This is a genomic window from Stenotrophomonas sp. G4 (assembly GCF_003428825.1).
In the GTDB taxonomy this organism is placed as follows: domain Bacteria; phylum Pseudomonadota; class Gammaproteobacteria; order Xanthomonadales; family Xanthomonadaceae; genus Stenotrophomonas; species Stenotrophomonas indicatrix.
Genome location: NZ_CP031741.1, coordinates 3,537,770 through 3,595,440 on the forward strand (window position 1 = coordinate 3,537,770; position 57,671 = coordinate 3,595,440).

The following is a 57,671-nucleotide window of genomic DNA, read 5'->3' on the forward strand; positions in this document are numbered from 1 at the left end:
CGCCACGGCGTGATCGCCGGCTGACATCACCTGCGCTACCCTTCGCGCTGTCCCCTCGCCCTCAGGAGAAAAACAACAATGGGAATGCTCACCGAGTTCAAGGAATTCGCGATGCGCGGCAACGTCATCGACCTCGCCGTCGGCGTGGTCATCGGCGCGGCCTTCGGCAAGATCGTCACCGCGCTGGTGGAGAAGATCATCATGCCGCCGCTGGGCATGCTGATCGGCAAGGTCGATTTCTCCCAGCTTGCGTGGACACTGTCGCCGGCCAGCATCGGTCCTGATGGCAAGGAGATCCCGGCCGTGGTGATCGGCTACGGCGATTTCATCAACACACTGATCCAGTTCGTGATCGTGGCGTTCGCCATCTTCCTGGTGATCAAGGTGATCAACCGCCTGTCGCGCAAGAAGGAAGCCGCTCCGGCAGCGCCGGCCGAGGAAGTGGTGCTGCTGCGCGAGATCCGCGACAGCCTGAAGAAATAAGGTGGGTAGCGCCGGGCCATGCCCGGCGGAAACGATGAACGCCGCCCTGCGAAAGCCCTGCCCCGGCGGGGCTTTCGCTTTGCTGCATCTGGCGGAAAACAGCATCCGCGCCAGCCATGACCTCCCGCCCATGCGCGGCGCTGAACGACTGTTAAGCTCGAAGGCTTACCCCCTTCCCGGAGCTGTCCATGCGTCGCCGCGTCCTTGCCATCGCATCCTCCCTCGCCCTGCTGGCCGCGCCGGCCTTCGCGGCGCCGCATGCCACCACCCTGCCGCCGGCCTCGCTGGCCACCGCCGCGCAGCTGCGCGACCAGGCGCTGGCCGATGACACCGGCTGGAAGGTGGTCGAATCGTTGACCACCGAGATCGGCCCTCGCATCGCCGGCAGCGAGGCCGACGCCCGTGCCGTGGCCTGGGCCGAAGCCAAGTTCAAGGCGCTGGGTTTTGACAAGGTGTGGAAGGAACCGGTGACCTTCCCGAAATGGGAGCGCCGCAGTGAACACGCCGCCGTGACCGGCAGGAACCCGCAACCGCTGCAGATCACCGCGCTGGGCGGCAGCCCGGGCGGTACGGTCGAAGCCGAGGTGGTGCGCTTTGCCGATCTGGCCGCGCTGCAGGCCGCGCCGGCGGGTTCGCTGAAGGGCAAGATCGCCTTCGTCGATTACCAGATGCTGCCGTTCCGCGATGGCCGCGACTATGGCCGTGGCGGTGCGATCCGCAGCAAGGGCCCGTCCGAGGCGATCCGCAAGGGCGCGATCGGTTTCCTGATGCGCTCGGCCGGTACCGATTCGCACCGCGTGCCGCACACCGGCATCACCCGCTTCGATGACGGCCTGACCCCGGTGCCGTCGGCGGCGCTGTCGGTACCCGACGCCGACCAGCTGGCGCGCCTGCTTGCCCGTGGCGCAACCACGGTGAAGGTCGCACTGGACTGCGGTTGGGATGGCACGGCGACCTCGTACAACGTGATCGGTGAGATCACCGGCCGCACGCTGCCGAAGGAAGTGGTGGTGATCGGTGGACACCTGGACTCGTGGGACCTGGGCACCGGCGCGGTCGATGACGGCGCAGGCGTGGGCATCACCATGGCTGCCGGTCATCTGATCGGCCAGCTGAAGCAGGCGCCGAAGCGCACCATCCGCGTGGTCGCCTTCGCCAACGAAGAACAGGGCCTGTATGGCGGCAAGGCCTACGCCGAGGCGCATGCCAAGGACGTGGCGCTGCACCAGCTGGCCGCCGAGAGCGATTTCGGTGCTGGCCGCATCTACGCCTTCAACACCGGTTCGCCGAACCCGGAAGGCTCGCGCGAAGCGACGAAGCAGATTGCCGAAGTGATGAAGCCGCTCGGTATCGAGTACCAGGCCGACAAGGGTGGCCCGGGGCCGGATGTCGGTCCGCTGGCCGCCAAGGGTGGCGCATGGGCGTGGCTGGCGCAGGATGGCTCGGATTACTTCCACCTGCACCACACCGCCGACGACACCCTCGACAAGATCGACCCGAAGGCGCTGGCACAGAACGTGGCGGCCTACACCGTGTTTGCCTACCTGGCGGCCGAGGCCGATGGCAACTTCGGTAGCGAAGCCAAGCCAACCACGCCGCCGAACGAGTGAGTTCACCTCCACGCTGTGCGTGGATTGACTCATGACCCGGTAGCGCCAGGCCATGCCCGGCGCTACCGGCCTGGGCGCTTACTGCGCCCACACGCTGGTATTGCGAACCCCCAGCAGCTTCGGGTTGAACAACGGGTCACGCCCGTGACGCCGGTGATCTTCGTAGTCGCGCAGCGCCGCCAGCGCCGGCCTCTGCAGCAGCAGGATGGCGATGATGTTCAGCCAGCTCATCATGCCTACGCCGATATCGCCCAGCGCCCACGCCACTGTCGCACTGTTCATCGCCGAGTAGCCCGTAGCGGCCAGGAACAACAGCTGGAAGGTGCCCAGCACCCACCCTCGGGGACGATCGCGGCAGAGGTAACTGACGTTGGTTTCGGCCATGTAGTACAGGGCCAGGATGGTGGTGAACGCGAATGGCAGGATCGCCAGCGCGACAAACGACTTGCCGAAGCCGGGCAAGGCCGACTCCACCGCGTGCTGTACGAAGCGTGGCCCTGCTTCCACCCCGGGAAGGTTACCCAGCAGCAGGCGTGCCTCATCCGGTACACCGTTCACCGCCGGGTCGTAAACGTTGTAGAGCCCGGTGGAGAGAATCAGGAAGGCCGTCGCGCTGCACACGACCATGGTGTCGATGTACACCGAGAACGACTGCACCAGCCCCTGCTTCACCGGGTGCGATACTTCCGCTGCAGCAGCAGGATGCGCGCCACTGCCCATGCCAGCTTCGTTGGACAGCACGCCACGACGTACCCCCCATTGGATCGCGGTCCCGATCATCGCGCCGAATGCGGCGTCAACACCGAATGCGCTGCGCAGCACCAGGGCGATGACTTCAGGCACGCGCTCGGCGTTGAGTACCATCACCACCGCAGTGACCAGCAGATAGGCCACGGCCATCACCGGCACCACCCATTCGGCGACGCGCGCGATGCGACGCACGCCGCCGAGCAGGATCGCCGCCAACACCACCAGCAGCACACCGGTGGTCACCATCACCGGCACATCCCATGCTTCGTTCACCGCACTGGTGATGGCGTTGGACTGCGTGCCCGCCAGCATCGCCCCTGCCAGCACTGTGACCAGCGCGAACAGCACGGCGTACCAGCGCTGGCCCAGCCCCTTCTCGATGTAATACGCCGGGCCACCGCGATACTGCCCCTTGGCATCGCGATCCTTGTAGATCTGCGCCAGGGTGGACTCGATGAACGCGCTGGAGGCACCGAGGAAGGCGACGATCCACATCCAGAAGATCGCGCCGGGACCGCCGAAGGCAATGGCCATGGCGACACCGGCGATATTGCCCACGCCCACCCGGCTGGACAGCGACAGCGACAACGCCTGGAACGGCGAGACACCGGCATCGGAGCGCTCGTGGCGGAACATCAGGCGCAGCATGTCCGGCAGCGCGCGCAACTGCACGAAACGGGTACGCACGCTGAAGTACAGGCCCGTTGCCAGGCACAGCACCACCAGGTACGGGCTCCAGACAACGGCAAGCACGGCATTGACGATCGATTCGACATTCATCGCAGGGCCCCCATCAGAAGAACATGCCCAGGGCGACCTGGGGACTGATGATGCGGCCGGTATTGCGGCCGGCAACGGTGAATTCGACGCCGGCGATCAGCCCCAGCGACGGGCTGAAGTGGTACTCGACAGCGGGCGCGAAGGTCAGGTTGCGACTGGCCGGGCGCTGTTCGTTGATCGGCCGGACGCCACCTGCAGCGTCGGGCGCGAAACCGGTCAGGCGCTGGCCGGTCTCGCGGCTGGCGGCAACTTCCATCACGCCAACCCAGCGTTCGTTGAAGCTGTATTCGGCACCCACCGAAAGACCCAGTACCGAGCCCCGCGCGATATGGCCCTGGAAGCCGTCCTCGGTGCCATACACGCTGGTGCCGGAGATGGCCGTTCGCGATGGCGCAGGCCCCGCGCTGAGCTGCGCCCGCCAGCGCAGCGGCCGATCGTTGCCCAGCCACAGCACCTGCTGCACGGCCAACGCGGCCACGGTGCGCTGCACGCCATCACCCTGCGCATCCAGCGGATTGCCGGTGATGCGGTCGTGGCTGCCGGTGCTGAAGCGTTGTACAAGGGCGACCGACACCGCCGGCGTGGTGCCATCGGCACTGGGGGCCTGCAACAGGTATTGCAGGCGTGCGGTGGTATCCCCGGCGCGGAAGCCCCGGCTGTGTGTGTTGCCGGATTCGGCGCGTGATGCACTCAGGTTGACCTGGCCGGTCACCCGTTCGCTGAAGCCGTATGCGATGGGAACCACCATCGCCCACGCGCCGCTGCGTTCGCTGCTGCGCTGGCGGTCGCCGCTGCTATCGAAGGAGGAGGAACTGTCGACCCGCACCAGATAGGGTTCGACGTACCAGCGACCCGCCGGCATCCCGGCAGGATTGGGCGTGATCAGCGGGCCGGTGAAGTTGACGCCATCGAGCGTGCGCTCGTTGGCGTGCGTGGAAACGGCGGCAAGCACACTGAGTGCCAGTACCAGGCAGACACGCACCGCACTGTGACGAGGTTGATGCATGGGAACCGCTCCTGTACGACGTTGGATGGACTTCCACCCTGCGTCGCCGGGAACGGCACACCAATAAGGAAACTTTCAATTCGTCATGCATGCTTTATGCATCGCACTGCCAGCAACACCGCCAGACGTTGCCCGGCTGCCGGGAAGTCCCGCTCGACCTGGAACTGCTCTGTGCGGGCACCGGTTTGCGGTGCCCGCAGACACGCCCATCAGCCGCGCTGGCTGACCCACTGCGCCAGCAACACGGCCGTGGCGGAAGCGACATTCAGGCTTTCAACCGCGCCACTGCCGGGAATCGACAGCTGCTGGTCACACTGGCTGGCCAGGCCACGATCCATGCCTTCGCTTTCCGCGCCCATCACGTAGACCAGGCGGGCCGGCAGCGAAGTGCGGAACACGTCATCGCCACCCTCGACCAGGGTCGCGGCGAGGCCGAAACCGGCCGCGCGCAGCTGCGCCATCGCTTCTGCATCCTCAGGCAACTGCACCAGCGGCACCGACTCTGCGCCGCCCTCGGCCACGCGTGCGGCCGCGCCGGACAGCGCCAGCGTACTGCTGGCCGGCAGCAGCAGCGCCTTGGCGCCGAAATGCGCGGCAGAGCGCAGGATCGCACCGAAGTTGTGCGGATTGCCGACGCCATCCAGCCACAGTGCCAGCGCCGGGCCTTCGCCCAGGTCGGCCAGCCATTGCGCCAGCGGCAACACCGGCGCGCGCAGCACGTCGGCCACCAGGCCTTCATGGTGGGTGGTGGCAGCCAGCTTGTTGAGGTCGCCCTCCTCCACCACGCGATAGCCCACGCGGTTGGCCACGCACCACTTCAGCACCGGCTGCATGCGCGGAATCAGCGATTCCACCAGGTACAGCTTGCGCAGCGCCTGCGGACGCTTGGCGAACAGCGCCTGCACCGCGTTCCAGCCGTACAGGCGAAGTTCGTCGTTGCCCCGCCCCGGCGGTGGCGGGGTGCCGCCCTCACGCGGCGGCAGCGGGGTGGCCCGCGGCGGTCGCGACGACGGGCGGCGGGCATTCTTCCAGGGATCATTCACTACGGGACAACTCCAGCTTGCGTTGACGCCAGAAATCGGCGTTCTTGATGCCCAGGGCATCGGGGTCGAAGATCGGGTCGAGACCGAGCTTCTTCTGTCGTTCGTAATCGCGCAGGGCCAGCATGGCCGGCTTCTGCACGATGAGGATGGCGATGATGTTCAGCCAGGCCATCAGGCCCACGCCGATATCACCCAGCGCCCAGGCCAGGGTGGCGTTGTGGAAGGCTCCGAACACCACCATGCCGATGATGCCCAGGCGCAGCAGCAGCACGGTGAGCGGCCGGCGCTTGTTGTGGTTGACGTAGGTCAGGTTGGTTTCGGCCATGTAGTAATAGGCCATGATCGTGGTGAAGGCGAAGAAGAAGATCGCCACCGACACGAAGGCCGAGCCCCAGCCCGGCAGCACCGCTTCCACACCCGCCTGCGCGTAGCCCGCACCTTCGGGAATGCCGGCCAGGCCCTGGAAGATCGGCGCGGCGCCGGCGACCGGCGAATACACGTTGTAGGTGCCGCTGGCCAGGATCAGGAAGGCGGTGGCGGTGCACACCATCATGGTGTCGAAGTAGATGGCGAACGCCTGCACGTAGCCCTGCTTGGCCGGGTGCGAGACCTCCGAGGCCGCCGCAGCGTGCGGACCCGAGCCCTGGCCGGCCTCGTTGGCGTAGATGCCGCGCTTGATGCCCCACTCCACCGCCAGGCCCATCATCGCGCCGAACGCGGCATGGGTGCCGAACGCGCTCTTGAAGATGATGCCGAACATTTCCGGCACGCGGTCGTAGTTGATGATCATGATGACGATGGCCATCAGGATGAAGCCGGCGGCCATGAACGGCACCACCACTTCGGCGAAGTTGGCGATGCGCTTGACGCCACCGAAGATCACCACGCCCAGCAGCAGGGCGACGACGATGCCGATGCCCAGTTTCAGCGCCTGCGCCGATTCCATGCCGAAGGCCTGGCCATCGAGCGGACCGCACAGCGCGGTACCGCGGCAGGCGTTGATGACGCTGTCGGCGATCGCGTTGGCCTGCACGCCGGGCATCAGGAAGCCGGCGGCGATGATCGTGGCGATGGCGAAGGCCATGGCATACCACTTCAGGCCCATCGCTTTTTCGATGTAGTAGGCCGGGCCACCGCGGTAGCGGCCTTCGGCATCCTTGGTCTTGTAGATCTGCGCCAGGGTGCATTCCACATACGAGGTGGAGGCGCCAAGGAAGCCCATCACCCACATCCAGAAGATCGCGCCGGGGCCGCCGAAGGCGATGGCGGTGGCCACGCCGGCGATGTTGCCGATGCCCATGCGGCCGGCCATCGACATGGCCAGGGCCTGGAACGAGGACACGCCGGCGTCGGATTTCTCACCGGACACGGTCAGGCGGCACATCTCGACGAAACCACGGATCTGCATGAAGCGGGTGCGCAGGCTGAAGAACAGGCCGGCGGCCAGGCACATGAAGATCAGCGCCTTGCTCCAGATGATGCTGTTGATGAAATGTACGGTAGCTTCCACGCGCGCTCTCTCCAGTCGGCGGGTTGTGAGGACGTCCCGTCGGCTGGAAGGGACCGGTCGATTCTCCCTGATCGAAGGTCGCTGCGATAGCGCCGGATGTGGGGCGTGTTCTCCGCCGGGCATGGCCCGGCGCTACCGGGTATGCCGGCTGCGCCACGGGTAGCCCCGGGCCGTGCCCGGCGACCGGCAATGACCGTGCCCCCACGGGTAGCGCCGGGCCGTGCCCGGCGGCCTTTCAGGACAGCTGCCTGCGTACCCGGGCGAAGCGGCGCAGGTCATGCAGGACGCCGCGCTTGTAGACGGCGCAGCGCTCCACGCCCTCCTCCTGGAAACCGTTCTTTTCCAGTACCCGGGCCGAGCCCAGGTTGAAGTCGACCACCGTGGCCTGCAGCCTGAACAGGCCAAGCTCATCCATCACCCAGGGCGCGAACAGGCCGACCACAGCGGTCATCAGGCCCTGTCCCCAGTGGGCCTGGCCGAGCCAGTAGCCCAGTTCCGCGGTATGCCCGCGCTCGGCCACGCCCTGCTGGGCGCCAACGCTGCCACAGGCCTGGCCCTCTATCTCGATGGCCAGGTTCAGCGTGCTTGGGGCCAGTACGCGCCCGCCCAGGAAGGCTTCGCCATCCTCGCGGGTGTACGGATACGGGAAGCGGTCACGCAGCCCACGCGAGACATCCGCGTCGTTGGCGTGATGCAGCAGCGACTGCAGGTCATCACTGCGCCAGGGGCGCAGCAGGAAGCCTGCGCCGTGCAGGATCCGCGCCGGCTCAGGCATGACCACCCACCGACGGCGAGTCGGCCTCCTGCTTCTCCAGCTCACGCTTCACCGCCTCCGGAGAGCGGGTGTACGGGGCCAGCCGCGCGTAGAACGCCGGCACCACGAACAGCGACAGGAAGGTGGACAGGGTGACGCCGAAGATGATCACGATGCCGATGGTGCCACGGCTGGCCGAGCCCGGGCCACCGGCCACCACCAGCGGGATGGCACCTACCACGGTGGCGATCGAAGTCATCAGGATCGGACGCAGGCGCACCATCGCCGATTCGATGATCGCTTCGCGCACGCTGCGGCCATCATCGCGCAGCTGGTTGGCGAACTCGACAATCAGGATGCCGTTCTTGGCCGCCAGGCCGACCAGCATGACGATGCCGATCTGGCTGAACAGGTTCACCGTGCCGCCACTCAGCCACAGGCCAACCAGCGCACCGAGCACGCCGAGCGGCACGGTCAACATGATCGTCAGCGGGTGGATGAAGCTCTCGAACTGCGCGGCCAGCACCAGGTACACCACCAGCAGGGCCATGGCGAAGGTCAGCAGCACCGCGCCGCCCGCACTCTGGTACTCGCGCGATTCGCCCTTCCAGTTCACCTGTGCGTACTGCGGCAGCTCTTCGCCGGTCACCTGCTGGGCCCAGGCGATGGCCTCGCCCAGCGGATAACCCGGTGCCAGGCCGGCACTGATGGTGATCGAGCGCAGGCGGTTGAAGCGGTTCAGGGTTCCCGCCTCGGCCACTTCGCTCAGCGTGACCAGGTTGGACAACGGCACCAGCTCGCCGGAAGTCGCACGCACGCGGATCGCGGCCAGATCGGCGGGGCTGGCGCGCCCCTCACGGCCGGCCTGCACCAGCACATCGTACTCCTCGCCGTTGTCGACGAAGGTGGTGACGCGGCGCGAGCCCATCATCGTTTCCAGCGCCGTACCAATTGCGGTGACCGGCACGCCGAGGTCGGCCGCACGCTGGCGGTCGATGTTCACCCGCATCTGCGGACGGGTTTCCTTGTAGTCCGAGTCCGCGCCGACCAGGCCGGGATTGTCGGCCATGCGCAGCAGGATGCGGTCGCGCCACTGCGCGATCTCGGCGTATTCCGGGCCGCCCAGCACGATCTGGAACGGTTGCCCGCCACTGCGCACCAGGCCGCCACCAACCTGGGTACGGACGCGCACGCCACGGATGGTGTCCAGTTCCTTCTGCAGTTCGTCGGCCACCTCCGGCGTGCCTTCACTGCGCTGGCGCCAGGGCTGCAAGAACACGCTGACGCGGCCGGTGTGCATTTCCTCGCTGGCACCCCAGCCGCCGGGCACGCGTGGGTTGGCGCGCACGATCGGCTTGTCCGCACCCACGTGCGGTGCCAGCAGCGCCTCGACCTGCTGCACCTGCTGCACGGTGTAGTCGTAGCCGGCGCCTTCCGGGCCGTCGATCATGATCTGGAACGAACCGCGGTCTTCGGCCGGCGCCAGTTCCGACGGCAGCACTTTGATCAGCAGCCAGCTGGCCGCCAACGCAGCGACCATCACCAGCAGGTAGATCCAGGTGCGATCGACATGGTGATCGAGCACGCGGCCGTAGGCGCCGGCCAGGCGTTCCAGATTGCGGTTGATGAAGCCGTGCAGCCCGCGCGGTGCCTGCCCGGTATGCGGCTTGAGCAGCTTGGAGGCCATCATCGGCGTCAGCGTCAGCGCGACGAACGCCGACAGCGCGACAGCGGCGGCCAGGGCTACCGCCAGTTCACGGAACAGGCGCCCGGTATTGCCTTCCAGGAAGCCGACCGGCAGGAATACCGCCACCAGCACGGCGGTGGTGGCGATCACCGCGAACGCCACCTGCGCGGTGCCCCGCTTGGACGCCACCAGCGGCGGTTCGCCCAGGTCGATGCGGCGCTGCACGTTTTCCACCACCACGATCGCGTCATCCACCACCAGGCCGATGCACAGCACCAGCGCCAGCAGGGTCAGCAGGTTGATCGAGAAGTCGAACGCGTACAGCGCGATGAACGCCGCCACCAGGCACACCGGCACGGTGACCGCAGGAATCAACGCCGCGCGGAAGCTGCCGAGGAACAGCCAGATGACCGCCAGCACCAGGATCATCGCCTCCACCAGGGTGGCGTACACGCGGTCGACGGCAGCCTCGATGAAGGTGGTGTTGTCGAAGGCAACGAAGATCTGCGTGCCCTTGGGCAGGGTCAGCGCGACGCGTTCGGCCTCGGCGCGCGCGGTGCGTGCTACATCCAGTGAATTGGCAGTGGAGGTCTTGACGATGCCGAGGCCGATGCCGGGCTCGCCGTTGCTGCGGTAGTAGGCGCGACGCTCGGCCGAGGCCAGCTCGATCTTCGCCACATCGCCCATGCGCACCACGTAGCCATCACTGCCCTTTCCCAGCGGGATGGTCGCGAAGTCTTCCGGCTTGATGTAGTTGCGCTCCACGCGCAGGGTGAAATCGCGGTCGGTGGATTCGATGCGGCCGGCCGGCAGTTCCACGTTCTCGTTGCGCAGCGCGGTTTCCACATCGCCGGTGGTCAGCCCACGCGCGGCCAGCTGGTCGCGGTCCAGCCAGATGCGCATGGCATAGCGCTGGCGGCCACCGATGCGGACCTGGGCCACGCCATCGAGGCTGGAGAAGCGGTCGACCACGTAGCGGTCGGCGTAGTCGCTCAGTTCCAGCGTATCCATGGTCGAGGAGACCATGTTGAACCAGATGATCGGATCGGCATCGCTCTCGACCTTGGCGATCTCAGGTGGCCGTGCCTCCTCGGGCATGCGGTCGGCCACGCGGCTGACCGCGTCGCGCACGTCGTTGGCCGCCGCTTCGATGTCACGGTTGGAGGTGAATTCGATGCTGACCTGCGAGCGGCCGTTGGTGCTGCGCGCGTTGATCGTATCGATGCCTTCGATGCCGGCCAGCGCGTCTTCCAGCACCTGGGTGATGCGGCTCTCGATGACCGCTGCCGAGGCGCCGGTGTAATCCACCGAGACCGAAACGATCGGCGGATCGATGGCCGGCAGTTCGCGCAGCGTCAACCGGGTGAAGGACATCACGCCCAGCACCAGCAGCAACAGGCTCATCACCACGGCAAACACCGGCCGCTGGATGGAGATGTCGGACAGCTTCATCCGCCGTGGCCCTCGGCGGCTGCAGGTGCTTCGGCGGGGGCCGGCTGCGCGCCGCTGGCGGGCGCGGTATCGGAGGCTGCCACCTTCAGGCCCGCCCGCAGCTTGCCGGTGCCGTCCACCACGATGCGCTGGCCTGCCTGCAGGCCCTGCTTGATCTCGACCACGCCGGCGCGGCGCGCACCGGTGACCACGTCCACGCGTTCGACGGTGTCATCGGCCTTGATGCGGTAGATGAAGCTGTCGCGACCGACCTGCACCACCGCGATTTCCGGCACCACCAGTGCCGGTCGATCAGGATGGAACAGGCGCACGTCGAGCAGCATGCCCGGCCGCAGCGCATGGTCGCCATTGGCGAAGTCGGCACGCACGGTCACCGCGCGGGTGGCCGGGTCGATGCGTGCATCGATGGTGCTGACCTCGCCTTCGAAGGTGCGGCCCGGCCATGCCACGCTGGTGGCCTGCACCTTGTCGCCGGTGGTCAGCGACGCCAGTTCCACTTCCGGCACCTGGAAATCGACGTGCATGCGCTCGACGTCGTCGAGGGTGGCGATCACCGTGGTCGGCGTCAGCAGCGCACCCGGGCTGACCTGGCGGAGGCCAAGCACGCCGGCGAACGGCGCGCGCACGCGACGGTCACCGATGTCCGACTGCATCTGTGCCACCCGCGCTTCGGCGGCGTCGCGGATCGACTTCTGCGTGTCCAGGGTCGCGCTGGATACCAACCGCTGCGCCGCCAGTTCGCGCTGGCGCTTGTACAGCTGGTCGGCTTCGCGGAAGGTCGCCTGCGCCTGCACCAATGCGGCCTCCTGGGCCTGCCCGCGCAGCGTCACGAGGGGCGCACCGGCGGCCACCTGCTGGCCACTGTCAAAGTGCACGCGCTCGACGATCTCGCTGACCTTGGCGGTCACGCTGATCGACTCGCGCGCCTTGGCCGTGCCCAGCGCCTGCAGCGTGTCGTTCCACTGCACCGCCTGCACGACCTGCGCGGTGACCGGCACGGCTTCGCCCTGCCGACGCGCGGCGGCCTCCTGTTTGCCTGCGCACCCGGCCAGCACGGCCAGGCTGAGGCCAAGGGCCAGGGTCGAAGCGATACGAGCCAACATGAAGCGTCCTGAGTGGTGCACGGCCGCCGAGTGTAGGCAAGGCTCCGCGAAAGCGGTATGTGCCAAGCGTTTACTGGCGTGAACGCGGTGCTGCGATAGCGCCGTGTGCCCATTCCATGCAGGGGGTGCGCATCACGGTGTCGGTGTATGTCGGGATGTATCCCGGCGCGCCATGACCGGCGATGCCGTCGTACAGTCGAGGGGCCCGGCCGAGGGCACCGGGCGGGGTCGGAACCTGGCGGGGATCCGACCCCGTTTTCTTTTGGACACAGGCCTTGTTGGCCCGGCGCACCGGTAGCGCCGGGCCATGCCCGTCGGATCAGTACCGGTAGTTCACCTTCATCCATAGGCTGCGGCCGGGCTCGTTGATGCGCACCGGATCAGCCGGGAAGCCGAAATCTGCGCTGCCGGCCAGGTTCAGATGCTCGCTGTAGGCACGGTCGAACAGGTTGTCGACACCGGCGCTGAGCTGCAGCTGCGAACTGAAGCGATAGGCCGCGTTGAGCGCCAGCGTGGCAAAGCCGCTGCTCGGCCCGAGGTCCTGCGCGACCACGTTGCCCTGCCCGTCCGCGACCCGATGCTGATGGGTGACCGCGCGCAGCAGCGCACCGGCACTCCAGCGCTGGCCTTCCCAGTCAGCGCTCAAGCGTGCTTCCAGCGGCGGCATCTGCGGCAACGGTCGATGCTGATCGCGGTTCTCGCCCCACGCGTAGGCCAGCGTGCCCCCCAACTTCCACTGTTCGTCCAGCTGCAGCTGCAGACCGGCCTCGGCACCGGCGATGCGTGCCTGCACATTGTCAGCCTGGCTCATGCCCATCATGCCGCTGCCGCGATAGGTGAACAGGATGTAGTCCTGGATCTGACCCGCATACGCCGAGACCCAGGCCTGCACGCGCGGGCCCTTGTATTGCAGGCCGACGTCGAGCTGGGTGGTGCGCTCACGCTGGATGCCAGCGAACGCGTTCACCGCACCTGCCGGCCCATGATCGGGCGAGAACAGTTCCCAGTAGTCGGGCATGCGCTGGCTGTGGCCCAGCCCGGCATACCAGGTCAGGCCGTCGGCAAGGTCCTGTTCGTAGCGCAGGAAACCACTGCCCAGCCATTCCCTGCGGCGCTGGCCGGCGGTGGGATTGGGCATGGCCATCATCATGCCGCCGATGTCGGCACGCGCATCGCGCACGCTGGCACGATCGATGCGCAGCCCGCCGATCCAACGCTGCCCGGTGTCCACGCCGAGGGTCAGTTCGGTGAATGCACCGTAGCGGCGGAAATCGGCGTCGGTGTTCCAGTCCGCCTGCTTGTAGGTATCGCGGCCCATGCCCATGCGGCCGCGATGCCGGCTGTCTTCGCCGTCGACACCGGCCACCAGCTGCACGTCCTGCCAGCGCCATTCGGCGCTGATGCGCCCGCCCTGCGTGCGGCGATCCACGTTCGACGCCATCGGCATCGGCATCATGCTGTGTGGGTTCGGCGTGCGCAGCGTGTAGTTGTCCATCACGTGGTCGGCTTCGTTGTAGTACACGTTCGCCTGCAGCGTGTCCCACGCCCCGGGCAGATTGCGCTTCTCGAAGCGTGCGGCGTAACTGGTGCGTTCGAACGCGGCACCATCCATGCCGCGCCCCGCGTAGCGCGCGATCGCATCACCGGCACCGGCGGAGACCTCCAGCAGGGTATCGGCGTCAGGCGTCCAGCCCACCGCTACGTCGCCATTCCACTTGCGCCATTTCGACGGAACCACATCACCGTTGCCGTCCTTGTAGTCATCGGCTTCGGAGCGATTGCCGCTGGCACGCACATAGCCCGTTGGATTGCCCAGGGTCAGGTCCAGCACCTGGTCGTTGCGGTTGCGTGAGCCGACCAGCGCACTGGCATCGGCACGCAGCCCGGGCGCATCGAAACGCGGGGTATCACGCTCGAAACGCACGGTGCCCGCAGAAGCACCGGCGCCCCATCGCACGCTCTGCGGGCCCTTGATGATGGTCAGCCGGTCAAAGCTCTCCGGCGAGATGTAGGACAGGGGGTTGTCCATGCGCGAGGGACACGCGCCAATCAGATTGCCATCGTTGCTGAGGATGTTCAGGCGCGAACCGAACATGCCGCGCAGCACCGGGTCGCCGTTGGTGCCGCCGTTGCGGATGGCGGAGAAGCCGGGAACGGTCTTCAGGTAATCGGCGCCATCGCTGGCCGGTACCGGCTGCCGCGGCAGGCGCGGATCGGTCACCCAGTGCAATGGCGAGGACGGAGCGGCGGCAGTGACCACCAGCGTATCCAGTGTCCGCGCATCTTCAGCGGGCGCGGCATGGGCGAAGGGGGCAGCCAGGGCCGCGCCAAGCGCAAACGGCAGGCGCGCACGGGCGCCCGCGGCGGGGAAGGTCATTTTCATGGAATCAGCTCCAAGGTACGCACGCGCGCACGACACCCTTGCAGGCCTCGTGCGGCGGATTCGATAGGGAAATCAGCGGACGGTGGAGATCAGCGGCGGGCCACGCGCGGCATGTGCCGGCCAATGCAGCAGCGGCAGTCGCCGCTGCGACCAAGGGAACACCGGCTTCGGCCGCCAAAGCAGGGGCAGCAGCAGCACCAGCACGGCCAGCCACGGCAGCAGGCGCATGGCCAGCACGCAGTACTCGCAGGCCTCCCCGTGCATGGCGTGGGGGTCGGCGGGCGGGCTGGGGGCTGCTGGCGCAGCAGCATGGTCTTCGTGCCCGGCCATGGCCATGTTGTGCATGTCATGGCCCATGGCCGCGTGGTCCATGCCCGCCATCGCCGCATGGTCCGTCGGCTGCTGCTGCAGCGCACGGCTGACCAGCGGCGCAAGCACCATTAACAGCGTCGCGATGAAGGCGAGCTGGAGCAGGGTTCGACGCAGGCAGCCGGTACGGATCACCGCGCTAGTGTAGAGGTGCCTCCAGAAGGCACCGTGCGACGAACCGTCGCAGGAGGGGGTTTATCGGCAGGGCTGCGCCCTGCACCCGCAGAGGCCACGTCCACGGCAAGAGCCGAAGCAACATCAAAAGCTGGCTTCCTGTGGGTAGGCGGGTGGGTCCGGTTGCGGGGGCCGCTGCAAGTACGTCCATGTAAGCTCGGTCGCCGCATCCATGCGGCTCACGCCCCCGCAACCGGACCCACCCCGCCTTCGACAGATTCCTGCGGTCTGTTGGAACGGCTCTTGGGGTCAGATCCGCTTTCCGAAGGAAACGGATCTGACCCCAGATGTATTTCGATATCTGACAGATTTCATCCACGCATGGCGTGGATCTACCGTGTCGACCAAGGTCGACACCTACCAACGGCCGCCGGAATCTGTCAGAGGCGGGCGGAGTGGGTAGGCAGGACCGTTGGCGCCATGGATGGCGCCATCGAGCCCCCATGGATGGGTTTACGGCGTGTCCTGCCTACCCACACCGCCCCGCCATCCCACGGAATGCCCGCTGTCGCCGTTGCTGTTGCCGTTGCTTGAATGTCGTAGCAGGTGCAGGGCGCAGCCCTGCACGACCAACCTCACACCGTGATGGTCTGGGTCAGCGATTCCCAGGTCGGCGGCACCGGCCAGGACGCGGCCTGGTTGCCATCCAGCACCCGCCGCAGGTCGCGCGGATCAATCTGCGGGGCCAGCACATGCACCAGCTCCAGCGCGTAGTCGCGCAGCACCCGGTCGCGCGGCAGCACCGCCCAGGCGACGCACTCGGTGATCGGTGCCGGCGCTGGCCATACCCGCAGATCCTCGTCGTTGGCGCTGATCGCCATCTCGGCCAGCAGCCCCACCCCCAGACCCGTACGCACATAGGTTTTGATCAGGTCGGCATCCAGCGCCGTCAGCGCCAGATCGGGTACCAGGTGCTCCGCGGCAAAGGCGCGCTGCAACGAGGAGTTGGGCCGGGTCGAGGATTCGTAGCTGATCAACGGCTGTCGCGCCAATGCCGCCAGGTCCGGTGCGCGACCGGCGCGGTCCAGCGGATGGCCCTTGGGCACCACCACCAGCCGCCGCCAGCGGAACAGCGGTACGGCGATGCCATCGCCGGGTTCGCTACCGGCGGTACTGATGATCGCGATATCGGCATCGCCCTGGTTCAGCCGATCCAGCGCATCGGCCTCACCGGCCTGCTGCAGGTGCACGCTGACCTGCGGATAGGCCTGCTTGATGCGTGACACCGCCGGCGGCAGCACGAAACGCGCCTGGGTGTGGGTGGTGGTCAGGATCAGCTGGCCCTGGCTCTCGCGACGCTGGTTGGCCGCGTAGGTGCGGATGTTGTTGGCCTCGGACAGCACCGCGCGGGCGCGGCTGATCACTTCGGTGCCAGCCGGGGTGACCGACTCCAGGCTGCGCCCCTTGCGCACGAACAGCAGGAAGCCCAGTTCGTCCTCCAGCTGCTTGAGCTGCTTGGACAGCCCAGGCTGCGTGGCATGCACGCGCGAGGCGGCGAGCGTGATGTTCAGCTCGGCGTCGGCGATGGCAACCAGGTAGCGCAGCTGGGTCAGCGTCATGGCAGGCGGGCGATGTGGGGGCGGAGGTCCACTCTAGGGTCAATTGCCGTCACCAGCTTATAACCAAAGGTTGTTTAAGAAAGGTATCTGGTCATTTCCGGGCGTCATATGCCGGCGCTACGGTCAGCCGGCAGCCGCTGGCCTGAACAGCCAGCCCACTTCCTTTCCGCCCGCCGAGCCCGGCGCGGCCTGTTCCTGGAGCGCTCCCATGGCCCTGTACGACTCCATCCTCGACACCATCGGCAACACCCCCATCGTCAAGCTGCAGCGACTGGCGCCGCAGGGCGTGACCGTGTACGCCAAGGTCGAGTCCTTCAATCCGGGGGGCTCGGTGAAGGATCGCCTGGCGCTGGCGATCATCCTCGATGCCGAACAGCGTGGCCTGCTCAAGCCGGGCGACACCATCGTCGAAGCCACCTCGGGCAACACCGGCGTCGCCCTGGCGATGGTGGCGGCCGCACGCGGCTACAAGTTCGTGGCGACCATGGTCGAGACCTTCTCGGTGGAACGCCGCAAGCTGATGCGGGCCTATGGCGCGAAGGTCATCCTGACCCCGGCCGCCGAGCGCGGCAGCGGCATGGTGCGCAGGGCTCGCGAGCTGGCCGAGGAACACGGTTGGTTCCTGGCCAGCCAGTTCGCCAACCCGGCCAACCCGGCCTACCACCGCAACACCACCGCCGCGGAGATCCTGCGTGATTTCGCCGGCAAGCGGCTGGACTACTTCGTGAGTGGCTGGGGAACCGGCGGCACCTTGACCGGCGTCGGCGAAGTACTGAAGGTCGCCCGCCCGGACACCCGCGTCATCGCCACCGAGCCGGCCGGCGCCGCCTTGCTGAAGGGCGATGACTGGAAGCCGCACAAGATCCAGGGCTGGACCCCGGACTTCGTACCCGATGTGCTCAACCGCAATGTGGTGGACGAGCTGGTGACGGTGGAAGATGACCGCGCGATCGCCACCGCCCGCCGGCTGGCGGCGGAGGAAGGCATCTTCGTCGGCATCTCCGCCGGTGCCACGGTTGCCAGCGCACTGGACGTGGCAGATCGCGCCGAACCGGGCGCGGTGATCCTGGCGATGTTGCCGGACACCGGTGAACGCTACTTCTCCACGCCGCTGTTCGCCGACGTCAATGAAGGTTCGGACGACGACTGGTTGGCCGGTCTGCCCTGATCGCCGCGTTGTCGATGACAGCAGGATGACGCCCACCCTCGCGGTGGGCGTTTGCTATTTGGGTGATCCTGTCTGGGTATTGCCGACGGAAGCGGACAGCTTCCCCCAGAAATCATAAGAGATTCACCCCGAAAACTTTCGTTCTGCCCGCGTGCGGCGCTCGCTTCAGCCTGCGTGAAGGCGCCGCCGGCCATCGTGCATGAACAGCGCGGATCGCAGTGCATGAGACGGTCATGACGCAGCATCGATGCCCTGTCCCGCAAGATGCGGGTGCAGCCAGCGTGGGCACGGCGCGCAACAACTACAGGCAGGAGACGGACGCATGAAGATCGAAGTGTGGCAGGGCGACATCACGGCCCTGGCGGTGGATGCGATCGTCAACGCGGCCAATGAATCACTGCTCGGCGGCGGCGGTGTCGACGGTGCCATCCATCGTGCGGCGGGCCCTGGCCTGCTGGCCGAGTGCGAGCGTCTGCCGGAGCTGCGCCCCGGTGTACGCTGCCCGACTGGTGAGGTGCGCGCAACCGATGCGTATGCGCTTCCGGCACGGTATGTACTGCACACCGTTGGCCCGGTCTGGCACGACGGCCAGCGCGACGAACCGGCGTTGCTGGCGAACTGCTACTGGAAGTCGCTGCAGCTGGCCGAATCGCTGAACCTGCAGTCAATCGCGTTCCCGGCCATCAGCTGTGGCGTGTATGGCTATCCGCTGTACCAGGCGGCGCAGATTGCGGTCACCGAAACACTGGCCTGGCAGCGCAGCCACGCACAGCCGATGCGGATCGTGCTGGTAGCGTTCAACACAGCGACCGCCAAGGCCTACCAGCAGGCGCTGACAGCCGCAGGCCAGGTTGCCGACAGTGGGCGCGGATCGCTGCTGCCGCCACTGGGCGATACCGGATTCGTGCCGGCGCATTGAAAGAACGCCGGGTGTGGAAGGAAAAAAGGCCGGGCAATGCCCGGCCTTTTCGTTTGCCTCCGCTGCAGCGGCGTCAGTCCATCGCTTCAACAGCAGCATCGGCGGTTGCCGCCGCTGCAGCCGAAACGGCGGCCGAAGCGGCGCCGTCGATCTGCACGCGTACTTCCACCATGCCGGCTTCATCGCTCAGGCTGGACACGTCCACGGTGTAGTGGCCGGCCGGCAGCGATTCTTCCACGCGTGCGTTGGTGCCGTTGCCACCATCGTCATTGACCAGTTCCACGTCGCCACCGACCACGCGCAGTACCGTATCCACCTGGCTGGAAATCGCGTCCAGGCGCACATCGGCCGCACGCGGCAGGCTCAGCAGGAAGCGGCGGCGGCCTTCGCCATCGAGCATGGCGAACACACTGCCGGTGTTCGGCAGGGAGGTGCCATCACGCATGACAATGTTGGCCGGCAGCTCGGTGCGCTTGGCCGTCAGTTTGAAAGCGCCGGTACTGTCTTCATCCAGGCTGCGCACGCGCAGGGTGTACTTGCCCGGTTCCAGCGGCATGCCGATGCGCGAATTGGTGTCATCACCGCCATCGTCGTTCTCCGACTGGACGCCGTTGCCATCCAGCTTCAGCACCGTATCGAACGCCTTCGATTCCAGGCGGATTTCGTACATGCCCGCCTTGTCCACCTGCAGGGTGTAATCCTGCGACTTGGAGACCAGCAGGTCGGCGATCTCACCTTCGGCCACCATCGGCTTGCCGTCATACGGCACCAGTTTCTCGGCGCGCAGGCGGTACGGACCAAAGGCGGAGGGGCCGTCGGCATTGATGGCCACCTGGTAGCTGCCAGTGCCGTTGGCGCGGAACGCCAGCGAGACGTCGTTGCCGCGCTCGTAGCCCGAGTTGCTGCTGGCCACCAGCACGCCATTGTTGAACACGGCGATCGAGCCGCGCAGCGCACCGGTCAACGTGATGCCGGCCAGTTGCTTGTCTTCCAGCTTCAGCTGGTACAGCTGATGGTGGCTGCCATCGTTGAAATTGACGCCGCTGCGCGAGGTGATTTCGCCGGAGACCGGCTTGTCGAACTCCAGCGAGGGGGCCTTGCCCATGTCCGTGCTGCCACCCATCCGGTTGCAGCCGCCGACAGCCAGCACGGTGGCCACGGCCAGCGTGATTGCGGTGATACGCATGTTTTTTCTCCTTGGCCTTCCATGTATGCCCCCCGCACTGGCCTGGCGTGCGGGAGGCGGCAACGATACCGGCAAAAGCAAACGCCGGCATGATGCCGGCGCTGCCCTGTTCAGTTCATGCTGCAGAACCTGCGGATCAGCCGTTCCACTTGCCCAGCGCGGCCTGGCCGTTTTCCCTGGCCCGCTCGAACACGGTCTTCTGCGCGGCGGCGTAGTTGCCCTTCATGTCCTTGGCCCACAGCTTCAGTGCCGCCTGCTGCATGGCGCGCCCGTAAGAGAAGCTCAGCGGCCACGGCAGGTTGCCCATCTGGTTCATGGCGTTGAGGTGGGCGGTGGACTGCTCATCGCTCTGGCCACCGGACAGGAACACCACGCCCGGCAGGATTGCCGGCACGGTGCTCTTCAGGCACATCACGGTCGACTCGGCCACTTCCTCGACATCGGCCTGCTCGTCGCAGCCCTTGCCGGAGATGACCATCGAAGCCTTCAGGATGGTGCCTTCCAGCAGCACGTTCTGCTGGTACAGGGCGTCGAACAGCGAACGCAGGGTGGCTTCGGTGACTTCGTAGCAGGTCTCGATGTCGTGCTCGCCGTCCATGATCACTTCCGGCTCGACCATCGGCACCAGGCCGCATTCCTGGCACAGCGCGGCATAGCGGGCCAGCGCATGCGCGTTGGACTCGATGCAGGTGCCCGACGGAATGCTCTCGCCGATGTTGATGACCGCACGCCACTTGGCAAAGCGCGCGCCCAGCTTGTAGTACTCCTGCAGGCGCTCACGCAGGCCGTCCAGGCCCTCGGTGACCAGCTCGCCCGGGCACCCGGCCAGCGGGTGCGCACCCTTGTCCACCTTGATGCCCGGGATCATGCCGTGGTCGGACATGTACTTGGCGAACGGCACGCCGTCCTTGGTCGACTGGCGGATGGTCTCGTCGTACAGGATGGCGCCGGAAATGTGCTCGTTGAGCTTCGGCGTGGTCAGCAGCAGTTCGCGGTAGGCGCGACGGTTCTCTTCGGTGTTCTCGATGCCGACGCTGGCAAAGCGCTTGGCGATGGTACCGGTGGATTCGTCGATCGCGATGATGCCCTTGCCCGGGGCAACCATGGCCTGGGCGGTTTCAGCCAGCTGTTCGATGCTCATGTACTTCCTGTGGCGGGTGCGGGAAAAACGTAAGTATAGCCCCGCTATCCGTTGCCCCGACGTGGAGGCCAGGATGGAAACGATTCCACGTCCGCACCGGACAGGAAATGTCCTGCCGTTGGCGGTCAGAGCCCCTTCAGGGATCTGACCCCGGGGTCGGATCCGCGCCGCGGCTCCGACCCGATGCCCCCCTCTTACAGGTCGCCCAGACCGCTGGCGCGGCCGTCTTCGCCCACTTCCAGCAGGCGCAGGGTATTGGTCGCGCCGTGGGTTTCCATGTGCTCACCGCTGGTGAACACCACACGGTCGCCGGCCTGCAGCATGCCGCCCTCCACCAGCAGGCGGATGCTGCCGCGTGCGGCTTCGCGCGGGGTGAAGCCCCGGCTGTCGAAGTTGATCGGGAACACATCGCGCATCAGCGCCATCTGCCGGCGGGCGCCGTCGTGGCGGGTGACCGCGAACACCGGTGCCGAGGCACGGAAACGCGACAGGTAGCGCGCGGTGCCGCCGGATTCGGTCATCGCCACGATCGCACGCACGCCCACGTGCTGCGACAGGAACATGGTGGCCATGGCAATGGCCTGGTCGGCACGTTCCAGGTTGCGCGGCGAAGCGCCGAAGTCGGTCTCGGTCTGGAACTGGCGCTCGGCGCCCAGGCAGATGCGCGCCATCGCTTCGACCGCCTTGACCGGATACGCACCGGCGGCGGTTTCGGCCGACAGCATCACCGCATCGGTACCGTCGATGACCGAGTTGGCCACGTCCAGCACTTCGGCACGGGTCGGGATCGGGCTTTCGACCATCGACTGCAGCATCTGGGTAGCGGTGATCACCACCTTGTTCTGTGCCAGCGAGGCCTTGATGATCTTCTTCTGCAGGCCCGGCAGTTCGGCATCGCCGATTTCCACGCCGAGGTCGCCACGCGCCACCATCACCACGTCACTGGCGTCGACGATCTCTTCCAGGTTCTCGATGGCTTCGGTGCGCTCGATCTTGGACACCAGCGCGGCGTAGCAGCCGTGCGATTCGGCGATCTCGCGCGCATCGTTCATGTCCTGCGCATTGCGGCAGAACGACACGGCGATGAAATCCACGCCGATCTTGGCGACGATGCCGATCAGTTCCTTGTCGCGCTCGGTCAGCGCGCCCAGCGACAGGCCACCGCCCTGCTTGTTCAGGCCCTTGCGATCGGACAACGGACCGTCGTTGAGCACGGTGTTGATGATGCGCTCGCCCTGCACTTCGACCACCTGCAGCTGCATCAGGCCATCGTCGAGCAGCAGCACGTCACCGGCGGTCACGTCCTGCGGCAGGCCGAGGTAGCTCACGCCCACCTGGGTGGCATCGCCGGGGCCGGCATCGGTGCTGGCGATCAGGTCGAAGCGGTCACCGGCCTTGAGCTGCACCTTGCCTTCGGCGAAGCGCTCGATGCGGATCTTCGGACCCGGCAGGTCCGCCAGGATGCCCACTTCGACGCCCACCCGCTGCGCGGCGGCACGTACATCGGCGGCACGCTTGGCCTGGCCGGACGGGTCACCGTGGCTGAAGTTGAGGCGCACCACGTTGACGCCGGCGCGGAACAGATCCTCCAGCACGCCCGGCGGATCGGTAGCCGGACCGAGGGTGGCAAGGATCTTGGTGCGACGCTGACGCTCGAACATGTGGATGGGCCTCTCCCGTTAAAGGACGGAAATTAGCACATCCTTCACGTCCCATGTATACGGTTACAGCCTTGTGCTGCCTGACTCTGCGGGACATCGCCCGGACATGTTCCGGACATACGCTGGTCGATGGCAGCGGAAACACCGCCGGGCAAGGCCCGGCGCGCGGCATCGTCAAACTCAGGCCAGCAATGCCAGCAGCTGCGCCGGATCATGGGCCAGCTGCCCGGCACCGGCCTGGGTCAGCTCCTGCTCGCCACCAAAGCCCCACAGCACGCCCACACTGCGCAGGCCGTGGTGACGGGCGCCCTCGATGTCCATGCGACGGTCGCCGATCATCCAGCAGTGCTGCGGCGCCAGCTGCAGGCGATGAAGCGCCTCGCCCACCAGCTGCGGCTTGCTGCTGCGCGAGCCATCCGGGGTTGAACCGATCACGTCCTCGAACAGGCCACCGAACGGCAGATGCTCGACGATGCGGCGGGCATGCGGCTCGTTCTTGGCGGTGACCACCGCAAGGCGATGGCCGCGTGCGTGCAGCGCGCGTACCACCGCTTCGATGTCCGGGTAGATCGTGTGCTCGCGCCAGCCTTCTACGTCGAAACGCTCGCGATAGAAGGCCACGGCCTGCTCCACGCGCTCGGGCTCACCGAACAACGGTGCGAACGTGGTGCGCAGCGACGGACCGATCCAGCCCAGCAACGTTTCCTGCGGCGGCACCGGGTGGTCCATCTTCTGCAGCGCGTAGGCGATGCAGGTGGTGATGCCCACTTCCGAATCGATCAGCGTGCCGTCCATGTCGAAGAAGAGCGTTGCACGCTCCTCTCCGTCCATCGCAGTTCCAGTGCTCATGCGCCGCGCGCGGCCAGGGCAGCCACCGCCGGCAGGGTCTTGCCTTCCAGGAATTCCAGGAACGCGCCGCCGCCGGTGGAGATGTAGCTGACCTGCTGGGCGATATCGAACTTGTCGACCGCCGCCAGGGTGTCGCCACCACCGGCGATGGAGAACGCCGGCGAGCTGGCGATGGCGCGGGCCAGCGCTTCGGTGCCCTTGCTGAAGGCTTCGAACTCGAACACGCCGACCGGGCCGTTCCAGACCACGGTGCCGGCCTTGGCGATCAGCTGTGCGTACTGCGCGGCCGTCTGCGGGCCGATGTCCAGGATCAGGTCGTCCTCGGCCACCGCACCGACGGCCTTCACTTCGGCAGCCGCGTCGGGCAGGAACTGCTTGGCGGTGACCACGTCCACCGGCAGCGGGATGTCCGCACCCCGCGCCTTGGCGTCGGCCACGATCTTCCGGGCGGTATCCAGCAGGTCCGGCTCGTACAGCGACTTGCCGACCCTGTAGCCGGCCGCCGCGATGAAGGTGTTGGCGATGCCGCCACCAACGATCAGCTGATCGACCTTGCCGACCAGGTTGGCCAGCAGCTCCAGCTTGGTGCTGACCTTGCTGCCGGCGACGATGGCCAGCAGCGGCTTGGCCGGTGCATCGAGGGCCTTGGCCAGCGCATCCAGCTCGGCCATCAGCAGCGGGCCACCGGCAGCGACCGGGGCGAAACGGATCACGCCATGGGTGGACGCCTGCGCGCGGTGCGCGGTACCGAACGCATCCATCACGAACACGTCGCAGAGGGCAGCGTATTTCTTCGACAGGGCTTCATCGTCCTTGCCCTCGCCAACGTTCATGCGGCAGTTTTCCAGCAGCACCAGCTGGCCCGGCTGCACGTCGACGCCGTCGACCCAGTCACGCACCAGCGGCACTTCGCGGCCCAGCAGCACCGACAGGCGCTCGGCCACCGGCGCCAGCGAATCGACTTCGCTCCACACGCCCTCCTTGGGGCGGCCCAGGTGCGAGGTGACCATCACCGCCGCGCCCTGCTCCAGCGCGCGCTTGAGCGTCGGCAGGGAAGCGGTGATGCGCTGTTCGGAGGTGATGCGGCCATTCTCGATCGGCACGTTCAGATCCTGGCGGATCAGCACGCGCTTGCCGGAGAGGTCGAGGTCGGTCATGCGGACGATGGACATGGGCAACTCTTTGGCTCTGGAGATGGGATGCCGGCGTGCGGCAGACGGTCATTGTATCGGGTGCCGATGCCTGCGGCAGGCAGAGGCCAACAGCAGGTGCAACAGCAACGGCAACGGCAACGGCCAGAGCGCTGGCGCTTCGTGGTGCTGTGGGTGGGCCGGGTGGTATGGGTTGGCAGGGGACGCCGTAAACCCATCCTTGGGGCTTGGCCGCGGCATCCATGCCGCGGACACCCCTGCCAACCCATGCCGCCCCGGCCCCGACACGTTCATGAGGCGGAGCGGACGGCGGAAGCAAAAGCGGTTTCTGGTGTCGGATGAAGAAAGAAAAGAAGGGGCGGATCCGTTTTTCCTGCGGAAAACGGATCCGACCCCGACGGCCGTCGAGCGAAGCGACCCGCTTTGGCTCCTGCTCTTCTTTTTTCTCTTCCGTGGGTGGACGCACACGGAAATTGTCAGAGGCCGGGCGGGTGGGCTGGGCAGGGGTGTCAGCCGCATGGATGCGGCTGCCAAGCCTTATCTGATTGGAATCTGGCACCGTAGGTGTCGAGAGCCGGCGTGGGCCGCCGTGTAAGCCTGGATCTCAACGATCGCCATGTAGCTTGGCGCCCACGCCGGAATCTCCCTTGATCCGCCCGAACAGTTGCTGGAGCTGACACTCGCAGTGATAAGACTGGGCAAGCGGGGAGCTCTCGACCCTTCCAGACTATACGGAGTCCGGTGATGAACGGGATCGGGATTGATGTCAGCAAGCGCCAGCTGGACGTTGGCACGACAGACGGAAAGACCCTGCAGGTCAGCAATAGCCGCTCCGGCTTTGCTGAATTGGACCTCTGGCTGCAAGGGCATCCGGCCGTCCAGATCGTGCTGGAGGCCACTGGTGGCTACGAACAGCCTGTGCTGGACTTCCTGCACAACGCTGGTCATCCGGTGGTCCGTGCCAATGCCCTGCGGGCGCGGAAACTGGCCCAGGGGCTTGGCCACATGGCCAAGACCGACCGCTTGGATGCCTATGCCTTGGCCAAGATGGCCGCGCTGGTGAAGCTGCGTTCCTATCAGCCACTGGAGCCTTGGCAGCGGGAAATGCGTGACTTCGTGCGGGCACGCCGACAGGCGATGCACGCGCTGACCGTCGCGCGGCAGCAGCAGGAAATGGTGGGTAATCGTGAATTACGCCGACTGCTTCAGGCCAACATCACTTGCTTGCAGAGAACGGTGGAACGTTTGGGAAAGCGGATTTCCGAACAGGTTTCCAAGCAGCCTCAACTGGCTGTCCTGAAGTCGATGAAAGGTGTTGGCCCGGGCCTGCAGGCCGTGTTGGCCAGCTATCTTCCCGAGCTGGGCAAGATCAGTGGCAAGGCCGTGGCCAGCCTGGTCGGTGTGGCACCGATGTCCCATGACAGCGGGACCATGCGTGGCAAACGAAGCATCCATGGCGGCAGGGCTGAGATCCGTCAGGTGCTCTACATGGCCAGCATGTCGGCCATGCGGCATGAACCTCGCCTGCGGGACTTTTACCAGTCGCTGCGAGCGCGGGGCAAGGAAGGCAAAGTGGCCATCGTGGCGGTGATGCGGAAGATGCTGGTGATTCTCAACGCCCGTATGCGTGACGCTCAAGGCGGATCGATCCCCGCCTGAGCGCACCAGAGGGCGTTGCTCCTGAGGCTGCCGGCCAGCGGCCGGCACTACCGTGCCCGTTTACCGGAAGGGCTGGCGCCTCCAGCAACACAGTTGCTACAAGGACGTACTTGCGGCGTCCCCTGCACAGTCCACCTGCCCGGCCAAGCACGGCTTCTGCTCTCAACGACTGCCCACCCACGAGGGGCTGCGCCGTTCGCTGCAAACTACGCCGAAGGCGACGGCTTCTGCTTCAGCAGGCTCAACGCCAGTCCACCCACAACCAGCACGCCCAGCCCCAGCAACGCCCACAGCAACCACGCCTTCCAGTCGTGCTGCGGCTTCAGCGCTGCGTCACCGGCGAGCGTCTCCGGACTGCCCTCCAAGCGTGCCAGCGTCGGCTGCCACGACGGATCATTGCGCTGCCGCAGTTCCTCGATCAGCACCGCGATCGGCGCCTCCGCGCGGCGCGCGGTGCTGCTGCCCACGGCCAGCGCGTAGGGTGCTGCGCCCTGGCTGAGGAACACCATCACTTCCGGTTGATAGCCCAAGCGCAGGGTCGGGGCGCTGGTGGTCTCCACCGGGCTCGCGACCAGCTTCCAGTAGCGGTCGCGGTACATGCCGCCCAACGGCTGTGCCGCCGATTGCTGGCGCTGGCCCGGTGCCCCCTGCTGCAGCTGATAGGCGATCCAGGGCGCGCTGCGGCGCTGCCATTCGGCGCTTTCGTCGTCGCGGCTGAACAGGGTCCACTGCACCAGGCTGTTGTCGGTGCTGGCCACGTCGGCCCGGGTCACCGGGAATCGACCATCCAGTTCAAAGGTGAATTCCCCCTTGCCCTGCGCGGTCGGTGTCAGCGACAGCCACTCCCAGGGCACCGTTGCCGGCGCCGGCGGCAGCTCCGCCAACACACTGCGCAGCTCCGGCAGGCGCGCCTCGCCCTGCGGCAGGATCCGCAGGTAGCGCACGTTGCTGTCGACCTGCAGCCGTCGCTGCAGCAGGCGCTTGCCCGCACGCTGCAGGTCCACCAAGGGGACATCACGGGCGATCGACTGCCAGCGCTGCAGATCATCGCTGGCATCAAGCTGTACCTGCGCCTGCAGCGGCTGGCCACTTTCGGCCCAGTCCAGCACCAGCGCTGCCAGCGGCTGCTGGCCGAGCACGCTGGCATCGATCAACCAGCCACCCTGCCCGTTCGCCACCGCACCACCACCAAGCCTGGCCTCGACCCGGCGCACACGGCCGTCGGTATCGCGCTCGGTCAGCAGCTGCAGGTCGTTGCGCTGGGCCTCGGCCAGCGGTGGCAGCGCGAACCACGGCAGTTCGCGCTGCACCGGCGGCTGCGCCAACGGCTGGTCCGGCGCCAGCAGTGCCGATGGCAATGCCTGGCCGGCAGCGTTGAACACCTGCAGATCGCCCAGATCGGCGGCGCCTGCGCGGCGGTAGATCGCCGGCTCCAGCACCACACGATAGGCACCGGACTGCGCGCTGGACAGGCTCAGCGGCCACTGTTCGGCGTACTGCGCGCGGTAGTCCGTGGCCTGCGCGGCAACCGCACCGGCCACGCCGAACAGGACCGGCAGCAACGCTCGGCTCCACTTCCTCATTGGTTTTCCTCCACGGTTGGCGGCGCGCTCGGCGGCGCGGGCGCCAGGTAGCCCACGACGGTGCACAGCAGGCCGTAGGCAATGAACGATGCGATTCCCAGCAGGTTGCCCAGATGCTGGCGGTCGATCAGCACCAGCTTGGCCAGCACCACGGCCATCAGCACGGCACCGACCATCCACAGCACACGCTGGCCGCGACGCGAGCCCCACACCCAGGCGATCACGCCCAGTACGCTCCACAACACGGTCAGGCTGGTCTGGGCCAGGCTGAAGCGGGCCATCGTCGGATTCCAGGCGACACCGCCCCAATGATGCACGCCATGCAGCACGGTGCTGGTCAACGCGATGAAACCGGCCACGGCCAGCACCGGCACACGCAACCGCTGCAGCTGCGCCGGTCCCTGCGGGTCATACAGCCAGCGCGCGATCAGCAGCAGGCTGACCCACTGTGCAAGCTCGGCAGGATTGAGCAGCGGCAACCACGGCAACGGCGTGGCGTCGCCCGCCAGGGTCAGGCCGAACAACCAGGCCAGCGCCAGCATCGCGAAAATCACGCACTGCAGCGGCAGGCGCACTGGGTCAAACGCAGCACCCAGCGGCCAGCGCAGCACGTTCCAGCGCCACAGCGACAGCGCCGCCAGCAGCAGCCACGGCAACGTGACCAGCAACGCGGTCCAGCCCTGCGCCAAGCGCGCGTCGCCGCCGCCCCACAGGGCCAGCAGCGAAAGCAGCGACGGCCACAGCAGCCACCACAGGAACTGCGCGATACGGGCCACGCCGCCGCTGCCCTGGCGCAGGCACAGCAGGCTGCGCACGCCAAGCACGGCGAACACTACCCATGCCAAGGCGCCATAGCCGGCAAACGGCTGCTGGTGGGCATCGCTCTGCAGCAGGGCCAGCGGGAAGCCGGCGGCCAGCATCGCCAACGCGGTCACGCCCAGCGCACGTGCCGGCATGCGGCGTTGCACCTCCGAGGCCAGCCAGGCGGTGACGGCGGCCAGCGCCAACACCGCGTCGGCCTGCGCCGAATGCTGGAAGAAGCGGCCGATTTCATGCACCAGACCGCCTAACCACCACAGCAGGCCCCACAGGTAATACGCCAGGGCGATGTCATGGCGCTGCCTGCGCTGGTAGCTCCATGCCGCCGCGAAACCCGCCACGGCCAGCAGCAATGCGCCGATCGCGGTCGGGTTGAGCAGGAAACGCTGATCCTGGTGCCAATGGTCGGCCCCCACCACGAATGCGAATGCGGCGGCGAGCTGCAGCAGCGCACCAGTCACCTGCGGCAACCAGCGCTTCTGGCGCAACCCCAGCCACGCCAGGCCGGCACCTTCCAGCGCGAACACCGCACCGGTGGCCCGCGCCGACAATGCCAGCGGCACCGCCAGCGTCGCAAAGCCGACCGCCAGTACTGCATGCGACTGCGCCAGCACCGTGTACGACGCGCGCGCGATCAAGGCCCGCGCCAGCAGCGCATAGATCGCTGCCAGTCCCAGCGCGCACAGGGCCAGCGTCATCGGTTGTTCGTGCAGCATGCCGGCCTGCAACGAGAAGGCGATCAGCGGCGTGCCGAACACCAGGCTGCCGTCGACCAGATCGCGACGCCCGGCCGGCTGCCGGCGCGCATACAACAACGGAATCAGCAGATAGAAGGCGAAGAACAGCAGCAGGAACGGTTCGGTACTGGCGAACTTGGCCGCGTCGTACTGCAGCACGCCCCAGAAGGTGCCGATGCCGAAGGTGAACGCGAAACCCAGCAGGTTCAGCACCCGCCACGGGCGATACCAGGCAATGGCGAAAATGCCGGCGTTGAGCACGGCGTAGTAGCTGAACAACCCGACGTGGTTGCCACTGCCGGTGGACAGCCACAGCGGCGCCATGAAGCCGGCCAGGATGCCCAGCACTGCCAACGTCCTCGAGTTCTGCACGACCGCCAGCACGCACAGCCCCGCCACCAGCGCGATCGAGCTGGCAAAAGCGAAGCCGGGCGCGAGCAGATCGAAACGCTTGAAGGCAGCGAAGATGGTCAGCAGCAGTACGCCGATGGCGCCCCCTGCAGGGCCAGCGCGAACATCCGCCGGCGCTCGCGCTGGTGCCAGCCGAAGGCCAGCAGGCCCAGCGCACCGACGGTGATGCCCGCCAGCCGCAGCTCGACCGGCACCACCAGCCAGCCCTGGTCGCTGACGTACTTGAGCAGCGCAGCAACGCCGGCCAACAGCACCAGCATGCCGATCTTGACCGGCACATTGCCCTGGGTGAACCAGTGTTTGACCGCACCGATCGCGCGCTCGACCAGGTTCGGCAGGGCCGGTTCCGCTGGCAAGGGCGGCACTGTGGGCTCAGGTGGCAACGGCGGTGGCGGCAGCGGACGCGCGGGCGGGGCCGGTGTCGGCAGCTCCTCGCGGGCGGCAAGCGGCGGCGGGGCCGTGGCCGCCGTGGGCCGCAGGAACGAGGGCTCGCTGCCGGGCTCGCGCGTTGCCGCAGGCGCGCGCGGCGGCTCGGCCACGGCCGAGGGTGCACGGCCTACGGTCCCTCCTGCCGGGTTGGGCGCGACCTGCACGCTCTGCGCGGCCTCCAGCGCGGCGACCCGCCGGCGCAGGCCGGCAATCATCACCAGCGCCACCACCAGCAGCAGCGGTATCGCCAGCAGGACCAGTACTGCCAGGACCAAGAGTGCTTCCATTCCTCGCCTTCCAATGCGATCCCGCGCCACGATGGCGGCGGTCGACGGGGCCATGCTACGTCAGGCCGGGCCACTTAAACGACGAACCCCGGCCAGGCCGGGGTTCGCGCGAGGATCTTCGCAGGCCTTACTTGGCTGCGACGACCTTGGCCATTTCCAGGCACTTGTTGGAATAGCCCCACTCGTTGTCGTACCACGACACGAGCTTGACGAAGGTGCCGTCCAGGGCGATGCCGGCGTCGGCGTCGAACACCGAGGTGTGGGTTTCACCGCGGAAATCGGTGGCCACCACCTTGTCTTCGGTGTAGCCCAGGATGCCCTTCAGCGCGCCTTCGCTCTGTGCCTTCACTTCGGCGCAGATCTCGGCGTAGGTGGCTTCCTTTTCCAGCTCGACGGTCAGGTCGACCACCGACACGTCCGAGGTCGGGACGCGGAAGCTCATGCCGGTCAGCTTCTTGTTCAGTTCCGGGATGACCACGCCGACGGCCTTGGCGGCACCGGTGGAGGACGGAATGATGTTCTCCAGGATGCCGCGGCCGCCGCGCCAGTCCTTGTTGGACGGGCCGTCGACGGTCTTCTGCGTGGCGGTGGCAGCATGCACGGTGGTCATCAGGCCGCGCTTGATGCCCCACTTGTCATTGATGACCTTGGCCAGCGGCGCCAGGCAGTTGGTGGTGCACGAGGCGTTGGAGATGATCGCCTGGCCAGCGTAGGTCTTGTCGTTCACGCCGAACACGAACATCGGCGTGTCGTCCTTCGACGGTGCCGACAGGATGACCTTCTTGGCGCCGGCATCGATGTGCTTCTGCGCACTGACCTTGTCCAGGAACAGGCCGGTGGCTTCGAGCACGACGTCAACGCCGACTTCGTCCCACTTCAGGTTGGACGGATCGCGTTCCTGGGTCAGGCGGATCTTCTTGCCGTTGACCAGCAGATCCTTGCCATCGACGGCTACGTCGGCCTTGAAACGGCCGTGCACGGAGTCGTACTTGAGCATGTAGGCCAGGTAATCCGGCTCCAGCAGATCGTTGATGGCCACGATTTCGATGTCGTCGCCGAAGTTCAGCACCGCCGAGCGCAGGACGTTACGCCCGATGCGACCGAAACCGTTGATACCAACCTTGATTGCCATGTTCTCAAGCTCCTGCAGCCGCGACAGGTGCGGCGGGGTGGATAGGGCCCACAAGTCTAGCAGGCCGGCCTTGACCACCGCCGGCCAGGCCCGCCGCCGGGACGGGGGCCGGACAGGATTTGATCCGGATCAAAGCGTTAGCGCGGCGTGAGGCCGAGACTGGCCACATCCACCCCGCAACGAGATCACCCCCATGCGCAAGACCTCCCCCCTGATCGTGGCCAGCCTGGCCGCCGCCCTGTCGTTGGCCGCTGCCCCGGCCATGGCCCAGTCCAAGGGCGACTGGACCGTTTCGGCTGGCGTGCACCAGGTCGCCCCGAAGTCGAACAACGGCTCGCTGGCCGGTGGCACCCTGAAGGTCGACGTCGACAACGACGTCAAGCCGACCATCACCGGTGAGTACTTCATCGCCGACAACCTGGGCATCGAAGTGCTGGCGGCGCTGCCGTTCAAGCACGACATCAACATCAACGGCCTGGGCCGCGTGGGCAGCACCAAGCAGCTGCCGCCGGTGGTCACCCTGCAGTACCACTTCAACAGCAAGGGCAAGGTGTCGCCGTTCGTGGGCGCCGGCCTGAACTACACGACCTTCTTCAGCGAAGACACCACCGGTGCGCTGGCGGGCAGCAAGCTGAAGCTGCAGGATTCGTGGGGCCTGGCCGCACATGCGGGCATCGACTTTGCGATTGGCGAGAAGGGCGCCCTGCGCGTGGACATGCGCTGGATCGACATCGACAGCAAGGTGAAGCTGGACGGCGAGAAGATCGGCACGGTCAACATCGATCCGCTGGTCTACGGCGCGTCCTACGTCTTCAAGTTCTAAGGGGTTGACTGGCGGGGCTGCGCCCCGCTCCCCGCTACAGGCAAAACCCTCGCAGCATGTTGCCCCGGTATGTGTGTGCCGGGGCTTTTTTGTTGGTCGCGACGGGCCCAGGTCCCGGTGTGGGTCGAGGCAGGGGAAGGGGCCGGGACACGCCGTAAACCCATCCATGGGGCTCGATGGCGCCATCCATGGCGCCAACGGTCCCGTCCCCTTCCCCTGCCTCGCCCTTCCATTTTCCACGCGCGCGCAAGCGCAAGCGGAAGCGGGCAACCGCATTGCGCAGTTGCCATCGGCTGCATGCGATTGCGGGCTGCAGGATGAGATCCTGCATTTGACTGTGATTCTGCTTTTGTCGTTTGCATCCGCCAACGCGGCCATGTTGGATGGTGGCTGCAGGGGCGGGCGCTGCGGGACCGTCCGCGGCATGGGCCCAAGGCATGCCTCGGGCGGGTTGGACAGGATGTCCAACCCCGGTCTTGCCGTGTGCGCAGGACAACGCACACGAGCAAGCCGCGGCCGAGCCTACAGGGACGTACTTGCGGCGTGTCTCGCAGCGCCTGCCCCTGCAGCCACCTGCCCAGCGAACAGGAACGCGCCGCTTTCCATCAACCACCCATCTCCCCCGCTGGCTAGAATGAGCGGATGAAAGCACTGCACTCCCTGTTCCTCGCCGCCGCCCTCGCGCCGGCCCTGCTGACCCTGTCCGCCCCCGCCCATGCCTGGGGCGCGCAAGGCCACCGCCTGGTCGCCGAAGTCGCCGACAGCCGCCTCAACCCGACCACGCGCGCTGAAGTCGACCGCCTGCTGGCCACCGAACCCGGCGCCACCCTTGCCAGCATCGCGCCCTGGGCCGACCAGCTGCGCGCCAAGGACCCGGGCCTGGGCCGCCGCTCGGCCGGTTGGCACTACGTCAACATCGCCGAAGATGGCTGCCACTACGAGGCGCCGAAGCACTGCAAGAGCGGCAACTGCATCGTCGAAGCGCTGAAGGCGCAGAGCGCGATCCTCGGCGACCGCAGCCTGACCGATGGCGAGCGCCTGCAGGCGCTGAAATTCGTCGTGCATCTGGTCGGTGACATCCACCAGCCGATGCACGCCGGCTACGGTCACGACAAGGGCGGCAACGATTTCCAGCTGCAGTTCGGCAACCGCGGTACCAACCTGCACTCGCTGTGGGACAGCGGCATGCTCAATACCCGCAAGGTCGACGATGCCGGTTACCTGCCGGTGCTGCGCGCACTGCCGGCGCCGAAGCTGGCACGCCAGTCCAACCCGCAGCGCGATCCGGTCAGCTGGGCTGAAGCCAGCTGCCGCATTTCGGTGCAACCTGGCGTTTACCCTGCCTCGCGTAAGATCGGCGACGACTACACCACGCGCTACCGGCCGGTGGCCGAAGCGCAGCTGCGACTGGCCGGTGAAAACCTGGCGCAGTTGCTGAACCGCGTGCTCGCCACACGCTGAGGAGTGCCCGATGTCGGTCCAGGTGCAATCGTTCTTCCACCGTGACAGCAACACCTTCAGCTACCTGGTCAGCGACCCGGCCAGCAACGAGGCCGCGCTGATCGACCCGGTACTGGATTACGACCCGGATACCGACGCCAGCAGCGAATCGCCGGTGCGCGCGATGCTCGATGCCATCGCGCAACAGCAGCTGCACGTGCGCTGGCTGCTGGAAACCCACGCCCATGCCGACCACGTGTCGGCAGGACGTCGGCTCAAGCAGCGGTTCCCGGATGCGACGCTGGCCATCGGCGAAGGCATCCGTGCGGTGCAGGCCACGTTTGCACCGCGCTATGGCCTGCAGCTGCCCGAGGAACATGCCGTCTTCGATCACCTGTTCGCTGATGGCGAGACCTTCGCACTGGGCGAACTGCAGGGGCGCATCATCGCCGTACCCGGCCACACCAGCGACAGCATCGCCTATCTGATCGACGATGCGCTGTTCACCGGCGATTCGTTGTTCATGCCCGATGGCGGCACCGCACGCTGCGATTTCCCCGGCGGCGATGCTGCGCAGCTGTACCGCTCGATCCAGCGCCTGCTGGCCCTGCCCGATGCTACCCGCGTGTTCGTCTGCCACGACTACGGCCCGGGCGGACGCGATTTCGCCAACGAAACCACCATTGGTGAACAGCGCGCGCACAACATCCACGTGCATGAAGGCGTGGCCGAGGCGGAGTTCGTCAGCGTGCGCCAGGCGCGTGATGCGACGCTGGCAGAACCGCAGCTGATGCAGCCGGCGGTGAAGGCCAACATCCAGGGCGGCGCGTAGGGCCCGCACGGTCGCCCCATCGCACCAGCAATGACACCGCGTCATTTGCCCTGCGTGCGCACCACATGCTGGCCCTTCACGATCTCGAAGGTGAAGGCGTACAGCAGGCTCACCCGCACCGGTTCGACGCGCTCTGCGCCTTGGCAGTCGCCACGGTCGCTCGGCACCTTGCCGGGGGCGAAGTGGCAGACCGCGGCGGGCGAATACTTCCACATCGCCACCGCCTCCTGCGCAGCCTGCAACAGCGGCGCATTCTCGCTCGCCGCGCCTGCCGCGCATTCGCTGCGGTCGACCAGCGCCAGACTTCGCTCGACAGCGCCTTCGGCATCGACCACCACCTGCAGGCAGATCGTGGTCGGCGCCAGCTCTGTGCGCGGGTCACGATCACCGATCTGCGGATCCGGCGCCGCATACAGCTGCGGCATCCGATAGCCTTCGGTCGCTCCCAGCGTGTACGCCTGCACCTGGCCGCTGCCACCTTTCCCTTCCGCATGCAGGCGCTGATGGCCGACACTCTCATTGCGGGTATCGACGGTGGTCAACCGTTCCTGGGTGGCGCAGCCTGCCAGCATCCCCGCTGCCAACAGCAGCGCGATGCGCATCACCTGGCGGTCTCCGTCACGTCGTCGTTCTCATCCATGGCGAAGGTGATCGGAATGCGTACAGCGCCCGCCACCGGCTTGCCGTTCTTCAGCGCCGGGCGATAGGTCCAGCTTCGCGCTGCTGCAATCGATACCGCTTCGAACACGCCCGGATTGGTGGCGCTGAGCACCTGCACATCGGCGGGGTGTCCCTTGGCATCCACCTGCACGCGCAGGTTCACCACGCCTACCTGACGCTGCTCGATCGCAGACTTCGGATACGAGGGCGGCGACATCTTGTCGACCTGGATCGGACGGTCGAGCCCCGCTTCGGCCGCGTCTTCTCCAGCATGTTCGAACGGCTCTACGTTGATCGACGGCACGCCCGCTGTCCCACTCTGGCTGGCCCACGCCACCGCCCCCACGCCCAGGCACAACCCGACCACCAACACCTGCCCCGACACCCACGGCAATGCCTTCCGCTTGGACTGCTTCAACATGGCGATACGCTCCTTCAACACGGGCTGGCTGCGCCAGTGGCAGACCGCCGGCGCAACCGAGTGGACCAGCTGCGCCTTCAGCAGCGTGCTGGCGTAGAGGCCGCGCAGCGCAGGCTGCGGGGCAATGGTGCGGGCGTCGCAGGCCAGTTCCTGGTCACGCAGGAAACGGCGTGCGGCCCATGGCTGCAACGGGTGGAACCAGAACACCGCGCGCATCAGCAGCAGTACGCCGTTGGCCCAGTGATCGCCATTGCGACGATGGCTGTGCTCGTGCTGCAGGATCAGTGCCTGCTCCTGCGCAGTGAACTGCTGGTCGAAATCGGGGCCGACCACGATGCGCGGCCGCCACAGGCCCACCAGCGCCGGCAGCCCGGGATCGCCACTGGCCTGCCAGCTGCCATCGGCGCGTGCCTGCAGACCGCCCATGCCGCGTTCGAAGCTGCGCTGTGCGCGCAGGTCGCGCAACAGGCAGACGCCCGCGCCCAGCGCCCACACCACCAACAGCAGCAAGGGCCATTGCAGAGATGACGCAGGCAGGCCTTCCACTGCTTCGGGCACCACCTTCAGCGGCAAGGTCGGCACATGCTGCAACAGCGCGACCTGTGGCAGGGGAATCAACAGCGTGGCCAACAGCAGGGGCAGCAGCCACCAGCTACGGTAGGCCAGCCCGGCGCCGCCCAATCGCACCAGCAACGGCCGCGTCACCGCCAGCAGGACCACGCCCACCGCCAACCACAAGCTGGCCTGCCACAGTCCGTCGAGCAGCTCATTCATGGTCCAGCTCCTGGATCAGCTTCTTCAGTTCGGCGATGTCCTGCGCGCTCAGCTGTCCGCGTTCGCTGAAGTGCGCGACCAGCGGTGCCACGCGGCCTTCGAAGACGCGTCCGATGAAGTCCTGGCTCTGCGACTGCACCCAGGCTTGGCGCTGCAGCAGCGGCCGGTACAGATAGCGGCGGCCATCGCGCTCGGCGGCGATCGCGCCCTTGGTCAGCAGGCGGTTGAGCAGGGTCTTGATGGTCGGCTCAGCCCAGTCGCGATGCGCCAGTGCGGCCACCACCTCGTCGGCGCTGCGCGGTGCCTGCTGCCACAGCACCTCCATCACAACGGCTTCGGCTTCGCTGATCGGGGTCATGGTTTACATCCGTAATCGACAATTCGATTACGGGCGTAATCGGATCAATTGTCAAGCCTCGACTCCAGGTTCATCGCGCCTGCGCCAGCATCGATTCCTCCCGCTCCAGGCCCCGCATGAAGGCGCTGCCCAAGAAAGACTTCCCGGTCGAGCAGGCCCGGCGCTTCCTCGAGCCCGGCCCCATCGTGCTGGTCAGCACCGCCTGGCAAGGCCAGCGCAACCTGATGACGATGGGCTGGCACATGGTGATGGGCTTCTCACCCTCGCTGGTGGCCACCTACCTGTGGAACGAGAACCATAGCTTCAACCTGGCCCGCAGCAGCGGCGAATGCGTGATCAACATCCCGGGCGTGGAGCTGCTGGACACGGTGGTCGATATCGGCAACTGCAGCGGCCGTGACGTCGACAAGTTCGAACGGTTCGGCCTGGATGCGATGCCAGCGCGGGAGGTGGGGGCACCGCTGGTGGGCCAGTGCCATTCCAGCTTCGAGTGCCGCCTGCATGACGACAGCCAAGTCGAATCGAGCAACCTGTTCATCTGGGAAATCGTGCGCGCCCATGTTGCGCCTCGCCCAAAGCTGCCGCGCACGGTGCATTACCGGGGCGATGGGCAGTTCATGGTGTCCGGTGCCGAAGTCTCGCGTCGACGGCGGTTCAAGCCCGACATGCTGTAATGCCAGCACTCCCCCAAGCAGGACCGCCCCGGATGACCGAACACCTCACCGACCTCGACGCCGCCGTTGACTGGCTGTTTGCGCGCGTGGATGGGCCGCTGCGGATCGGTGCGCCGCTGGCGCTGGGTAAACCACACCGCCTGCTCAACGCCCTGTATGCGCGCGTCGAACAGGACCCGTCGCGGCCGTTGCAGCTGTATACCGCGCTGTCACTGAACCCGCCGCAGGCAAAGGGCAACGGCCTGGAAGCGCGCTTCCTGGCACCGTTCGCGGCCCGCCACTTCGGTGAAGACTTCCCGCGCCTGGCCTACGCCGACGCGATCGCCCGCGATGCGTTGCCAGCGCATGTGCAGGTGGAAGAGTTCTACATGCAGTCCGGTGCCCTGCTCGGTTCGCGACAGGCGCAATCCAGCTACACCAGCCTCAACTACACCCACGCTGCCGACGCGGTAGCGCAGCGCGCGCCGCAGGTGATCGTGCAGAAAGTGGCGATGCGCCCGGACGACCGGCGCCTTTCGCTGTCGTGCAACAACGACATCACCCAGGACACACTGGACGCGATGACCGCACGCGGCCTGCCGCGCCCGCTGCTGGTCGCCGAAATCGATCCGCAGCTGCCTTATCTGGGCGGCACGGCCACGGTCGACGTGTCCTTCTTCGATCTGGTCATCACCCCGCCAGCGCCGTATCCGGCGTTGTTCGGCCTGCCACGGCAGCCGGTGGCCGACGCCGACTACGCCATCGGCCTGTACGCCAGCACCCTGGTGCGCGATGGCGGCACGCTGCAGATCGGCATCGGCACCCTGGCCGATGCACTCAGCCATGCATTGGTGCTGCGCCACACCGACAACGCACGCTACCGCCGCGTGTTGAACGCGCTGGATCCGCAACTGGCCAGCCATCCGCTGGTACAGGAGATCGGCGGACTGGACCCGTTCGAGATCGGCCTGTACGGCTGCAGCGAAATGCTCAACGAAGGATTCCGTCGGCTGGTGCAGACCGGTGTGATCAAGCGCAAGGTGCATGACGACCTGGCACTGATGCAGCGCATCGAAAACGGCAGCACGCTGTCCATCGACCATGCCACGCTGGAGGCCGAGGGCGAATACCTGCACGGCGCGTTCTATCTGGGCTCGTCGGAATTCTACGAATGGCTGCGCACCCTGCCCGAGGACGAATGCCGGGCGATCGGCATGCGCCGCATCAGCGAGATCAACCAGCTGTACGGCGGCAACGAAACGCTGGAGCGCCTGCAGCGCCGTCATGCCCGCTTCTTCAACTCCTGCATGATGGCCACCGCGCTTGGCGCGGCGGTATCCGATGCACTGGAAGATGGCCGTGTGGTCTCCGGTGTGGGCGGCCAGTACAACTTCGTGGCGATGGCGCACGCCCTGCCGGAAGCGCGCAGTGTGCTGATGTTCCGCGCTGCCCGTGATGACCGCGGCCAGCGCGAATCCAACGTGCGCTGGAACTACGGGCACACGACCATTCCACGCCACCTGCGTGACATCTATCTCAACGAGTACGGCATCGCCGACGTGCGTGGCCTGACCGACGACGACTGTGTGCACGCAATGGCGGCCATCGCCGAAGCGCCGTTCCAGGGCGCGCTGCTGCAGCAGGCCTTTTCGGCACGCAAGCTGGCCGCTACGGCGCAACCTGATGCGCAGCGGCAGCAGCGCAACACCCCCCTGGCCCTGGCGGCGGCGCTGGCGCCGTTCCGCAACGATGGCACCCTGCCCGATTACCCGTTGGGCAGCGACTTCACCGAGATCGAGCAGGTACTGGTGAAGGCACTGGGCTGGCTGAAGGCCAATACACAGACGCGCGGCAGCAAGCTGCGTACCGTGTGGGACGCGCTGTGGCAGCCTGCAGGTGATGGTGACGCGGTATATCTGCAGCGGATGGAACTGCAGTCGCCCAAGGACTTCGGCGAGCGGCTCAATGCACGGTTGTTGAGGCTGGCCCTGGCGCGCACCGCGTGATCGCGCGGAGGGTAGCGCCGGGCCATGCCCGGCGGACAACGATCAGTGCCAACCAAGGTTGGCACCTACCGCAGTAGCGCCGCGCTATCCTGTACCGATGAACGACGATTCCCGTTTCCTGCATGACCTGCAATGCCGCCAAGCCGATGGCGAGCACCTGCGCTATCTGTGCTTCTGGGGCCACCAGCCGCCACGCACCGGCGTGTCGGCGTCGTGTTTCAGCCAGTGGTATGACGCGGGTTTCAGCATCGATGGCGTGCACTACCGCACCGCAGAACACTACATGATGGCCGGCAAAGCGCGCCTGTTCGGCGACACGAAGATGCTCGACCAGATACTGGCCAGTGCGACGCCGGAGGGCGCCAAGGCACTGGGCCGCAGGATCGAAGGCTTCGACGATGCTCAATGGACGCAGGCGCGCTATGCGTTGGTGGTCGAAGGCAATCGGGCCAAGTTCTCGCAGAATGCGGCGCTGGGTGATTTCCTGCGCGCCACGGCAGACCAGGTGCTGGTGGAAGCCAGCCCGGTGGATGTTGTCTGGGGAATCGGCTTGGCCAAGGATCACGCCGACGCACACAACCCGGCGCGGTGGCGCGGATTGAATCTGCTGGGGTTTGCGCTGATGGACGTGCGGGACACGATGTAACGCGCGTCCACACGTGGCGTGGATCTACGGGCACGGCGGGCGAAACGTTTCGCCCGGAAAAGAAAAGGCCGGCTTTCGCCGGCCTTTTCCCTATTCCATTGCAGCGGGACTTACAGCGCCTTGGCTGCTTCCACCACGTGCGCGGTGGTGATGCCGAAGTGCTGGTACAGCTTGTCGGCCGGGGCCGAGGCACCGAAGGTGTCGATACCGATCACTGCACCGTCCAGGCCGACGAACTGGCGCCAGAAGCCGGTGACGCCAGCTTCGATGGCCACGCGCTTGCGCACGGCGTTCGGCAGCACCGATTCACGGTAGGCCGCATCCTGGCGCAGGAACACGTCGGTGGACGGCATCGAGACCACGCGGGTCTTCAGGCCGGCCGCATCCAGCTGCGCCTTCGCTTCGGTCGCCAGCGAGACTTCCGAACCGGTGGCGATCAGGATCACGTCCGGAGTGCCGGCAGCATCGGCCAGCACGTAACCACCGCGCTCGATCTGTGCGATCTGCTCAGCGTCGCGCGGCTGGTGCGGCAGGTTCTGGCGGCTGAACACCAGGCAGCTCGGGCCGTCCTGGCGGGTGATCGCAGCCTTCCAGCTCACGGCCGACTCGACCGCATCGCACGGGCGCCACACGTCATTGTTCGGGATGTAGCGCAGCGAGGCCAGATGCTCCACCGGCTGGTGGGTCGGGCCGTCTTCGCCCAGGCCGATCGAGTCGTGGGTGTAGACGTGGATGGCATGGGCCGGGATCAGCGCGCTCATGCGCACGGCATTGCGGGCGTAATCGCTGAACACCAGGAAGGTGGCGTCGAACGGGATGAAACCACCGTGCAGGGCCAGGCCATTGGCGATCGCGGTCATGCCGAACTCGCGCACACCGTAGTACACGTAGTTGGCATTGGCATCGTCGGTGGCGACGGACTTGCTGCCCTTCCACAGGGTCAGGTTCGAGTGCGCCAGGTCAGCCGAACCGCCCACGATTTCCGGCAGCAGCGGCGCGAACGCCTCGATGGCCAGCTGCGACGCCTTGCGCGAGGCAATGGTCTGGCCTTCGGCGGCAACCTGGGCGATGTAGGCGTCGGCCTTGGCAATGAAGTCGGCCGGCAGATCGCCATGCGAGCGACGGGCCAGTTCAGCAGCTTCGGCCGGGTACTGCGCAGCGTACTTGTCGAACTGCTGCTCCCACTCGGCCTGGCGCAGGGTACCGGTACCGCCGGCACGCCAGCCGGCGTAGATCTCTTCGGGAATCTCGAACGGACCGTAGTTCCAGTCCAGCGCCTTGCGGGTGGCTTCCAGTTCGTCCTTGCCCAGCGGTGCGCCGTGGCTGGATTCCTTGCCGGACTTGTTCGGCGAGCCGAAACCAATGGTGGTGCGGCAGCAGATCAGGGTCGGCTTGCCGTCCTGCGACAGGGCCGCTTCGATACCGGCCTTGATGCTGTCCGGATCGTGGCCATCGACGCCACGGATCACGTTCCAGCCATAGGCCTCGAAACGCTCCGGGGTGTTGTCGGTGAACCAGCCTTCGGTGTTGCCGTCGATGGAGATGTGGTTGTCATCCCAGAAGCAGACCAGCTTGTGCAGGCCCCAGGTGCCGGCCAGCGAGGCGGCTTCGTGGGAAATGCCTTCCATCAGGCAGCCATCGCCCATGAACACCCAGGTGCGGTGGTCGACGATTTCCAGCTCCGGGCGGTTGAAGCGCTGTGCCAGCAGCTTCTCGGCCAAGGCAAAACCGACGGCGTTGGCGAAACCCTGGCCCAGCGGACCGGTGGTGGTCTCCACGCCCGGGGTTTCGTGACGCTCCGGATGGCCAGCGGTGTGGCTGCCCAGCTGGCGGAATGCCTTCAGCTGCTCGATCGGCAGGTCGTACCCGCTCAGGTGCAGCAGCGCGTACTGCAGCATCGAGCCGTGGCCGTTGGACAGCACGAAGCGGTCGCGGTTGAACCACTGCGGGTTGTTCGGGTTGTGACGGTGGTAGTCGTTCCAGAGGACTTCGGCGATGTCGGCCATGCCCATGGGCATGCCGGGATGGCCGGACTTTGCGGTTTCAACCGCATCGGCGGCGAGGAAGCGGATGGCGTTGGCCAACTGGCGACGGGTAGGCTGCGTCATGGTTCTGTCGGAATCGGGAGGCGGCCGCGGAACTGCGGGCGGCCTATTGTCCCACAGACGCCCGGCACGGTCAGGTCGACCGGGGCGTTAGTGCCGGCCCTTGGCCGGCAACGTCGTGATCTGCGCTGGATTCCGCCTATGAAGAGGGGCCGGAGCCCTTTCCTGCGGAAAGGGATCCGACCCCGATCAGGCATGGCCCAGGTCAGTTGTCCAGACGGGCCGCGGCGGCAGCGGCCTCGGCCGGGGTGTCCGGCGCTTCACCCTTGGCCACCAGCGTGGTCAGGGCCAGGTCGCCGGTCACGTTCAGCGCGGTGCGGCACATGTCCAGGAAGTGGTTCACGCCCAGGATCAGGCCGATGCCCAGCGGATTGACGCCGACCATCGCACAGATCATCGCCACCACCGGCAGCGAGCCGGACGGCACACCGGCCGTACCGATACCACCGAGGATGCAGACCGCCATCACCATGACCTGCTGGCCGATGCTCAGGTCGACACCGAAGAACTGGGCCAGGAAGATCACCGTCACGCCCTCGAACAGCGCCGTGCCGTTCTGGTTGGCGGTGGCGCCCACGGTCAGCACGAAGCGCGACACGCGCTGCGGCAGGCCCATCTGGTCGGCCACGCGCAGCGCGGTCGGCAGGGTGGCGTTGCTGGAGGCGGTGGAGAAGGCCATCACCGTGGCCTCCTGGGTCTGGCGGAAGAACGCCAGCGGTGAACGGCCCGAAAGCCAGACCGCAGTGCCGTAGGTCACCACCATGTGCAGGCCCAACGCCAGCACCACCACGCCCACGTAGGCGCCGAGGCGGATGATCAGATCGAAACCAAACAGCGCGGCCAGGTTGAACATGAAGCAGGCCACTGCATACGGCGCCAGGCGGATGACCAGGTTGATCAGGGTCATCGAGATCTCAAACACGCCTTCGATGGCACGACGCAGCGGCGCGACCTTTGCCTCGTCGGTCAGCACCATGCCGATGCCGAACATCAGCGCGAAGAACATCAGCGACAGGATCGCGCCATTGTCGGACGCGGCCTGCAGCACGTTGCTCGGCACGATCGACAGCAGCATGTCCATGCCCTTCGGCGTGCCATGGATGCCAGCAACGATTTCCTTGCTGCGCTCGGCATTCTCCGACAGCATCAGCGCGGCCACCTGCGGGTCGACGCCGGCACCGGGCTTGAGCAGGTTGACCAGCACCAGGCCGATACCCACCGCGATGCCGGACAGCAGCACGGTGTAGGCCAGCGTCTTCCAGCCGATGCGGCCAAGGGCGCGGATGTCGCCCATCTCCGACACGCCCATGATCAGCGCCGAGAAGATCAGCGGCACGATCAGCATGAAGATCAGGTTGAGGAACAGGCCCGACGCCGGGGTGGTGACGTAGTCCATTACCCACTTGGCACCGGTCTGCAGGCCTTCGATGCTGCCGCCCAGGGCATGCACGATCAGTCCCAGGACCAGGCCGATCGCAAAGCCGATGCCCATCTTCCAATGCAGGGGCAACTTCTTCTTGTCGGCAGCAGCTGCTGTCATGCGCGGGATTCCTCGAAAAATGAATCTACTCTAACAAAGCGCGCAAGCCGCGCCGGTTCAGGGTTGCCGCGGCGGATACAGCGGCGGCAGCCCAGTGTCGACGGCGCCGGTGGCGGCCGACCAGTGCGGTCCGTCACGGAAGGTTTCGCGCAGGCGGGCCCGCAGCGCGCTGACATCCCCCATCCCGCCCCAGCGCGCCTGCTGCAACGCCTGCAGGGTCTGCCGCTGGGCCGGATCGGCCAGGCGCTCGATCACCTGTTCCAGGCGTTCCACGCCGGCCATCGAACACAGCAGCGCCTCTACCTGGTCGAAGCCCTCGCCATCGATCGCCCGGCGCAGCTCGGCCACGCTGGCACGCGAGGACGTTGCAGGGGCACTGGCTCCTGGCCGGGGAACCGGATGGGTGTGGACGACGGCACGGCGGCCACGTCGCCATCCCCATGCCAGGGTCAACAGCCATAGCAGCGCCAGGCCTGCGGCGGCAGCCATCCACGGCCACGGCCGGGAACCTGCTGCGGTGGGTGCAAGAGAGGATGCAGCGGTGGGTGCGGCGTCTCCCGGCAACGCGGCATCGGTATCGATCGGTTGTGCCACCGGCGCGCCGGCCCGGCCTGCGGCCACGGCCAGTTCCAGATCCGGCAGGCTGGCCTGCTGGGCACTGCCACTGTCCACGTTCCACCAGGCCACGCGCGGCCCGGGCACACGCAGGGATCCAACCTGCCGCGGCACGATCGAATAGCGACGGGTGATCTTCAGGCGTGGCGTGCTGCCGTTGAAGGTCTCCTCGTACTGGGCAGGTTCGGCGAACACCTGTGCGGCGTCGCCGAGGTCGGGCACGGGCAGATCGGTGAACTGGGCCCGGGTAGCGCCATTGGCGATCGCTTCGACCATCACGGTGGCCGCTTCGCCCGTGCGCGCACTGCTGGGTGCGGCGGTGTAGCGCAATTGCAGGCTGTGCAGGGGCAGCCACGGCTGCACGGCCTGAGCCGGTTGCGCCTGCACCTGCAGCGTGCGTTCGGCACCGACGGCATTCATGCGGCCATCGCCACCGCTCCCGAAGAAGTCATCGAAGAAGCCACCTGCGCTGCGGCCGGTGAAGCGCGCGCCAGGCAGGCGCAACGCCCCGCTGCGCTCGGGGATCAGCAGGAAGCGACGTTCGACCACGTTGTAGCGCCGGCCGTTGACCTGGCGCACGTCGCTGCGATCCTCCCCCACCCGCTGCAGCGAAGCGCCACTGGGTGTGTCGAGCACCAGTTCGCCCGACGCCAGCTGCGAGGCGAAGTACAGCTTGACCACCACGCCCACACTCTGCTGCACGTAGGGCGTCGGGTCATCCACCTCGGTTTCGATGAAGGCGGTGGCATTGCTCTGCGGTGTGGCCACTACGGCATCACTTACCTGCAGCACCAAGGGCATCGTGCGTGCTGCGCCTACCTGTAATGAAGGCACCTGCAGCGTACCGGTGCGGCGCGGCGTCAACGCAACCGTGTAGAGGTTGCGCTGCTGGACGCCGCCATTGCTCCACTGCACCTGGCGGTTGCTGCTCTGCGCACTGAGCACGAAATCGGCATTCAACGGTGCATAGTCTGGCGCGCCCTGGTCGGTCTCGATGTGCAAGGTGACGGCGTCACCGGCGGCGATGCTGTCCTGCTCCAGCCAGGCGCGCGTCTGCGCCATGGCCACCATCGGCAGCCACAGCAGCATCGCCAGTACAGGCAAGGGCCACCGGATTTGCCTGCTCGCCATGCCTGTCATCGCCCTTCCCTCTTTCTACGTTCGTTTTCCAACTGGAACTTGGCCCGCAGCAGTGCCCCCGGATCATCCGGCACGCGCCGCATCCACGCCTCTACGGCCTGCTGTTCCTCACGCTGTTGCGGCGTGCCGCCATCGCCGCGCACTGCTGCCTTGCCGGCTTCGCCGGCGCGCGCCTGCTGCAGGGCCTGCTGCATGCGCTGGCGCTGCTGGGCATCGGCCTGCGCCTGGGCCTGCGCGTCGGCTGCCTGCGGCGGCTCCTGCTTCGCCCCCTGCTGGCCGGAACCTGCAGACGCCGGGTTCTGCTGGCCCTTCTGGCTCTGCGGTTCCTGCTGGCCTTGCTGGCCTTGCTGGCCCTGCTGCTGATTCTGCTGACCTTGTTGGCCCTGCTGCTGATTCTGCTGACCTTGTTGGCCCTGCTGGTTCTGCTGCTGTCCCTGCTGCGGCTTCTGCTGCCCCTTGCCCTGCCCCTGGCTGTTGTTCGACGACGACTTGCGCTTGCGCGCGGCGTCGACCACCGCACGGTTGGCGACGGCGTCGGCCATCTGCGGGTGGCGGGCCAAGGCCTTGTCGTAGGCGGCGATGGCACCGTCGTAGTCGCCCTGGCGAGCAAGCACATTGCCGAGGTTGTACCAGCCCGCATCGCTGTCGATGCCTTCGAACTGCTTGCGGGCCGTGGCGAAATCACCTTGACGGTACGCCTGCACACCCTCGGCCAGGCGTGCATGCTCACGCTGGTCGGCACGTTCCCACATCGTGCCCGCTGTTGGCGCAGCCATGGGCGCGCGCGGCTGTGCCTGCAACTGCCCGCTCAAGGGCAGAAGACCCACGGCCAGCACCGCCGCCAGCACCGCGCGACGGCGGAACGCCAGCAGTGCCAGCAGCATCACCGGCGGCAACAACCAATAGCCTTCGTCCTGCCACTGCCGGGCCTGCCCGGGCCGCTGCAACGCACCGCCGTCGCTGGCATCAAGTACGTCCAATGCCTTCAGGTCGCGATCATCGCTGACGATGCGCTGGTAACGCCCGCCGCCTGCGGTGGCGACGGCGCGCAGGCTGGTTTCATCCAGCGCGGCCTGTGCGATCTGGCCTTGACCATCGCGATAAGCGGCGCCGGATGGCGTGCCCAGGCCCAGCACCGACACCTGCAGGCCGAGGCCACGCGCCTGTGTTGCGGCAAGCGCCGCTTCGCTGTCCGCCTGGTCGCTGACCAGCAGGATCTGGCCGCGCACGGCACCCGTCTGCCGCAGCAAGCGGACCGCCCAGTCGATGCCACGGTCGGCGCGCTGTCCATCACGCGGCATCACCTCCGGCGACAGCGCGTCCAGGTACAGCGCCACGTTGGCCGCGTCGTCGGTCAACGGCGCCACGGTATAGGCATCTTCGGCATACACCACCAGGCCCACCTGTCCGCCTTGACGGGCGCGCAGCAGCGCACCGATCTTTGCCCGCGCCTGCAGCAGGCGCGAGGGTGGCAGGTCGGTCGCGGTGATGCGGCTGGAGAGATCCAGCACCACCACCAACGGCGCACTGGCCTGATAGATCGGCTGCGCCTGCTGCCTCCAGCTGGGGCCAGCCATCGCCAGTGCCGCCAGGGTCCAGCCCCACAGCAATGCCCATGGCAGGCGCACGCGCCGCTTTCCCTCGCCAGCCAGCAAGTGCGACAACAGGTGGGCATCGACCGCCTGCCGCCACGCGTCGCTGCGCCGTTGCCGGTAGATGGACACCGCGACGATCAACGGCAGTGCCACCAGCAACCACAATCCGTCCGGCCGCAGGAAATGCAGTGCGCTCCAATCGAACATGCTCCAGTCGAACGCGCTCCAGTCCGGCATTTTCAGCAACGTGGTGCTCATCGGCGACGTTCCGGCCAGGCCCACGCCAACGCGCCCAGCAGCAAGGCGACCGCCAGTGGCCACGCGTAGCGCTCGTTGCGCGGACGCAGTGCCGGTCCCTTCGCTGCGATTGGCTCCAGCCTGTCCAGTTCGGCATAGATGCCAGCCAGCTGATCGGTGTCACGCGCACGGAAGAAGCGGCCGCCGGTCATCTCGGCGATCCTGCGCAGCGTTGCCTCATCCACCGGGTCGCGGTCGGCGGCCACGGGAATGCCGAAGAACCGCGCACTACCGTCGCTGCCAAACGCCACGGTGTGCACGCGCACCCCTTCGGCACGCGCCAGCTCGGCTGCGCGCAGAGGTTCCAGCACACCGGCGTTGCTGACGCCGTCGGTCAGCAGGATCAGTACACGCTGCCCTTCGGGCTGGTCGCGCAGGCGTTTGACCGCCAGCGCGATGGCGTCACCAATGGCCGTCTCGCGCCCGGCAAGGCCAACCACGCTGTCGCGCAGTTGATCGCGCACGCTGGACAGATCCGCAGTCAACGGTGTGAGTGTGTAGGCACGATCACCGAACACCAGCAGGCCGACGCGATCGCCGGCACGACGGTCCAGGAAATCGGCCAGCACCGCCTTGGCTGCGGTCAAGCGCTCCACCGCCTGCGCACCGAGCACCATGTCCGGCTCGCTCATGCTGCCGGACACGTCCATCGCCAGCATCATCTGCCGGCCCTCCTGCGGCGGGGTGATCGCCTCACCCAGTTGCTGTGGTCGCGCCATCGCCAGGCACAGCGCCAGCCAGCCCAGCCACAGCAAGCCACTGCGCAGCCAGGAAATCCCGACACGACCACCGCCCGCCAGTGCTTCCAGTTCGGCAGCAGCGTAAGGCACACGCAGCGCAGCGCCCGGATCGGTACGCCGCTTCCACGCGTACATCAGGATCGGCAACGGCAATGCCAGCAGTGCCAGCGGCCACGCCAGCTGCAGATCCGGCCAGGGCCAGTAAGCTGCCAGCGCGCTCATCGGCGGCGCTCCTGCAGCAAGGCCAGGTAGCGCGCCCGTGCCCAAGCGCGCACGTCAGCCACCGCAGCGGCATCCACGTGTGGACGATAGGCACCCTCGGCCAGCAGGTTGCGCTGCGCCAGTGGCAGGGTGTCCTTGGGATCTACGTACTGCCACCACGCGTCATCGCGTAGTGCCTCGGTGCCCGGTCGCGCCTGACGCGCCGCACGCCGCAGAAGGCTGGCGATGGCCGCCAGTTCCGACGGCGCGCCGTTCACTGCCGCAATCTCCTGATCGAACACGCGCATCCACTGCTGGCGGCGACGGCGACGACGCCATGCCACCGCAGCAACAATGGCCAGCATCAGCAGAACCAATGCGATCAGCATCAACCAGCCAGGCGCCGGTGGCCACCACGTTGGCGAGGGCGGCAACTGCACATCACGCAGTGGCAGGGAGGTACTCATGCCGGCACCTCCGTTGGTGCCGGTGCCAGCCAGGCGTCGCTGGCCGCATCGGTGGACAGCACCTGCACATCGACGCGACGTGCGGCAAGCTGGCGGCGCAGCTGCTGCAGGGGCTCGACGAAATGCGCCTGCCAGTGCGCCTGCACGTCGCTGCGGCGCAGGTCCAGGCCGATGCGCTGCTGCGCGGCGAGAAACTGCAGCGGCGCCGTTGGCGGCTGCAGCTCAAGCGGATCGACCAGCAGCAGCAGGCTCAGGTCGTGGTGCTGGGCCAATGCGCTCCAGCGCGCCGGCGGAATCCGGATCGCCTGCTGCGGATCGGCCAGTACCAGCATCCGCGCGCCGGGGCGCAGCACCCGCCCGGCATGGTCCAGCGCGCGCTCCAGGCCAAGGTCATCGGCAGGTGGCTGCGCGTACCAGCGCGTGAGTGCATCGAGTACACGCAGTACGCCGCGCGTGCCACCGGCCGGCGCGATCGGTGCTTCGCGATCACTGCCGCGCAGTGCACCGATGCGGTCGCCGCGCCGCTGCGCGGACCATGCCGCAACGGCGCCGGCGCGTGCCGCCTGCACCGACTTGAAGCGCACGCGGGTGCCGAAGTACAGCGCAGGTGAAGTATCGGCAACGATCAGGGTGACCCGTTCGCGTTCTGCCTGGAACAATTTGGTGTGCGTGCGCCCGGTGCGCGCGGTGACGCGCCAGTCAATGTGGCGCGCGTCGTCGCCCGCTACGTATTCGCGCGATTCTGCATATTCCATGCCGCGTCCGCGCAGCGGCGAAGGCGCTTGCCCGGCGCTGCCCGCTCGCCCACGACGAGGCGGCGGCGGACGCTGTGCCAGGCGGCGCAATGCCACCAGCTCGGCCAGTTGCGGTCGCAGGCCATCGCCTTCGCTGGTAACCGGAGCAGGTCCGTGGGTCGTGCCGGTCATGCGCGCGCTCAGGGCGCCGGTACCCGGGCCAGCAGCTCCTGCACCAGGCGCTCACCATCCCAGCCTTCGGCGGTAGCTTCATAACTGGGCAGAACCCGGTGGCGCAGCACATCGGCCGCGACGGCACGCACGTCGTCGGGGGTGACGAAATCACGCCCGGCCAACCATGCCCGCGCTCGCGCACACCGCTCCAGCGCGATGGAGCCACGCGGGCTGGCGCCCCACGCGATGCGGCGCGCCAGCGAGGCGTCGTAGCGCGAGGGGTCACGCGATGCCAGCACCAGCTCGATCAGATAGCGTTCCAGCGCTGGGGCCATGTGCAGCTCCAGCACCTCGCGGCGCGCATCGAAGACATCCTGCATCGGCAGCTTTTCCGGCGCCGCTGCGGCCTCGCCAAGCGCACCGCGGGCGCGCTCGCGGGCCAGCCGCAGGATTTCCGACTCGGCCGTCTGGTCGGGATAACCAATGCGTACGTGCATCAGGAAACGATCCAGCTGCGCTTCCGGCAGCGGGAAGGTGCCCTCCTGCTCGATCGGGTTCTGCGTGGCCATTACCAGGAACAGCGACGGCAGCGCATAGGTGTGGCGACCGACGGTGACCTGGCGCTCACCCATGGCTTCCAGCAGCGCGGACTGCACTTTGGCCGGCGCGCGGTTGATTTCATCGGCCAGCAGGATCGGGTGGAAGATCGGCCCCGGCACGAACTCGAAACGACCTTCCTGCGGACGCCAGATCTCGGTGCCGGTCAGGTCCGAAGGCAGCAGGTCCGGTGTGAACTGCACACGTGCGAAGTCCGCTTCCAGCCGTGCCGCCAAGGCCCGGATGGCCGTGGTCTTGGCCAGGCCCGGGGCCCCTTCCACCAGCAGGTGGCCATCAGCCAGCAAGGCAATGAGCAGGCGTTCGACCAGCGCCGCCTGGCCGACGATCTCGGCCGACAGTGCATCACGCAGATCGCTGAAGGCCGCATGCAGGCGCGAGGTAGTGGGGGCAGGCGGCGGAGAGATGGATTCGGGCATCGGCGGAGGCAGGTTCATGGGGGCCTTTGACCGGCGCGGGATGGCTCGGGTTCCCCACATCATCGCAGGCCATCCGGCTGCTGGCATCAAGGACGGCTGAACAGCCTCCACGCAGGACGGATCTATTGGGCATGACGTGATCCACCCATGCCTTATCCACGCATGGCGTGGATCTACTGGCGAGGCGTGGCGTGGATCTACTGGGCGTGCGGTGGATCCATCGTGATCCTGCCGCGCAAACGACGCGGGGCCGCACGTGGCGGCCCCGGTCGGATACAGCAGAAGCGATGCCTCAGTTCTGGCGGGCCACGCGCAGTACCTTCGGGGTCACGAACACCAGCAGTTCGGCCTTGTCCTTGTTGCGGCCACGCTTCTTGAACAAGTTGCCCAGGAACGGCACGTCGCCCAGGAACGGCACCTTGCTGACACTGTTGCGGTCGGTGAATTCATACACGCCACCGATCACCACCGTCTGGCCATCTTCCACCAGCACGGCGGTATTGACCTCGCGGCGGTTGATGGACGGCACGGTACCGTAGCCCTGCAGCTGGATCAGCTGATCGACCTCGTCCTTCTTCACCGCCATGTTGAGGAACACGCGGTTGTCGTTGGTGATGGTCGGGGTGACCTTCAGTTCCAGCACCACTTCCTTGAACTGGACATTCGGGGTCTGTGCGCCACCTGCTGCGCCGCCACCACTGATGGTGACATAGCCGATTTCCTTGCCCTGCTTGATCAGCGCTTCACGCTGGTTGGTGGTCACCACGCGCGGGTTGGAAATCACTTCACCACGCGACTCTTCCTGCATGGCGGACAATTCCACATCAAGCAGATAGCCGGCGTTGAGGATCGACAGTGCCAGCGAACCCGGGTTGCTGGCCGCTGCCACCGGCAGGTTCCAGTTCAGGCCACGGGTGATGGCCGAGCCGACCGACACCGGCGGCGGGCCCACGCGGCCACCGGCAATCCAGTCGCGCTCGGCCTTTGCATTCGCGTTGTTTGTGTCCACCTGCGACTGGCGGGTCTTGGCGTTGGCCTCCAGGTCACCGCTGAAATACACGTTGTCACGGCTGCCGCTGATGCCGAACTTGGCCCCCAGCTCGCGCGCGAACGTGTCGGTGGCGATGACGATGCGTGCTTCGATCAATACCTGGTCGACCGGGCGGTCGATGACACTGATCAACTCGCGCATGCGCGCGATCTTCTTCGGAATGTCGCTGATCATCAGCGTATTGGTGCGCTCGTCGGCGACGATGCGACCGCGTCCCGAGAGGAAGCCACTTTCTTCCTGCGAACTGCCACCACCGCCACCGCCGCCACCACCACCACCGCCGCCGCCAATTCCCTTGGCTTCGGTCAGCGCTTTGAAGATCTGCGTGGCACTGTGGTAGTTGATCTGGACGTAGTCGGTCACCAGGTCTTCGCGGTTCTCGATGGCGATGCGCGCGTCTTCCTTCTCCTGCTCGAACTTGGCCAGCTCGGACTGCGGCGCAACCCACACCACGCTGCCGTCACGACGCTTGTCCAGGCCCTTGGCACGCAGCACGATATCCAGTGCCTGGTCCCACGGCACGTTGACCAGACGCAGGGTCACATTGCCCTGCACCGAGTCGGAGGCCACCACGTTCAGATTCGACTCTTCGGCGATCAACTGCAGCACGGTGCGCACCGGCACGTCCTGGAAGTTGAAGGTCACCGGCTTGCCGGCGTAGCCGCGCTGCGGCACGCCCTTGGCGGCCTGGGTCACGCTGCCGGCAGTGACTGCGCCAACGGCGGCCTGGGCCTGCCGCGGGCTGATCTCCACCACATACTCGTTGCCACTCTGGTAGGCCAGCGACTCGACCGGACCGCCCGTGCTCAGCACCAGCTGGGTGCCGGCCCCGGACGGCTTGGCGTCGATGCGCTGCACCGGGGTGGCGAAGTCGGTGACGTTCATCGGCTTCTGCAGGTTGGCCGGCAGGCGTGCGTTGCCGACATCGACAACCACGCTGTTGCCTTGGCTGCGCAGGTCGGGCATGGCGCCCTGGCCATCGAACTGCAGGATCAGGCGGCCCGCGCCGTCATCGCCACGCTTGAAATCGATGCGTGCGACCGACAGGCCTGCCGGTGCAGCGGCCGGCGTGGCCGCCAGCGCCGTGCCGGCCGGCTTTTCCGACGGTGCGGCGGCCAGCGCCGGAGCGCAGGCCAGCATCAACGCGACTCCCAGCGCGCTGATGCGGTTCAAGGTAGAGCGCCGGATGGGACGCAGCCCCTTGGCTTGGTGAAAGGTCATCGTGCTATCCCCAGTAAACGATCATTGATCTTCCAGCGCGAGCGTTGCTGGACGTTCCAGCCAGCCACCCGCGCCATCCGGCACCAGTTCGATCAGCTCCACGCGGTCTTCAAAGACCGCGGTGACCCGCCCGTCGCTCTGCCCCAGGTAACCGCCGGGACGCACCCGATAGGTCACCTTGTCCGGCCCCATCACCAGCGCCACGGTGCCGGCGCCTGTTCCGATGGTGCCGACCATGTCCAGCGCGTCCAGCGGGAAGCCTTCCATCGGCTCCTTGCGCCGGTTCGGATCTGGCCGCAGTCCCCCATTCCCCTGCTGCGGGTTGGTCCAGGCATCGGTAAACGGATCGCGCATGCCCTGCGCGGAGTATTCAAAGGTCTCGAACTGCTGCATCACCGGCAGCGGTTCCAGCGGCTGCGCCGGTCGCGCACGCTCGCTCTCGACCCACTTTTCCAGATTGGGTGCATCGCCCGGCGTGCTGGTCACGCCGCGGCCACAGGCGGCAAGCAGCAGCACGGTCAACGCCATACCACCACGCGCAATGAAGGAACGGATCACTTCTTCGCCTCCTTGCCCGCTTCAGCCTTCTGCTGTTCGGCAACCTCGGCCTCATCCAGGTAACGGTAGGTCTTGACCGTGCCCGACAGTTCCAGCGCACCGGCGCGGATGTTGCCGCCGGTCTTGTCCTTCGGCTTGAGGTTGATGTCGTGCATGGTCAGGATCACCACCCGCGGCAACGAGGCCACGCCGCTGACGAAGGCGCCGAACTGGTGGTAACTGCCCACCATCCGCAGCTTGATCGGCTTCTCGGCGTAGAACTCCTTGATCTGCTCCTGTTCGGGCTCGAACAGCTCGTTGGCCAGGCCGCTGGACAGCGCGGTCTGCGAGATGTCGATGATCAGGTCCGGCATTTCGGTCTTGCTGGGCAGCTGCCGCAGCATCTGCTGCAGCACCTGCTCCATCTGTGCCAGCTGCTGCTTCAGCGGCTCCAGGTTGACCGCGCGTTCCTGTTCCTTGGTGAATTGGGCACGCAGCTCGGTTTCCCGCGATTCCAGGCCCGCCAGCTCCTCGCGCTTGCCGCTGATCAGCAGCATCCAGAGCACGAACATGATCACCACGGCAATCAGCGAGCAGAACACGATCTTCGCGTTCCTCGGCCAGTTGCCGATGTCGTTGAAGTCAAGGTTCTTGATGTCGACTTTCCTGCTCATGCGCGATCCCCCTGCAGCGGGGCGTGGAAGGCCTGTGGCGGCTGCGCCAGGCGGCTGCCCTCAGGCTTGGTGGCCGGTGCGGCCTGCGCGGGCTTGGCCGGCGCAGGCGTTGCCGCCGGTGCTGGGGCCTGTGCAGGAGCGGTCGCAGGCGTCGCTGCCGGTGCCGGTGTCGATCCCGGCGCCGGTGCGGCGGCAGCCGGTGCTGCGGCGTCGGGCCCGGCGCCGAGCGGTGCGACCGTCGGCGCTGCCGGCGCGGTGCCGGCCACGCTGCCATCCGGGTTCAGGCCCGGCGTGGCGCCTGCTTCCTCGCTCTGTGCGGGCAGCTTGACCTTGACCTTGAACACGTACGGCAATGCCTTGATGTCAGCCACCGGGCCGGTCGCGCGCCCTTCCTTGTCCTTCTCCGGCTCGCGCGCCTCGATGATCGCCAGCTCCGGATTGGTCATCCAGCCGGAAACTTCGAGGTTGCGCATGTATGCCGAAACACGGGCGTTGGACTGGGTGCGGCCCTCCAGGGTCAACACGTCACCTTCCTGCTGCAGAGCGGTGAGCACCACACCATCGGGAATGGTGCGCACCAGCGCATCGAACAGGTGGACCATCTGCGAACGCTTGGCCTGCAGCTGTTCGATCACGGCCTTGCGGGCCAGCAGTCGATTCTTCTGCTCGTCGAGGCGGTCGATTTCCTTGTTCTGTTCCTTGACCTTGTCGATCTCGGTCTGCAGATAGGCATTGCGGTCATTCTGCCCGCTCACCTGCATGTCGTAATAGAACCAGATCAACAGCGACAGCAGCAGGCCACCGAGGGCTGCCATGCCCAGCATGATGCCGAACTCGCGCTGGCGTTGCTTGCGGCGTTCGGCGCGCCAAGGCAATAGATTGATGCGTGCCATCAGTCAAAGCTCCTCAGCGCCAGACCGGTCGCGATCATCAGCGCGGGGGCGTCCTGGGCCAGCGCGTGCGCCTGCACCTTCGGCCCCAGGGTCATCTGTGCCAGCGGGTTGGCGACCACGGTCGGTACGCCCAGCTGTTCCTCGACCATCTCCGGCAGGCCTGCAAGGGCGGCACAGCCGCCAGCCAGCACGATGTGATCGACGCGGTTGAACTCGCTGCCGGCGTAGAAGAACTGCAGCAGGCGGCTGATCTGCTGGACCGTGGCTTCCTTGAACGGCTCCAGCACTTCCATCTCGTAGCTTTCCGGCAGCCCGCCCTGGCGCTTGGCCAGACCGGCTTCCTCGTAGCTCAGGCCATAGCGGCGCATGATCTCGTCGGTCAGCTGCTTGCCGCCGAACACCTGTTCGCGGCTGTACAGGCTACGGCCACCGCGCAGCACGTTGAGGGTGGTCATGGTGGCGCCGATATCGACCAGCGCGACCACGCCCTCGGCCGACACCGGCAGCTCGTTGGCCACCAGGGCGAAGGCGTTCTCGACCGCGAAGGCCTCCACGTCCATCACCTTGGCCTGCAGACCGCCCAGTTCCAGCGCGGACTGGCGCAGTTCGACGTTTTCCGAGCGCGACGCCGCCAGCAGCACCTGGACCATTTCCGGGTTGTTCGGGATCGCCCCGATCACCTCGAAGTCCAGGTTCACTTCCTCGATCGGATACGGAATGTAGTTGACCGCTTCCAGCTCGATCTGGGCTTCCATGTCGTTCTCGTCCAGGTCGGCCGGCATCGGGATCACCTTGGTGATCACCGCCGAACCGGCCACGGCCGCAGCGGCCAGCTTGGCCTTGCTGCCGGAACGGTTCATCGCCCGGCGGATGGCCTCTCCCACGGCCTCCACCTCAACGATGTTCTTCTCCACCACCGCGTTCGGCGGCAGCGGTTCCACGGCATAATGTTCCACACGGAAACGGTTGCCGCTGCGGGAAAGCTGCAACAGCTTTACCGCAGTCGAACTGATGTCGACGCCAATGAGCGGCGACTGACTTTTTGGGATGAGCCCCACGGTTTCTCCCCTGCCGACGGGCACTTGGACGCAAGAGCTGCGTCCGCGCATTAATAACGTATTCTTAGCAAATGGCAACCGCCCTGCTGTGACATCCCTCACAGGATGAACACGCAGCCCCTGGCGTCCCCTTGCACTCCCCAGTGCCGGCCCCAGCCGCCACCTTGCGTAATCTATACTCTGCGACCACGAAATTCGCAATCGGAATCTGACACCGATGACCCGTCTCCGCCGCTGGCTGCGCTGGATCTTTCTTGTTGTCCTGGTCCTGGCGCTGGTTGGAGCGGCCGCCGTTGGCGGCCTGTACTACGCCGTTTCTTCCAAGCTTCCCGACGTGCAGACCCTGCGCGACGTGGAAATGCAGGAGCCGATGTACGTCTACGCTGCCGACGGCAAGCTGATGGCGGTATTCGGTGAGACCCGGCGTACCCCCATCACCATGAAGGACGTGCCGGAGAAGCTGAAGCAGGCGTTCTTGGCCACCGAGGATGCCCGTTTCTACGAGCACGGCGGCGTGGACTACAAGGGCATCGGTCGCGCGGTGTGGCTGCTGGCCACTACCAACGACAAGCGCGTGCCCGGTGGCTCCACCATCACCCAGCAGGTGGCCCGCCAGTTCTTCCTCAGCTCCGAGTACAGCTATACCCGCAAGCTGGCCGAGATCCTGCTGGCGCGCAAGATCGAGTCCGAGCTGAGCAAGGACGAGATCTTCGAGCTGTACCTGAACAAGAGTTTCTTCGGCAACCGCGCCTACGGCGTGGCCGCCGCCGCCGAGTTCTACTACGGCAAGAAGCTGGGCGAACTGGACCTGGATGAGATGGCCTCGCTGGCCGGCATCCCCAAGTTCCCGTCCTCGGGCAACCCGATCTCCAACCCGGAGCGCGCCCGCCAGCGTCGTGACAACTATGTGCTGCAGCGCATGGCCGACCTGAAGTTCGTCAGCCAGGCCGAGGCCGATGCGGCCAAGGCCGTGCCGATGCACGCCACCGCCCACGAGCCGCCGGTGCAGGTCGATGCCCCGTACGTGGCCGAGCTGGTGCGCCAGGAAATGATCGCCCGCTTCGGCGGCGACGTGGTCAACAAGGGCTACCACGTCACCACCACGATCGATTCGACCCTGCAGACCGCCGCCAACCTGTCGGTGCGCGACGGCCTGCTGCTGTACGACCATCGCCACGGCTGGCACG

Annotated in this window: 47 protein-coding genes and 1 pseudogene (2 of these 48 running past the window's edge); 13 read left to right on the forward strand and 35 right to left on the reverse strand. The window is 66.8% G+C overall.

Features of this window, described 5'->3' with window-relative positions; genetic code table 11:
• The 3 genes from D0Y85_RS16265 to D0Y85_RS16275 all read left to right on the forward strand — a co-directional run.
• On the forward strand, positions 1–24 hold the end of the coding sequence (locus tag D0Y85_RS16265; RefSeq protein WP_117311259.1) for a fumarylacetoacetate hydrolase family protein. It extends 693 nt beyond the left edge of the window; only the last 24 of its 717 coding nucleotides appear in the window; its start codon lies beyond the left edge, outside the window; the stop codon is at positions 22–24.
• Positions 25–78: 54 nt separating this feature from the next.
• Complete coding sequence (gene mscL / locus D0Y85_RS16270) at positions 79–483, forward strand: large-conductance mechanosensitive channel protein MscL (RefSeq protein WP_025874272.1); 405 nt, start codon at positions 79–81, stop codon at positions 481–483.
• A 188-nt stretch (positions 484–671) separates the two neighbouring features.
• Positions 672–2,093 (forward strand): M28 family peptidase, encoded by a 1,422-nt coding sequence (locus tag D0Y85_RS16275; protein WP_117311260.1) that lies wholly within the window; start codon positions 672–674, stop codon positions 2,091–2,093.
• 78 nt (positions 2,094–2,171) lie between these two features.
• Here D0Y85_RS16275 and D0Y85_RS16280 read toward each other — a convergent pair whose 3' ends face one another.
• The 10 genes from D0Y85_RS16280 to D0Y85_RS16325 form a co-directional block, all read right to left on the reverse strand.
• Positions 2,172–3,623, reverse strand: coding sequence for an alanine/glycine:cation symporter family protein (locus D0Y85_RS16280; RefSeq protein ID WP_117311261.1), 1,452 nt, complete (start codon positions 3,621–3,623; stop codon positions 2,172–2,174).
• Between the two features lie 13 nt (positions 3,624–3,636).
• A complete protein-coding gene (locus tag D0Y85_RS16285) occupies positions 3,637–4,629 on the reverse strand; it encodes a hypothetical protein (protein ID WP_117311262.1) in 993 nt (330 codons plus the stop codon).
• A gap of 209 nt (positions 4,630–4,838) precedes the next feature.
• A complete protein-coding gene (locus tag D0Y85_RS16290; RefSeq protein WP_117311263.1) occupies positions 4,839–5,672 on the reverse strand; it encodes a TrmH family RNA methyltransferase in 834 nt (277 codons plus the stop codon).
• Complete coding sequence (locus D0Y85_RS16295) at positions 5,665–7,182, reverse strand: alanine/glycine:cation symporter family protein (RefSeq protein WP_025874267.1); 1,518 nt, start codon at positions 7,180–7,182, stop codon at positions 5,665–5,667. Before D0Y85_RS16295 ends, D0Y85_RS16290 begins: the two co-directional genes overlap by 8 nt.
• Before the next feature lie 235 nt (positions 7,183–7,417).
• A complete protein-coding gene (locus D0Y85_RS16300) occupies positions 7,418–7,957 on the reverse strand; it encodes a GNAT family protein (RefSeq protein ID WP_117311264.1) in 540 nt (179 codons plus the stop codon).
• Positions 7,950–11,075 (reverse strand): efflux RND transporter permease subunit, encoded by a 3,126-nt coding sequence (locus tag D0Y85_RS16305; RefSeq protein WP_117311265.1) that lies wholly within the window; start codon positions 11,073–11,075, stop codon positions 7,950–7,952. Before D0Y85_RS16305 ends, D0Y85_RS16300 begins: the two co-directional genes overlap by 8 nt.
• On the reverse strand, positions 11,072–12,178 hold the full coding sequence (locus D0Y85_RS16310; protein WP_117311266.1) for an efflux RND transporter periplasmic adaptor subunit: 1,107 nt from the start codon (positions 12,176–12,178) through the stop codon (positions 11,072–11,074). Before D0Y85_RS16310 ends, D0Y85_RS16305 begins: the two co-directional genes overlap by 4 nt.
• A gap of 319 nt (positions 12,179–12,497) precedes the next feature.
• Positions 12,498–14,561 (reverse strand): TonB-dependent copper receptor, encoded by a 2,064-nt coding sequence (locus tag D0Y85_RS16315; RefSeq protein ID WP_117311267.1) that lies wholly within the window; start codon positions 14,559–14,561, stop codon positions 12,498–12,500.
• A gap of 72 nt (positions 14,562–14,633) precedes the next feature.
• Positions 14,634–15,002: a DUF2946 family protein gene (locus D0Y85_RS16320; RefSeq protein WP_117311964.1), complete on the reverse strand. Its 369-nt coding sequence runs from the start codon at positions 15,000–15,002 to the stop codon at positions 14,634–14,636.
• A 677-nt stretch (positions 15,003–15,679) separates the two neighbouring features.
• Positions 15,680–16,663 carry a LysR family transcriptional regulator gene (locus D0Y85_RS16325; RefSeq protein ID WP_117311268.1) on the reverse strand — a complete coding sequence of 328 codons (984 nt, stop codon included), beginning with the start codon at positions 16,661–16,663 and terminating at the stop codon, positions 15,680–15,682.
• Between the two features lie 208 nt (positions 16,664–16,871).
• Here D0Y85_RS16325 and cysK point away from each other — a divergent pair, with 208 nt between their 5' ends.
• Both cysK and D0Y85_RS16335 read left to right on the forward strand, forming a co-directional pair.
• Positions 16,872–17,831 carry a cysteine synthase A gene (gene cysK / locus D0Y85_RS16330; RefSeq protein WP_117311269.1) on the forward strand — a complete coding sequence of 320 codons (960 nt, stop codon included), beginning with the start codon at positions 16,872–16,874 and terminating at the stop codon, positions 17,829–17,831.
• A 322-nt stretch (positions 17,832–18,153) separates the two neighbouring features.
• Positions 18,154–18,750 (forward strand): O-acetyl-ADP-ribose deacetylase, encoded by a 597-nt coding sequence (locus D0Y85_RS16335; RefSeq protein WP_117311270.1) that lies wholly within the window; start codon positions 18,154–18,156, stop codon positions 18,748–18,750.
• Positions 18,751–18,823: 73 nt separating this feature from the next.
• Here D0Y85_RS16335 and D0Y85_RS16340 read toward each other — a convergent pair whose 3' ends face one another.
• From D0Y85_RS16340 to D0Y85_RS16360, 5 genes are all read right to left on the reverse strand, one after another.
• The gene (locus tag D0Y85_RS16340) at positions 18,824–19,936 is read right to left on the reverse strand and encodes an ABC transporter substrate-binding protein (protein WP_117311271.1); all 1,113 of its coding nucleotides are present in this window, start codon (positions 19,934–19,936) and stop codon (positions 18,824–18,826) included.
• 136 nt (positions 19,937–20,072) lie between these two features.
• Complete coding sequence (locus D0Y85_RS16345; RefSeq protein ID WP_117311272.1) at positions 20,073–21,077, reverse strand: class I fructose-bisphosphate aldolase; 1,005 nt, start codon at positions 21,075–21,077, stop codon at positions 20,073–20,075.
• 194 nt (positions 21,078–21,271) lie between these two features.
• A complete protein-coding gene (pyk, locus tag D0Y85_RS16350; protein WP_117311273.1) occupies positions 21,272–22,738 on the reverse strand; it encodes a pyruvate kinase in 1,467 nt (488 codons plus the stop codon).
• 180 nt (positions 22,739–22,918) lie between these two features.
• Positions 22,919–23,587 carry an HAD hydrolase-like protein gene (locus tag D0Y85_RS16355; protein WP_240329265.1) on the reverse strand — a complete coding sequence of 223 codons (669 nt, stop codon included), beginning with the start codon at positions 23,585–23,587 and terminating at the stop codon, positions 22,919–22,921.
• Positions 23,584–24,759 (reverse strand): phosphoglycerate kinase, encoded by a 1,176-nt coding sequence (locus tag D0Y85_RS16360; protein WP_117311275.1) that lies wholly within the window; start codon positions 24,757–24,759, stop codon positions 23,584–23,586. The genes D0Y85_RS16355 and D0Y85_RS16360 overlap by 4 nt, the downstream gene beginning before the upstream one ends.
• A gap of 723 nt (positions 24,760–25,482) precedes the next feature.
• On the opposite strand from D0Y85_RS16360, the gene D0Y85_RS16365 reads away from it, so the two are divergent.
• Entirely contained in the window at positions 25,483–26,397 is a 915-nt protein-coding gene (locus tag D0Y85_RS16365) for an IS110 family transposase (RefSeq protein ID WP_117310880.1), read from the forward strand.
• A 206-nt stretch (positions 26,398–26,603) separates the two neighbouring features.
• Here D0Y85_RS16365 and D0Y85_RS16370 read toward each other — a convergent pair whose 3' ends face one another.
• From D0Y85_RS16370 to gap, 4 genes and pseudogenes are all read right to left on the reverse strand, one after another.
• Positions 26,604–27,980 carry a DUF3999 domain-containing protein gene (locus D0Y85_RS16370; protein WP_117311276.1) on the reverse strand — a complete coding sequence of 459 codons (1,377 nt, stop codon included), beginning with the start codon at positions 27,978–27,980 and terminating at the stop codon, positions 26,604–26,606.
• Positions 27,977–30,151 (reverse strand): DUF2339 domain-containing protein, encoded by a 2,175-nt coding sequence (locus D0Y85_RS16375; protein ID WP_343202877.1) that lies wholly within the window; start codon positions 30,149–30,151, stop codon positions 27,977–27,979. Before D0Y85_RS16375 ends, D0Y85_RS16370 begins: the two co-directional genes overlap by 4 nt.
• Positions 30,085–30,717: pseudogene (locus D0Y85_RS21040) on the reverse strand (DUF2339 domain-containing protein); the annotation flags it as partial. The gene D0Y85_RS16375 and the pseudogene D0Y85_RS21040, both read right to left, overlap by 67 nt.
• Positions 30,718–30,790: 73 nt before the next feature.
• A complete protein-coding gene (gene gap, locus D0Y85_RS16380) occupies positions 30,791–31,795 on the reverse strand; it encodes a type I glyceraldehyde-3-phosphate dehydrogenase (protein ID WP_025874252.1) in 1,005 nt (334 codons plus the stop codon).
• Between the two features lie 193 nt (positions 31,796–31,988).
• Between gap and D0Y85_RS16385 the strand changes: the two genes are divergently transcribed.
• From D0Y85_RS16385 to D0Y85_RS16395, 3 genes are all read left to right on the forward strand, one after another.
• A complete protein-coding gene (locus D0Y85_RS16385) occupies positions 31,989–32,618 on the forward strand; it encodes an OmpW family outer membrane protein (protein ID WP_117311277.1) in 630 nt (209 codons plus the stop codon).
• A gap of 642 nt (positions 32,619–33,260) precedes the next feature.
• On the forward strand, positions 33,261–34,079 hold the full coding sequence (locus D0Y85_RS16390; RefSeq protein ID WP_032977182.1) for a S1/P1 nuclease: 819 nt from the start codon (positions 33,261–33,263) through the stop codon (positions 34,077–34,079).
• 10 nt (positions 34,080–34,089) lie between these two features.
• On the forward strand, positions 34,090–34,890 hold the full coding sequence (locus D0Y85_RS16395) for an MBL fold metallo-hydrolase (protein ID WP_117311278.1): 801 nt from the start codon (positions 34,090–34,092) through the stop codon (positions 34,888–34,890).
• 41 nt (positions 34,891–34,931) lie between these two features.
• Here D0Y85_RS16395 and D0Y85_RS16400 read toward each other — a convergent pair whose 3' ends face one another.
• The 3 genes from D0Y85_RS16400 to D0Y85_RS16410 are packed head-to-tail and all read right to left on the reverse strand — an operon-like array spanning position 34,932 to position 37,103.
• Positions 34,932–35,492, reverse strand: a complete 561-nt coding sequence (locus tag D0Y85_RS16400; RefSeq protein ID WP_117311279.1) for a hypothetical protein — start codon at positions 35,490–35,492, stop codon at positions 34,932–34,934.
• Positions 35,492–36,745 (reverse strand): TonB family protein, encoded by a 1,254-nt coding sequence (locus D0Y85_RS16405; RefSeq protein WP_117311280.1) that lies wholly within the window; start codon positions 36,743–36,745, stop codon positions 35,492–35,494. Before D0Y85_RS16405 ends, D0Y85_RS16400 begins: the two co-directional genes overlap by 1 nt.
• Entirely contained in the window at positions 36,738–37,103 is a 366-nt protein-coding gene (locus tag D0Y85_RS16410; RefSeq protein ID WP_117311281.1) for a BlaI/MecI/CopY family transcriptional regulator, read from the reverse strand. The genes D0Y85_RS16405 and D0Y85_RS16410 overlap by 8 nt, the downstream gene beginning before the upstream one ends.
• Positions 37,104–37,219: 116 nt before the next feature.
• Between D0Y85_RS16410 and D0Y85_RS16415 the strand changes: the two genes are divergently transcribed.
• From D0Y85_RS16415 to D0Y85_RS16425, 3 genes are all read left to right on the forward strand, one after another.
• Positions 37,220–37,777 (forward strand): flavin reductase family protein, encoded by a 558-nt coding sequence (locus D0Y85_RS16415; protein WP_117311282.1) that lies wholly within the window; start codon positions 37,220–37,222, stop codon positions 37,775–37,777.
• Positions 37,778–37,809: 32 nt separating this feature from the next.
• Positions 37,810–39,762, forward strand: coding sequence for an acetyl-CoA hydrolase/transferase C-terminal domain-containing protein (locus D0Y85_RS16420; protein WP_117311283.1), 1,953 nt, complete (start codon positions 37,810–37,812; stop codon positions 39,760–39,762).
• Between the two features lie 97 nt (positions 39,763–39,859).
• Positions 39,860–40,408: an NADAR family protein gene (locus D0Y85_RS16425; RefSeq protein WP_117311284.1), complete on the forward strand. Its 549-nt coding sequence runs from the start codon at positions 39,860–39,862 to the stop codon at positions 40,406–40,408.
• A gap of 110 nt (positions 40,409–40,518) precedes the next feature.
• On the opposite strand, the gene tkt is transcribed toward D0Y85_RS16425, so the two are convergent.
• The 13 genes from tkt to D0Y85_RS16490 all read right to left on the reverse strand — a co-directional run bounded on the left by tkt (position 40,519) and on the right by D0Y85_RS16490 (position 56,484).
• Complete coding sequence (gene tkt / locus D0Y85_RS16430) at positions 40,519–42,516, reverse strand: transketolase (RefSeq protein WP_117311285.1); 1,998 nt, start codon at positions 42,514–42,516, stop codon at positions 40,519–40,521.
• Between the two features lie 202 nt (positions 42,517–42,718).
• Positions 42,719–44,053, reverse strand: a complete 1,335-nt coding sequence (locus D0Y85_RS16435; RefSeq protein ID WP_025874240.1) for a dicarboxylate/amino acid:cation symporter — start codon at positions 44,051–44,053, stop codon at positions 42,719–42,721.
• A 57-nt stretch (positions 44,054–44,110) separates the two neighbouring features.
• Positions 44,111–45,808, reverse strand: coding sequence for a BatD family protein (locus D0Y85_RS16440; protein WP_117311286.1), 1,698 nt, complete (start codon positions 45,806–45,808; stop codon positions 44,111–44,113).
• Complete coding sequence (locus D0Y85_RS16445; RefSeq protein ID WP_117311965.1) at positions 45,805–47,610, reverse strand: tetratricopeptide repeat protein; 1,806 nt, start codon at positions 47,608–47,610, stop codon at positions 45,805–45,807. Before D0Y85_RS16445 ends, D0Y85_RS16440 begins: the two co-directional genes overlap by 4 nt.
• A 47-nt stretch (positions 47,611–47,657) precedes the next feature.
• Positions 47,658–48,662 carry a VWA domain-containing protein gene (locus D0Y85_RS16450; RefSeq protein ID WP_117311287.1) on the reverse strand — a complete coding sequence of 335 codons (1,005 nt, stop codon included), beginning with the start codon at positions 48,660–48,662 and terminating at the stop codon, positions 47,658–47,660.
• On the reverse strand, positions 48,659–49,108 hold the full coding sequence (locus D0Y85_RS16455) for a DUF4381 domain-containing protein (protein WP_117311288.1): 450 nt from the start codon (positions 49,106–49,108) through the stop codon (positions 48,659–48,661). Before D0Y85_RS16455 ends, D0Y85_RS16450 begins: the two co-directional genes overlap by 4 nt.
• Complete coding sequence (locus D0Y85_RS16460; RefSeq protein WP_117311289.1) at positions 49,105–50,034, reverse strand: DUF58 domain-containing protein; 930 nt, start codon at positions 50,032–50,034, stop codon at positions 49,105–49,107. The genes D0Y85_RS16455 and D0Y85_RS16460 overlap by 4 nt, the downstream gene beginning before the upstream one ends.
• Positions 50,035–50,042: 8 nt before the next feature.
• A complete protein-coding gene (locus D0Y85_RS16465; protein ID WP_117311290.1) occupies positions 50,043–51,068 on the reverse strand; it encodes a MoxR family ATPase in 1,026 nt (341 codons plus the stop codon).
• 274 nt (positions 51,069–51,342) lie between these two features.
• The gene (locus D0Y85_RS16470; protein ID WP_117311291.1) at positions 51,343–53,322 is read right to left on the reverse strand and encodes a type IV pilus secretin PilQ family protein; all 1,980 of its coding nucleotides are present in this window, start codon (positions 53,320–53,322) and stop codon (positions 51,343–51,345) included.
• A gap of 21 nt (positions 53,323–53,343) precedes the next feature.
• Positions 53,344–53,880, reverse strand: a complete 537-nt coding sequence (locus tag D0Y85_RS16475) for a pilus assembly protein PilP (protein WP_170919634.1) — start codon at positions 53,878–53,880, stop codon at positions 53,344–53,346.
• Entirely contained in the window at positions 53,877–54,533 is a 657-nt protein-coding gene (gene pilO, locus D0Y85_RS16480; RefSeq protein WP_117311292.1) for a type 4a pilus biogenesis protein PilO, read from the reverse strand. Before pilO ends, D0Y85_RS16475 begins: the two co-directional genes overlap by 4 nt.
• Positions 54,530–55,426: a PilN domain-containing protein gene (locus D0Y85_RS16485; protein WP_117311293.1), complete on the reverse strand. Its 897-nt coding sequence runs from the start codon at positions 55,424–55,426 to the stop codon at positions 54,530–54,532. The genes pilO and D0Y85_RS16485 overlap by 4 nt, the downstream gene beginning before the upstream one ends.
• Positions 55,426–56,484, reverse strand: a complete 1,059-nt coding sequence (locus D0Y85_RS16490) for a pilus assembly protein PilM (protein ID WP_117311294.1) — start codon at positions 56,482–56,484, stop codon at positions 55,426–55,428. Before D0Y85_RS16490 ends, D0Y85_RS16485 begins: the two co-directional genes overlap by 1 nt.
• Before the next feature lie 217 nt (positions 56,485–56,701).
• Here D0Y85_RS16490 and D0Y85_RS16495 point away from each other — a divergent pair, with 217 nt between their 5' ends.
• Positions 56,702–57,671, forward strand: the 5' end (the start) of a protein-coding gene (locus tag D0Y85_RS16495; protein ID WP_117311295.1) for a penicillin-binding protein 1A. The gene runs 1,457 nt beyond the window's last position; the window shows 970 of its 2,427 coding nt (coding positions 1–970); its start codon is at positions 56,702–56,704; its stop codon lies beyond the right edge, outside the window.

Coding starts and splice junctions, on each gene's coding strand:
- D0Y85_RS16425 (WP_117311284.1), top strand. CDS start 39,860: ATGAACGACGATTCCCGTTTCCTGCATGACCTGCAATGCCGCCAAGCC.
- D0Y85_RS16385 (WP_117311277.1), top strand. CDS start 31,989: ATGCGCAAGACCTCCCCCCTGATCGTGGCCAGCCTGGCCGCCGCCCTG.
- D0Y85_RS16315 (WP_117311267.1), bottom strand. CDS start 14,561: ATGAAAATGACCTTCCCCGCCGCGGGCGCCCGTGCGCGCCTGCCGTTT.
- D0Y85_RS16485 (WP_117311293.1), bottom strand. CDS start 55,426: ATGGCACGCATCAATCTATTGCCTTGGCGCGCCGAACGCCGCAAGCAA.
- D0Y85_RS16455 (WP_117311288.1), bottom strand. CDS start 49,108: ATGAGTACCTCCCTGCCACTGCGTGATGTGCAGTTGCCGCCCTCGCCA.
- pilO (WP_117311292.1), bottom strand. CDS start 54,533: ATGAGCAGGAAAGTCGACATCAAGAACCTTGACTTCAACGACATCGGC.
- D0Y85_RS16420 (WP_117311283.1), top strand. CDS start 37,810: ATGACCGAACACCTCACCGACCTCGACGCCGCCGTTGACTGGCTGTTT.
- D0Y85_RS16440 (WP_117311286.1), bottom strand. CDS start 45,808: ATGACAGGCATGGCGAGCAGGCAAATCCGGTGGCCCTTGCCTGTACTG.
- D0Y85_RS16305 (WP_117311265.1), bottom strand. CDS start 11,075: ATGAAGCTGTCCGACATCTCCATCCAGCGGCCGGTGTTTGCCGTGGTG.
- D0Y85_RS16360 (WP_117311275.1), bottom strand. CDS start 24,759: ATGTCCATCGTCCGCATGACCGACCTCGACCTCTCCGGCAAGCGCGTG.
- D0Y85_RS16310 (WP_117311266.1), bottom strand. CDS start 12,178: ATGTTGGCTCGTATCGCTTCGACCCTGGCCCTTGGCCTCAGCCTGGCC.
- D0Y85_RS16370 (WP_117311276.1), bottom strand. CDS start 27,980: ATGAGGAAGTGGAGCCGAGCGTTGCTGCCGGTCCTGTTCGGCGTGGCC.
- D0Y85_RS16470 (WP_117311291.1), bottom strand. CDS start 53,322: ATGACCTTTCACCAAGCCAAGGGGCTGCGTCCCATCCGGCGCTCTACC.
- D0Y85_RS16390 (WP_032977182.1), top strand. CDS start 33,261: ATGAAAGCACTGCACTCCCTGTTCCTCGCCGCCGCCCTCGCGCCGGCC.
- D0Y85_RS16335 (WP_117311270.1), top strand. CDS start 18,154: ATGAAGATCGAAGTGTGGCAGGGCGACATCACGGCCCTGGCGGTGGAT.
- D0Y85_RS16320 (WP_117311964.1), bottom strand. CDS start 15,002: ATGGTGCTTGCGCCGCTGGTCAGCCGTGCGCTGCAGCAGCAGCCGACG.
- D0Y85_RS16415 (WP_117311282.1), top strand. CDS start 37,220: ATGAAGGCGCTGCCCAAGAAAGACTTCCCGGTCGAGCAGGCCCGGCGC.
- D0Y85_RS16410 (WP_117311281.1), bottom strand. CDS start 37,103: ATGACCCCGATCAGCGAAGCCGAAGCCGTTGTGATGGAGGTGCTGTGG.
- D0Y85_RS16405 (WP_117311280.1), bottom strand. CDS start 36,745: ATGAATGAGCTGCTCGACGGACTGTGGCAGGCCAGCTTGTGGTTGGCG.
- D0Y85_RS16275 (WP_117311260.1), top strand. CDS start 672: ATGCGTCGCCGCGTCCTTGCCATCGCATCCTCCCTCGCCCTGCTGGCC.
- D0Y85_RS16280 (WP_117311261.1), bottom strand. CDS start 3,623: ATGAATGTCGAATCGATCGTCAATGCCGTGCTTGCCGTTGTCTGGAGC.
- D0Y85_RS16355 (WP_240329265.1), bottom strand. CDS start 23,587: ATGAGCACTGGAACTGCGATGGACGGAGAGGAGCGTGCAACGCTCTTC.
- D0Y85_RS16435 (WP_025874240.1), bottom strand. CDS start 44,053: ATGACAGCAGCTGCTGCCGACAAGAAGAAGTTGCCCCTGCATTGGAAG.
- D0Y85_RS16465 (WP_117311290.1), bottom strand. CDS start 51,068: ATGAACCTGCCTCCGCCGATGCCCGAATCCATCTCTCCGCCGCCTGCC.
- D0Y85_RS16300 (WP_117311264.1), bottom strand. CDS start 7,957: ATGCCTGAGCCGGCGCGGATCCTGCACGGCGCAGGCTTCCTGCTGCGC.
- D0Y85_RS16450 (WP_117311287.1), bottom strand. CDS start 48,662: ATGAGCGCGCTGGCAGCTTACTGGCCCTGGCCGGATCTGCAGCTGGCG.
- tkt (WP_117311285.1), bottom strand. CDS start 42,516: ATGACGCAGCCTACCCGTCGCCAGTTGGCCAACGCCATCCGCTTCCTC.
- D0Y85_RS16340 (WP_117311271.1), bottom strand. CDS start 19,936: ATGCGTATCACCGCAATCACGCTGGCCGTGGCCACCGTGCTGGCTGTC.
- D0Y85_RS16345 (WP_117311272.1), bottom strand. CDS start 21,077: ATGAGCATCGAACAGCTGGCTGAAACCGCCCAGGCCATGGTTGCCCCG.
- D0Y85_RS16445 (WP_117311965.1), bottom strand. CDS start 47,610: ATGTTCGATTGGAGCGCACTGCATTTCCTGCGGCCGGACGGATTGTGG.
- D0Y85_RS16395 (WP_117311278.1), top strand. CDS start 34,090: ATGTCGGTCCAGGTGCAATCGTTCTTCCACCGTGACAGCAACACCTTC.
- D0Y85_RS16285 (WP_117311262.1), bottom strand. CDS start 4,629: ATGCATCAACCTCGTCACAGTGCGGTGCGTGTCTGCCTGGTACTGGCA.
- D0Y85_RS16400 (WP_117311279.1), bottom strand. CDS start 35,492: ATGCGCATCGCGCTGCTGTTGGCAGCGGGGATGCTGGCAGGCTGCGCC.
- pyk (WP_117311273.1), bottom strand. CDS start 22,738: ATGTTCGAGCGTCAGCGTCGCACCAAGATCCTTGCCACCCTCGGTCCG.
- D0Y85_RS16460 (WP_117311289.1), bottom strand. CDS start 50,034: ATGACCGGCACGACCCACGGACCTGCTCCGGTTACCAGCGAAGGCGAT.
- mscL (WP_025874272.1), top strand. CDS start 79: ATGGGAATGCTCACCGAGTTCAAGGAATTCGCGATGCGCGGCAACGTC.
- gap (WP_025874252.1), bottom strand. CDS start 31,795: ATGGCAATCAAGGTTGGTATCAACGGTTTCGGTCGCATCGGGCGTAAC.
- D0Y85_RS16365 (WP_117310880.1), top strand. CDS start 25,483: ATGAACGGGATCGGGATTGATGTCAGCAAGCGCCAGCTGGACGTTGGC.
- cysK (WP_117311269.1), top strand. CDS start 16,872: ATGGCCCTGTACGACTCCATCCTCGACACCATCGGCAACACCCCCATC.
- D0Y85_RS16325 (WP_117311268.1), bottom strand. CDS start 16,663: ATGACGCTGACCCAGCTGCGCTACCTGGTTGCCATCGCCGACGCCGAG.